The sequence below is a fragment of the Burkholderia sp. APQ4-4ca genome, from assembly GCF_057837105.1.
This window is the reverse complement of record NZ_JBYQCG010000139.1, coordinates 1-54,590: the sequence shown is the minus strand read 5'-3', so window position 1 is coordinate 54,590 and position 54,590 is coordinate 1. Positions and strand designations below refer to the sequence as shown.

54 protein-coding genes (1 of these 54 running past the window's edge) are annotated in these 54,590 nt (G+C 69.0%); 22 read left to right on the top strand and 32 right to left on the bottom strand.

Going from position 1 to position 54,590, the window contains the following annotated elements; translation table 11 throughout:
• The 3 genes in view from AC3IFE_RS17440 to AC3IFE_RS17430 are tightly spaced (at most 5 nt apart) and all read left to right on the top strand, a layout consistent with a single transcriptional unit that may run on beyond the window.
• Positions 1-555, top strand: the 3' portion of a protein-coding gene (locus tag AC3IFE_RS17440; RefSeq protein ID WP_489191325.1) for a DUF2760 domain-containing protein. The gene continues 36 nt to the left of window position 1, outside the view; the window shows 555 of its 591 coding nt (coding positions 37-591); its start codon lies beyond the left edge, outside the window; the stop codon is at positions 553-555.
• Positions 552-2,390, top strand: coding sequence for an Hsp70 family protein (locus tag AC3IFE_RS17435; protein WP_489191324.1), 1,839 nt, complete (start codon positions 552-554; stop codon positions 2,388-2,390). The genes AC3IFE_RS17440 and AC3IFE_RS17435 overlap by 4 nt, the downstream gene beginning before the upstream one ends.
• Before the next feature lie 5 nt (positions 2,391-2,395).
• Positions 2,396-5,182: an Hsp70 family protein gene (locus AC3IFE_RS17430; RefSeq protein ID WP_489191323.1), complete on the top strand. Its 2,787-nt coding sequence runs from the start codon at positions 2,396-2,398 to the stop codon at positions 5,180-5,182.
• A gap of 97 nt (positions 5,183-5,279) precedes the next feature.
• Here AC3IFE_RS17430 and AC3IFE_RS17425 read toward each other — a convergent pair whose 3' ends face one another.
• Positions 5,280-5,510 (bottom strand): hypothetical protein, encoded by a 231-nt coding sequence (locus AC3IFE_RS17425; protein WP_489191321.1) that lies wholly within the window; start codon positions 5,508-5,510, stop codon positions 5,280-5,282.
• Positions 5,511-5,558: 48 nt separating this feature from the next.
• Between AC3IFE_RS17425 and AC3IFE_RS17420 the strand changes: the two genes are divergently transcribed.
• The gene (locus AC3IFE_RS17420) at positions 5,559-6,008 is read left to right on the top strand and encodes a hypothetical protein (RefSeq protein WP_489191320.1); all 450 of its coding nucleotides are present in this window, start codon (positions 5,559-5,561) and stop codon (positions 6,006-6,008) included.
• Between the two features lie 56 nt (positions 6,009-6,064).
• On the opposite strand, the gene AC3IFE_RS17415 is transcribed toward AC3IFE_RS17420, so the two are convergent.
• Together AC3IFE_RS17415 and AC3IFE_RS17410 are read right to left on the bottom strand one after the other, a co-directional pair.
• Complete coding sequence (locus AC3IFE_RS17415; protein ID WP_489191319.1) at positions 6,065-7,489, bottom strand: sensor histidine kinase; 1,425 nt, start codon at positions 7,487-7,489, stop codon at positions 6,065-6,067.
• Positions 7,476-8,141, bottom strand: coding sequence for a response regulator transcription factor (locus AC3IFE_RS17410; RefSeq protein ID WP_489191317.1), 666 nt, complete (start codon positions 8,139-8,141; stop codon positions 7,476-7,478). The genes AC3IFE_RS17415 and AC3IFE_RS17410 overlap by 14 nt, the downstream gene beginning before the upstream one ends.
• Positions 8,142-8,378: 237 nt before the next feature.
• Between AC3IFE_RS17410 and AC3IFE_RS17405 the strand changes: the two genes are divergently transcribed.
• From AC3IFE_RS17405 to AC3IFE_RS17395, 3 genes are all read left to right on the top strand, one after another.
• Positions 8,379-9,404 carry an ABC transporter substrate-binding protein gene (locus AC3IFE_RS17405; RefSeq protein ID WP_489191315.1) on the top strand — a complete coding sequence of 342 codons (1,026 nt, stop codon included), beginning with the start codon at positions 8,379-8,381 and terminating at the stop codon, positions 9,402-9,404.
• A 111-nt stretch (positions 9,405-9,515) separates the two neighbouring features.
• Positions 9,516-10,826 carry an MFS transporter gene (locus AC3IFE_RS17400; RefSeq protein WP_089469431.1) on the top strand — a complete coding sequence of 437 codons (1,311 nt, stop codon included), beginning with the start codon at positions 9,516-9,518 and terminating at the stop codon, positions 10,824-10,826.
• Positions 10,784-11,146 carry a hypothetical protein gene (locus tag AC3IFE_RS17395; RefSeq protein ID WP_489191314.1) on the top strand — a complete coding sequence of 121 codons (363 nt, stop codon included), beginning with the start codon at positions 10,784-10,786 and terminating at the stop codon, positions 11,144-11,146. The genes AC3IFE_RS17400 and AC3IFE_RS17395 overlap by 43 nt, the downstream gene beginning before the upstream one ends.
• Before the next feature lie 35 nt (positions 11,147-11,181).
• Here the strand turns inward: AC3IFE_RS17395 and AC3IFE_RS17390 are convergent, their stop codons facing one another.
• Both AC3IFE_RS17390 and AC3IFE_RS17385 read right to left on the bottom strand, forming a co-directional pair.
• Positions 11,182-12,984, bottom strand: a complete 1,803-nt coding sequence (locus AC3IFE_RS17390; protein ID WP_489191313.1) for a sensor histidine kinase — start codon at positions 12,982-12,984, stop codon at positions 11,182-11,184.
• The gene (locus AC3IFE_RS17385) at positions 12,981-13,628 is read right to left on the bottom strand and encodes a response regulator (RefSeq protein WP_089469095.1); all 648 of its coding nucleotides are present in this window, start codon (positions 13,626-13,628) and stop codon (positions 12,981-12,983) included. Before AC3IFE_RS17385 ends, AC3IFE_RS17390 begins: the two co-directional genes overlap by 4 nt.
• A 315-nt stretch (positions 13,629-13,943) precedes the next feature.
• Between AC3IFE_RS17385 and AC3IFE_RS17380 the strand changes: the two genes are divergently transcribed.
• A complete protein-coding gene (locus AC3IFE_RS17380; RefSeq protein ID WP_489191334.1) occupies positions 13,944-14,069 on the top strand; it encodes a hypothetical protein in 126 nt (41 codons plus the stop codon).
• Between the two features lie 108 nt (positions 14,070-14,177).
• Positions 14,178-16,196: an LssY C-terminal domain-containing protein gene (locus AC3IFE_RS17375; protein WP_489191312.1), complete on the top strand. Its 2,019-nt coding sequence runs from the start codon at positions 14,178-14,180 to the stop codon at positions 16,194-16,196.
• A gap of 8 nt (positions 16,197-16,204) precedes the next feature.
• Here the strand turns inward: AC3IFE_RS17375 and AC3IFE_RS17370 are convergent, their stop codons facing one another.
• The gene (locus AC3IFE_RS17370; RefSeq protein ID WP_489191310.1) at positions 16,205-16,411 is read right to left on the bottom strand and encodes a hypothetical protein; all 207 of its coding nucleotides are present in this window, start codon (positions 16,409-16,411) and stop codon (positions 16,205-16,207) included.
• A 358-nt stretch (positions 16,412-16,769) separates the two neighbouring features.
• Between AC3IFE_RS17370 and AC3IFE_RS17365 the strand changes: the two genes are divergently transcribed.
• Positions 16,770-17,279 (top strand): GNAT family N-acetyltransferase, encoded by a 510-nt coding sequence (locus AC3IFE_RS17365; protein ID WP_275921324.1) that lies wholly within the window; start codon positions 16,770-16,772, stop codon positions 17,277-17,279.
• A gap of 16 nt (positions 17,280-17,295) precedes the next feature.
• Here the strand turns inward: AC3IFE_RS17365 and AC3IFE_RS17360 are convergent, their stop codons facing one another.
• The 3 genes from AC3IFE_RS17360 to AC3IFE_RS17350 form a co-directional block, all read right to left on the bottom strand.
• Positions 17,296-18,249, bottom strand: a complete 954-nt coding sequence (locus AC3IFE_RS17360; protein ID WP_489191308.1) for a CgnE/CgnB domain-containing protein — start codon at positions 18,247-18,249, stop codon at positions 17,296-17,298.
• Positions 18,250-18,307: 58 nt separating this feature from the next.
• Positions 18,308-18,430 (bottom strand): hypothetical protein, encoded by a 123-nt coding sequence (locus AC3IFE_RS17355; protein ID WP_006479692.1) that lies wholly within the window; start codon positions 18,428-18,430, stop codon positions 18,308-18,310.
• Positions 18,431-18,833: 403 nt separating this feature from the next.
• Positions 18,834-19,289: an Lrp/AsnC family transcriptional regulator gene (locus tag AC3IFE_RS17350; RefSeq protein ID WP_301737668.1), complete on the bottom strand. Its 456-nt coding sequence runs from the start codon at positions 19,287-19,289 to the stop codon at positions 18,834-18,836.
• 116 nt (positions 19,290-19,405) lie between these two features.
• Here AC3IFE_RS17350 and AC3IFE_RS17345 point away from each other — a divergent pair, with 116 nt between their 5' ends.
• Together AC3IFE_RS17345 and AC3IFE_RS17340 are read left to right on the top strand one after the other, a co-directional pair.
• Positions 19,406-19,951, top strand: a complete 546-nt coding sequence (locus tag AC3IFE_RS17345; protein WP_489191307.1) for an RBBP9/YdeN family alpha/beta hydrolase — start codon at positions 19,406-19,408, stop codon at positions 19,949-19,951.
• Between the two features lie 178 nt (positions 19,952-20,129).
• Positions 20,130-21,380, top strand: coding sequence for a YbfB/YjiJ family MFS transporter (locus AC3IFE_RS17340; protein ID WP_489191306.1), 1,251 nt, complete (start codon positions 20,130-20,132; stop codon positions 21,378-21,380).
• Positions 21,381-21,391: 11 nt separating this feature from the next.
• On the opposite strand, the gene hpaC is transcribed toward AC3IFE_RS17340, so the two are convergent.
• Positions 21,392-21,937, bottom strand: coding sequence for a 4-hydroxyphenylacetate 3-monooxygenase, reductase component (gene hpaC / locus AC3IFE_RS17335; protein ID WP_089469107.1), 546 nt, complete (start codon positions 21,935-21,937; stop codon positions 21,392-21,394).
• A gap of 356 nt (positions 21,938-22,293) precedes the next feature.
• On the opposite strand from hpaC, the gene AC3IFE_RS17330 reads away from it, so the two are divergent.
• Positions 22,294-22,926: a response regulator transcription factor gene (locus tag AC3IFE_RS17330; RefSeq protein ID WP_089436016.1), complete on the top strand. Its 633-nt coding sequence runs from the start codon at positions 22,294-22,296 to the stop codon at positions 22,924-22,926.
• A 12-nt stretch (positions 22,927-22,938) separates the two neighbouring features.
• On the opposite strand, the gene AC3IFE_RS17325 is transcribed toward AC3IFE_RS17330, so the two are convergent.
• The 5 genes from AC3IFE_RS17325 to AC3IFE_RS17305 all read right to left on the bottom strand — a co-directional run bounded on the left by AC3IFE_RS17325 (position 22,939) and on the right by AC3IFE_RS17305 (position 27,092).
• Positions 22,939-23,682 (bottom strand): SDR family NAD(P)-dependent oxidoreductase, encoded by a 744-nt coding sequence (locus AC3IFE_RS17325; protein ID WP_489191305.1) that lies wholly within the window; start codon positions 23,680-23,682, stop codon positions 22,939-22,941.
• A 56-nt stretch (positions 23,683-23,738) separates the two neighbouring features.
• A complete protein-coding gene (locus tag AC3IFE_RS17320) occupies positions 23,739-24,863 on the bottom strand; it encodes an amidase (RefSeq protein ID WP_489191303.1) in 1,125 nt (374 codons plus the stop codon).
• Positions 24,864-24,894: 31 nt separating this feature from the next.
• The gene (locus AC3IFE_RS17315; protein ID WP_489191301.1) at positions 24,895-25,416 is read right to left on the bottom strand and encodes a nuclear transport factor 2 family protein; all 522 of its coding nucleotides are present in this window, start codon (positions 25,414-25,416) and stop codon (positions 24,895-24,897) included.
• A gap of 8 nt (positions 25,417-25,424) precedes the next feature.
• Positions 25,425-25,802 carry a hypothetical protein gene (locus AC3IFE_RS17310; RefSeq protein WP_011356094.1) on the bottom strand — a complete coding sequence of 126 codons (378 nt, stop codon included), beginning with the start codon at positions 25,800-25,802 and terminating at the stop codon, positions 25,425-25,427.
• A gap of 96 nt (positions 25,803-25,898) precedes the next feature.
• Positions 25,899-27,092, bottom strand: a complete 1,194-nt coding sequence (locus AC3IFE_RS17305; RefSeq protein WP_489191300.1) for an acyl-CoA dehydrogenase family protein — start codon at positions 27,090-27,092, stop codon at positions 25,899-25,901.
• 149 nt (positions 27,093-27,241) lie between these two features.
• Here AC3IFE_RS17305 and AC3IFE_RS17300 point away from each other — a divergent pair, with 149 nt between their 5' ends.
• Positions 27,242-28,789 carry a sensor histidine kinase gene (locus AC3IFE_RS17300; protein WP_489191299.1) on the top strand — a complete coding sequence of 516 codons (1,548 nt, stop codon included), beginning with the start codon at positions 27,242-27,244 and terminating at the stop codon, positions 28,787-28,789.
• Positions 28,790-28,839: 50 nt separating this feature from the next.
• Here AC3IFE_RS17300 and AC3IFE_RS17295 read toward each other — a convergent pair whose 3' ends face one another.
• The 3 genes from AC3IFE_RS17295 to AC3IFE_RS17285 all read right to left on the bottom strand — a co-directional run bounded on the left by AC3IFE_RS17295 (position 28,840) and on the right by AC3IFE_RS17285 (position 31,189).
• Entirely contained in the window at positions 28,840-29,226 is a 387-nt protein-coding gene (locus AC3IFE_RS17295) for a 2-hydroxymuconate tautomerase family protein (RefSeq protein ID WP_301737677.1), read from the bottom strand.
• A gap of 179 nt (positions 29,227-29,405) precedes the next feature.
• Complete coding sequence (locus tag AC3IFE_RS17290) at positions 29,406-29,909, bottom strand: aromatic-ring-hydroxylating dioxygenase subunit beta (protein WP_489191297.1); 504 nt, start codon at positions 29,907-29,909, stop codon at positions 29,406-29,408.
• A complete protein-coding gene (locus AC3IFE_RS17285) occupies positions 29,906-31,189 on the bottom strand; it encodes an aromatic ring-hydroxylating oxygenase subunit alpha (RefSeq protein WP_489191296.1) in 1,284 nt (427 codons plus the stop codon). Before AC3IFE_RS17285 ends, AC3IFE_RS17290 begins: the two co-directional genes overlap by 4 nt.
• A gap of 140 nt (positions 31,190-31,329) precedes the next feature.
• Between AC3IFE_RS17285 and AC3IFE_RS17280 the strand changes: the two genes are divergently transcribed.
• The gene (locus AC3IFE_RS17280) at positions 31,330-32,247 is read left to right on the top strand and encodes a LysR family transcriptional regulator (protein WP_301737680.1); all 918 of its coding nucleotides are present in this window, start codon (positions 31,330-31,332) and stop codon (positions 32,245-32,247) included.
• A 115-nt stretch (positions 32,248-32,362) separates the two neighbouring features.
• Here the strand turns inward: AC3IFE_RS17280 and AC3IFE_RS17275 are convergent, their stop codons facing one another.
• Both AC3IFE_RS17275 and AC3IFE_RS17270 read right to left on the bottom strand, forming a co-directional pair.
• Complete coding sequence (locus tag AC3IFE_RS17275; protein WP_489191295.1) at positions 32,363-33,352, bottom strand: PDR/VanB family oxidoreductase; 990 nt, start codon at positions 33,350-33,352, stop codon at positions 32,363-32,365.
• A 215-nt stretch (positions 33,353-33,567) separates the two neighbouring features.
• Entirely contained in the window at positions 33,568-34,971 is a 1,404-nt protein-coding gene (locus tag AC3IFE_RS17270) for a spinster family MFS transporter (RefSeq protein ID WP_489191293.1), read from the bottom strand.
• 410 nt (positions 34,972-35,381) lie between these two features.
• Between AC3IFE_RS17270 and AC3IFE_RS17265 the strand changes: the two genes are divergently transcribed.
• Positions 35,382-36,500 carry a porin gene (locus tag AC3IFE_RS17265; RefSeq protein WP_489191292.1) on the top strand — a complete coding sequence of 373 codons (1,119 nt, stop codon included), beginning with the start codon at positions 35,382-35,384 and terminating at the stop codon, positions 36,498-36,500.
• A gap of 38 nt (positions 36,501-36,538) precedes the next feature.
• Here AC3IFE_RS17265 and AC3IFE_RS17260 read toward each other — a convergent pair whose 3' ends face one another.
• Together AC3IFE_RS17260 and AC3IFE_RS17255 are read right to left on the bottom strand one after the other, a co-directional pair.
• A complete protein-coding gene (locus AC3IFE_RS17260; protein ID WP_489191291.1) occupies positions 36,539-37,576 on the bottom strand; it encodes a LysR family transcriptional regulator in 1,038 nt (345 codons plus the stop codon).
• The gene (locus AC3IFE_RS17255; protein ID WP_489191290.1) at positions 37,573-38,550 is read right to left on the bottom strand and encodes an AraC family transcriptional regulator; all 978 of its coding nucleotides are present in this window, start codon (positions 38,548-38,550) and stop codon (positions 37,573-37,575) included. Before AC3IFE_RS17255 ends, AC3IFE_RS17260 begins: the two co-directional genes overlap by 4 nt.
• 149 nt (positions 38,551-38,699) lie before the next feature.
• Between AC3IFE_RS17255 and AC3IFE_RS17250 the strand changes: the two genes are divergently transcribed.
• Both AC3IFE_RS17250 and AC3IFE_RS17245 read left to right on the top strand, forming a co-directional pair.
• On the top strand, positions 38,700-39,806 hold the full coding sequence (locus tag AC3IFE_RS17250; protein WP_489191288.1) for an NAD/NADP octopine/nopaline dehydrogenase family protein: 1,107 nt from the start codon (positions 38,700-38,702) through the stop codon (positions 39,804-39,806).
• Positions 39,803-40,813: a 3-hydroxybutyryl-CoA dehydrogenase gene (locus AC3IFE_RS17245; RefSeq protein ID WP_489191287.1), complete on the top strand. Its 1,011-nt coding sequence runs from the start codon at positions 39,803-39,805 to the stop codon at positions 40,811-40,813. The genes AC3IFE_RS17250 and AC3IFE_RS17245 overlap by 4 nt, the downstream gene beginning before the upstream one ends.
• Before the next feature lie 11 nt (positions 40,814-40,824).
• Here the strand turns inward: AC3IFE_RS17245 and AC3IFE_RS17240 are convergent, their stop codons facing one another.
• From AC3IFE_RS17240 to AC3IFE_RS17205, 8 genes are all read right to left on the bottom strand, one after another.
• On the bottom strand, positions 40,825-42,162 hold the full coding sequence (locus tag AC3IFE_RS17240) for an MFS transporter (RefSeq protein WP_489191286.1): 1,338 nt from the start codon (positions 42,160-42,162) through the stop codon (positions 40,825-40,827).
• A gap of 170 nt (positions 42,163-42,332) precedes the next feature.
• A complete protein-coding gene (locus AC3IFE_RS17235; protein ID WP_489191285.1) occupies positions 42,333-43,379 on the bottom strand; it encodes an ABC transporter substrate-binding protein in 1,047 nt (348 codons plus the stop codon).
• Positions 43,376-44,527, bottom strand: coding sequence for an NAD(P)/FAD-dependent oxidoreductase (locus AC3IFE_RS17230; protein ID WP_489191284.1), 1,152 nt, complete (start codon positions 44,525-44,527; stop codon positions 43,376-43,378). The genes AC3IFE_RS17235 and AC3IFE_RS17230 overlap by 4 nt, the downstream gene beginning before the upstream one ends.
• Complete coding sequence (locus AC3IFE_RS17225) at positions 44,520-45,962, bottom strand: FAD/NAD(P)-dependent oxidoreductase (RefSeq protein ID WP_489191283.1); 1,443 nt, start codon at positions 45,960-45,962, stop codon at positions 44,520-44,522. Before AC3IFE_RS17225 ends, AC3IFE_RS17230 begins: the two co-directional genes overlap by 8 nt.
• The gene (locus AC3IFE_RS17220; RefSeq protein ID WP_301737691.1) at positions 45,959-46,306 is read right to left on the bottom strand and encodes a (2Fe-2S)-binding protein; all 348 of its coding nucleotides are present in this window, start codon (positions 46,304-46,306) and stop codon (positions 45,959-45,961) included. Before AC3IFE_RS17220 ends, AC3IFE_RS17225 begins: the two co-directional genes overlap by 4 nt.
• Complete coding sequence (locus tag AC3IFE_RS17215) at positions 46,306-47,100, bottom strand: ABC transporter permease (protein WP_301737692.1); 795 nt, start codon at positions 47,098-47,100, stop codon at positions 46,306-46,308. The genes AC3IFE_RS17220 and AC3IFE_RS17215 overlap by 1 nt, the downstream gene beginning before the upstream one ends.
• Positions 47,097-48,080: an ABC transporter permease gene (locus tag AC3IFE_RS17210; RefSeq protein ID WP_489191282.1), complete on the bottom strand. Its 984-nt coding sequence runs from the start codon at positions 48,078-48,080 to the stop codon at positions 47,097-47,099. The genes AC3IFE_RS17215 and AC3IFE_RS17210 overlap by 4 nt, the downstream gene beginning before the upstream one ends.
• Positions 48,081-49,163, bottom strand: coding sequence for an ABC transporter ATP-binding protein (locus AC3IFE_RS17205; protein WP_489191281.1), 1,083 nt, complete (start codon positions 49,161-49,163; stop codon positions 48,081-48,083). It lies immediately after the preceding gene.
• Between the two features lie 294 nt (positions 49,164-49,457).
• Between AC3IFE_RS17205 and AC3IFE_RS17200 the strand changes: the two genes are divergently transcribed.
• From AC3IFE_RS17200 to AC3IFE_RS17185, 4 genes are all read left to right on the top strand, one after another.
• The gene (locus AC3IFE_RS17200; protein ID WP_489191279.1) at positions 49,458-50,354 is read left to right on the top strand and encodes an IclR family transcriptional regulator; all 897 of its coding nucleotides are present in this window, start codon (positions 49,458-49,460) and stop codon (positions 50,352-50,354) included.
• A 282-nt stretch (positions 50,355-50,636) separates the two neighbouring features.
• Complete coding sequence (locus tag AC3IFE_RS17195; RefSeq protein ID WP_489191278.1) at positions 50,637-51,383, top strand: SDR family oxidoreductase; 747 nt, start codon at positions 50,637-50,639, stop codon at positions 51,381-51,383.
• A gap of 152 nt (positions 51,384-51,535) precedes the next feature.
• Positions 51,536-52,390: a DJ-1/PfpI family protein gene (locus tag AC3IFE_RS17190; protein WP_489191277.1), complete on the top strand. Its 855-nt coding sequence runs from the start codon at positions 51,536-51,538 to the stop codon at positions 52,388-52,390.
• 67 nt (positions 52,391-52,457) lie between these two features.
• The gene (locus AC3IFE_RS17185) at positions 52,458-52,931 is read left to right on the top strand and encodes a YybH family protein (protein WP_301737725.1); all 474 of its coding nucleotides are present in this window, start codon (positions 52,458-52,460) and stop codon (positions 52,929-52,931) included.
• Between the two features lie 110 nt (positions 52,932-53,041).
• On the opposite strand, the gene AC3IFE_RS17180 is transcribed toward AC3IFE_RS17185, so the two are convergent.
• Together AC3IFE_RS17180 and AC3IFE_RS17175 are read right to left on the bottom strand one after the other, a co-directional pair.
• Entirely contained in the window at positions 53,042-53,989 is a 948-nt protein-coding gene (locus AC3IFE_RS17180) for a GlxA family transcriptional regulator (protein ID WP_489191276.1), read from the bottom strand.
• A 160-nt stretch (positions 53,990-54,149) separates the two neighbouring features.
• The coding region (locus AC3IFE_RS17175) for a GNAT family N-acetyltransferase (protein ID WP_489191275.1) at positions 54,150-54,590 on the bottom strand (441 nt) is incomplete at its 5' end.

Sequence of the window (54,590 nt, the reverse complement as noted above, 5' to 3'; positions counted from 1 at the left end):
TCGCTGGCCGTCGGCACGTTCTTCTCCGTGCTCGGCAATCGCGAATTCGCCGCCGAAGTGCTGCGCGTGCGCGATGGCGCCCCGGCCCCGGTCGCGCCGGTCCCGACGCCAGCGCCCGCTGCCGCGCCCGTCGCACCCGCGCCGGTGAAGGCGCCGGCCCCGGAGCTGCGCGAAGCGAACCCGCAGGCCGCCCTGCAACTGCTCGGCCTGCTGCAACGCGATGCGCGTTTCATCGATTTCGTCGAGGAAGACATCGCCGGCTACGCGGACGCCGACATCGGCGCGGCCGCGCGCCTCGTGCACGACGGCTGCCGTGCCGCGCTGCGCGAACACTTCACGATCGTGCCGGTGCGCGACGAAGCCGAAGGCAGCCGCGTGACGCTGCCGGCCGGCTTCGACGCGACGGCCGTGCGCGTGACCGGCAACGTGGTCGGCTCCGCGCCGTTTACCGGCACCGTCAGCCATCGCGGCTGGCGTGTTTCCGACGTGCGCCTGCCGAAGCTGACGGGCAGCCACGACGCATCGGTCGTCGCACCGGCGGAGGTGGAACTGTGAGCGATTCGCGCTATTCGATCGGTATCGACCTCGGGACGACCCATTGCGCGCTGTCGTACGTCGACAGCAGCACGAGCGACGGCGAAAAGATCGTGCAGCAGGTGCTGCCGATCGCGCAGCTCACCGCACCGGGCGCGCTGGAATCGCGTGACCTGCTGCCGTCGTTCCTCTACCTGCCGCATGAAAGCGAGCTGACGCAGGGCGACCTGACGCTGCCGTGGACCGCCTCGCGCGCGTTCGCGGTCGGCGAGATGGCGCGCACGCGCGGCGCCGGCACGCCGATCCGCCTCGTGTCGAGCGCGAAAAGCTGGCTGTGCCATCCGGGCGTCGATCGCCGCGCGGCGATCCTGCCGAGCGATGCGCCGCCGGAAGTGGCGCGCGTGTCGCCGCTGGAAAGCTCGATCCGCTATCTGACGCACCTGCGCGAAGCGTGGGACCACGCGCACCCGGATGCGCCGTTCGCCGACCAGGACGTGACGGTCACGATTCCCGCGTCGTTCGATCCGGCCGCGCGCGAGCTGACGGCCGAGGCCGCACGCGCCGCCGGCTACTCGCGGATGACGCTGCTCGAAGAGCCGCAAGCGGCGCTCTACAGCTGGATCCAGAAGAGCGAGGGCGGCTGGCGCAAGCAGGTGCAGGTCGGCGACCTGATCCTGTGCGTCGACGTCGGCGGCGGCACGACCGACCTGTCGTTGATCGCGGTGGTCGAGCGTGACGGCAATCTCGAACTGCATCGCGTGGCGGTGGGCGAGCACATCCTGCTCGGCGGCGACAACATGGACCTCGCGCTCGCGCACGTGGTCGCACGCAAGCTCGCGCAGCAGGGCATGCAGGCCGATCCGTGGCAACTGCGCGCACTGACCTACGCGTGCCGTTCGGCGAAGGAAACGCTGCTGTCCGACCCGACGACCGACGCGGTGCCGCTCGTCGTGCCGAGCCGCGGCTCGAAGCTGATCGGCGGCTCGATACGCACGGAGCTGACGCGCGCGGAACTGACGCAGACGATCCTCGAAGGCTTCTTCCCGCAGGTCGATGCGGCCGCGCGCCCGGTGAGCCGCGCGCGTGTCGGCCTGACGCAGCTCGGCCTGCCGTATGCGCAGGATGCCGGCATCACGCGCCATCTCGCGGCGTTCCTCGGCCGCCAGGTCGCGGCGCTCGACACGCTCGAAGGCGTGCAGCGCACGCTGCCGCAAGGCGCGACGTTCCTGCATCCGACCGCCGTGCTGTTCAACGGCGGCGTGTTCAAGTCGACGCTGCTCACGCAGCGCGTCCTCGACACGCTCAACGGCTGGCTCGCCGCCGAAGGCGCGCCGCCCGCGCGCCTGCTCGAAGGCGCGGATCTCGATCTCGCGGTCGCGCGCGGCGCGGCGTACTACGGCTACGTGAAGCGCGGCCGCGGCGTGCGCATTCGCGGCGGCACGGCGCGCGCGTACTACGTCGCGATCGAATCGGCGATGCCCGCGGTGCCGGGGCTGGAGCCGCCGGTGCAGGCGCTGTGCGTCGCGCCGTTCGGGATGGAGGAAGGCTCGGACGCTGCGCTGCCGCCGCAGGAGTTCGGCCTCGTCGTCGGCGAACCGGTGCAGTTCCGCTTCTTCGGGTCGTCGGTGCGTCGTCAGGACCAGGTCGGCACGCTGCTCGACTACTGGTCGGCGGAAGAACTGCAGGAGCTCGAGGAAATCCAGGCGACGCTGCCCGCCGAAGGGCGCACCGTCGGCGAAGTCGTGCCGGTGAAGCTGCATGCGCGCGTGACCGAAGCCGGCACGCTCGAACTCGAGGCGATCCCGAGCGGCACGAACGAGCGCTGGAAGGTCGAGTTCGACGTGCGCGGCGCCTGAGCGCGATGAAGCGTTATACGGTCGGCATCGACCTCGGCACGAGCAATACGGTCGTCGCGTACGTCGAAGCCGGTTCCGACGCGATCCGCGTGTTCGACGTCGAGCAACTGGTCGGCCCCGGCGCGGTGGCCGCGCAGCCGCTGCTGCCGTCGGTGCGCTATCACCCGGCGGCGGGGGAACTGCCGCCGGATGCGTTGCGGCTGCCGTGGGCGGCCGATGCGAAGGCCGCTCCGAACGCGGATGCGAAGGCCGATCCGAAGGCCCACGCTAATGCGGCCGGTGCACGGCCCGCCGTGATCGGCCGCTACGCGCGCACGCTCGGCGCGCAGGTGCCGGGCCGGCTCGTGTCGAGCGCGAAGAGCTGGCTGTCGCACGCCGCGGTCGACCGGCTCGCGGCGATCCTGCCGTGGGGCGCGGCCGACGGCGTCGACAAGGTGTCGCCGGTCGATGCGAGCGCGAGCTACCTGGCGCACGTGCGCGACGCGTGGGACGCACGCTTTCCCGATGCGCCGCTCGCGAAGCAGGACGTGATCCTGACGGTGCCCGCGTCGTTCGACGACGGCGCGCGCGCGCTGACGGTCGAAGCCGCCAAACGCGCGAAGCTGCCGGCGCTGCGGCTGCTGGAGGAGCCACAGGCCGCGTTCTACGACTGGCTGTACGGCCAGCGCGCGACGTTGCGCGACACGTTTGCCGCGCCGCGGCGCGTGCTGATCTGCGACGTCGGCGGCGGCACGACCGACCTCACGCTCGTCGACGTCGCGCCGGGCGACGACGGCGAGCCGACCTTTACGCGCGTCGGCGTCGGCAATCACCTGATGCTCGGCGGCGACAACATGGACCTCGCGCTCGCGCGCCTGGTCGAGTCGCGGCTGACCGAGCCCGGTACGCGGCTGTCGGCCGCGAGCCTGTCGCAACTCGTCGAGCGCTGCCGTGCGGCGAAGGAGCGGCTGCTCGGCGACGACGCGCCGGCGTCCGTCACCGTCACGCTGCTCGGCGCGGGCAGCAAGCTCGTCGGCGGCGCGCGCTCGGCCGAGCTGACACGGCAGGAAGTCGAGCAGATCGTCGTCGACGGGTTCTTTCCGCAGGTCGAGGCCGACGAATTGCCGCGCCGCGCGCGCGCGGCGATCGTCGAATTCGGCTTGCCGTATGCGAGCGACGCGGCCGTCACGCGCCACGTCGCCGCGTTCCTGAACCGTCATGCGGAAGGCCCGCTGCCCGACACGCTGCTGCTCAACGGCGGCGTGTTCCGCGCGGGCGCGCTCGCCGGCCGTCTCGCGCAGACGCTCGGTGCGTGGCGCGGCGCACCGCTCGACGTGCTGCACAACGCGCATCCCGATGTGGCCGTCGCGCGCGGCGCGGTGGCCTACGGGCTGGCGCGTGCCGGCCACGCGCCGCGCATCGGCGGCGGCTCCGCGCGCAGCTATTTCCTCGTGCTCGACGATGGCGAAGGCGACGCGGGCGCACGCGGCGTCTGCCTGCTGCCGCGCGGTGCGGAAGAGGGCCGCGAGATCCGGCTCGACGATCGCACGTTCGCGCTGCAGCTCGGGCAGCCGGTGCGCTTCCACCTCGTATCGACGGTGGCAGACACGAAATATCGACCCGGCGATCTCGTCGATCTCGACGGCGGCGATTTCGTGCGGCTGCCGCCGATCGCGACGGTCGTCGACGCGAAGGCGGCCGGCGACGCGCGCGAAACGCCGGTGAAGCTCACCGCGTCGCTGACCGAGGTCGGCACGCTCGAAATGCATTGCATCGCGACCGACGACGCGGCGCGCCGCTGGCGGCTCGAATTCCAGTTGCGCGGCGATGCGCCGGTTCACGGCGACGATGCGGCGTCCGCCCGGCATCCGCGGCTCGACCAGGCGATCGAGCTGATCGAGCGCTCGTTCGGCAGCAAGGTTGCGGGCGTCACGCCGAAGGACACGCGCCGGTTGCGCGCGCAACTGGAACAGGTACTCGGCGCGCGCGAAGACTGGGACGTCGCGCTGGCGCGCGAACTGTTCGACGCATTGCTCGCGCGGGCGCGGCGGCGCCGCCGCTCGGCCGATCACGAGCGCGCATGGCTGAATCTCGCCGGGTATTGCCTGCGTCCGGGCTTCGGCCATCCGCTCGACGCGTGGCGCGTCGAGCAGCTGTGGCCGCTGTTCGACGACGGCATTCAATACGTGACCGACGCGCAGGTGTGGTCCGAGTGGTGGACGCTGTGGCGGCGCGTGGCCGGCGGCCTCGACGACGATGCGCAGACGCAGGTGCGCGACGCAATCGCCTTCCTCGAACCGTCCGACGACAAGCGGCGCAAGCTGCCGTTCGATCCGGCCAAGGTCGGGCCGGCGGACATGACGCGGTTGTCCGCGTCGCTCGAACGGCTGCCTGTCGAACGCAAGGTCGAACTGGCCGAGCGCCTGATCGCGCAATTGCAGAAGCCGGCCGAACGCGCGTTGTGCGCGTGGGCGCTCGGGCGGATCGGAGCAAGGCGGCCGTTCTATGGCAGTGCGCATAGCGTCGTGCCGGCGGAAATCGTCATTGGCTGGCTCGATGCGCTGTTCACGCTCGACTGGAAGCAGGTCGAGCCGGCTGCGTTCGCGGCGGCACAGATTGCGCGGATGACGGGCGATCGTTCGCGCGATCTGCCGGACGATACGCGCGAGGCCGTCATCAAGCGCCTGTCGGCCGCGAATGTATCGGCGGCGTGGATCGACATGGTCCGTGAAGCGATCGCGTTCGACGAAGCCGATACGGTGCGCGTGTTCGGCGAAACGCTGCCGGCCGGGTTGAAGCTGTTGGGCGATTAAGAACAGTACGGGACGCTTCGATCTCGTTTGCGGATCGAAGCGTCCGGTCTCGGTCGCGGTCGTGCCGCCCATGGCACGACGTCGAAGCCGGTTTCATTCAGGCGTGCGGTACCACTTCGCGACGCTTTTCCGCTGATTCGATTTCTGCTCCATCGCACGCGGTTACCGAACGGGTATCGCCAATACCGAAACGGGCATTGTGTTGTCGACGCACAAGGCGTGATGCGGGCACGGCCGCGCCGCGTTCGTGCGTGCGGCCACCGTGCGGCGACGGCGAATGTGCGTTCATGAGCCGCCTGGAAAAATCGTCACCGATACCGAGATTCACGGTAGATTGACGGTCTCCTGATCTCGACCGCCACGGGGTTGCCGCGCCATGTTGACCTATTCCATCCAGAAAGTCGGCTACGATTTCAATCAGCTCGATCAGCAGGGCGCGACCGACTACGCGTCGTTCGTTCATGCGTTCGATGCGTTTCCTTGGGCGGCTCAGCACGTCGAATGGAACGAGACGCAGGACGGCCCGCTACCGGCGCTCGTGCTGCAGCATGCCGACGATCAGCGCGAGCTGTGGGTGACTGCGTTGACGGACGCACACTCGGACGGTTTCCAGATCAATGCGGTGTCCATGCGGATGAAGAAGGGGCTTTTCGGCATCGGCAAGGGCAAGCTGGAGCAGCACGTCGAGACGATCGACGTGAGAAAGCGCGTCGACGTCGACGCGTTGTGCCGGTTGTTCTGCGCGCGCCAGTATGACGAGCTGGACGAACGGGTTGCGCGACATGCGCAGCGCAACGCCGACGACGATCGGGACAGCGACGACTGAACGCGTGTCGTCCGGCGGCGTTCAATCGGGCCTGACTGCGCCGGATCTGCGGTTGCCTAAGCGTCGCTTGCGGCGTGCGTCGCCGCCGCGCGCGGAAACGTCAGCACCACCGCGAACCCGCCTGCTTCGGGAAACGCGAACCCGACGCGCCCGCCGTGCGCCTTCATCACTTCCTGCACGATCGCGAGCCCGAGCCCGGACCCGGTACGCCGCTCGCTGCCGTCCGGCGCGATCCGCACGAACGGCTGCAACGCCGCGCCCCAATGCTCGCGCGGTATCCCGCGCCCGTTGTCGGTGACGGTCAGCGTCACCGCCTGATCCGCGTTCCCCATGGTCGCGACCGACACGACGATGTCGTCCGCATGCCCATGCAGCAGTGCGTTGTGCAGCACGTTCGACAGCGCCTCCTGAAGACTGATCGCATCGCCGTCGATCCATGCATGCGGCGCGTCGCTCGCGAACGCAACGGCCACGTCGCGCTCGCCGGCGAGCGGAATCGTGCGGCCCAGGACCTCTTTCGCGAGCGCGACGAGTTCGACCGGTTGCAGCGGCACGGCCTCGGTGCGGTGAATCACCATCGCATGATTGAGCAACTGGCCGGTGAGCCGGCCGACGTCCGAAGAGGTCGCACGCAACGCATCGAGCCGCGCCGCGTGGCGCGCCGGATCCGATTCGCCGTCGAGGAGCTCGATCTGCGCGTCGAGCCGCGCGAGCGGCGTGCGCATCTGATGCGCGGCGTCGGCGATGAAGCGCTGCATCGCGTTGATCCGCTCGGCGAGGCGATGCATCAGGCCGTTGATCGACCCGATGATCGCGTCGATTTCGCTCGGCGTATCGACGGCCACCGGCCGCAGGTCGGCCGGGTCGCGCGCGGCGATGATCGTGCCGATCTGCGCGAGCGGGCGCAGGCCGCGCCGGATCGCGAGGCCGCTCGCGCCGATCGCGAGCACGCTCATCAGCAGGATCAGCGTCCATACCTTGATGCTCATGTCGTTCGTCAGTTGCTGGCGGGCGTTGGTTGTCTGCGCAACCGTCACGAGCGCCCAGCCCGGCGTGCTTTCCTCGGGCATGTAGCGCGCGATCGTCGCGGTGCGCACCCGGTGCCCCTGGTAGACGGCATTCGCGAACGCGGGGCCCTGCTTCGCGGCGGCGAGCGTCGCGGGGCTCGCGAGATCGTTGTAGCCGGCCACGACCACGCCGCGCGAATCGACCACCTTGTAGTAGACGAGGTCGTAGCGCGACAGCGTCGACAGCGCGGCCACCGGCGGATTCAGCGCGAGCACGCCGCCTTGCACGTAGAGGTTTTCCGCGACCTGGATCGATGCGCCGGCGAGCAACTGGTCGTACGCGCGTTCGGCCGCGACGCCCGCGTAGTAGCGCGCGGTCGCCGCGAGCGCGAGCGCGCCGGTCGCGACGACGAGCGCGATGAACAGCAGCGTGCGCCCGAACAGCGTCTTCGGGAACCAGTCAGTGCGCCGCAATCTGATACCCCATCCCGCGCGCGGTGCGGATTTCGACCGAGCTGCCCTGCAGCTTCCTGCGTACGCGCGTCACGTATTGCTCGACCGCGTTCGCGGTCGGCTCGTTGCCGAAGCTGAACAGCTGGTTCAGCAGTTCTTCCTTCGAGAAGATCCGCTGCGGGCGGCTCGCGAGGATTTCGAGCAGCGCGAATTCCTGGCGCGACAGCGACAGCGGCTGGCCGTCGAGTTCCGCGAGGCGGCTGCTGCGGTCGATCACGAGGCCGGCGAGCGTCAGCACGTCGTTCGCGTGGCCGCTGTTGCGGCGCAGGAGCGCCTGCACGCGTGCGTCGAGTTCGCGGTAGTCGAACGGCTTCACGAGGTAGTCGTCGGCGCCGAGGCCGAGGCCGCTCACACGGTCGTCGATCGCCGAGCGCGCGGTGACGAGCAGCACGGGCGTCGTGCTGCCGGACGCGCGCAGGTGGCGCAACACCGTGAAGCCGTCCATGCCGGGCAGGTTCGCATCGAGCACGACGAGATCGAAGCGCTCGACGCGCAGCAGCCCGTTCGCGGTCGCGCCGTCGGTTTCGAGATCGACGGCGTGGCTGAGCCGCGCCAGCCGGCTGCGGATCGCCGCGCCGATTTCGGCATCGTCCTCCACGACGAGAATGCGCATGGTGCCGTTCGCAGGTAGATGGATTAGGGGTTTTCCCGGGGCCGGGATGTCAGCATTTTCTCAGACTCGGCCGATAACCTGTGTCGAGCCGGAAGCAGGATGCAAGGACGGCATTAATACCAGAAATATTCAAGGAGACGGCAACATGCAGCATGTCACGGGCACGACGAACGCGCGCCGCGGCGCCACGCCGGCTTGCGCGCGGCCGCTGGCCGTCCGCCGCACGGCGGTGCGTGCATGATCACGTCGCCGCGCCGCCGCGCGTTGATCGCAGCCGGCCTCGGCGTGCTGGGCGTGCTCGGAGCGCCGGCGCTCGTGCGCGCGAAGCCGCGCACGGTGCGGATCTCGAAAGGCTATGGCGTGCTGTACCTGCCGCTGCTCGTGATGGAGAAGCAGCGGCTGTTCGAGCAGCATGCGGCGCGCCACGGCGTGCGCGACGTCGCGGTCGACTGGGTGCTGCTCGACGGTGGCAATTCCGTCAACGACGCGATGATGGCCGGCACGCTCGATTTCGCCGGCGCCGGCGCGCCGGGTTTCATCGAGCTGTGGGCGCGGGCGCGCGGCATTCCGAACGTCGAGGTAATAGGCATCAGCGGGCTGTCGACCACGTCGCTGTCGCTGAACGCGAATCGCGCGGGCCTCGTGTCGCTGCGCGACTTCACGCCGTCCGACCGGATCGCGGTGCCGGGCATCCGCACGTCGCTGTCGGCGGTCGTGCTGCAGATGGTCGCGAGCCGGCAGCTCGGCCCGACGCATTTCGCGCAGCTCGATTCGATCACCGTGAACCTGCCGCATCCGCAGGCGATGCAGGCGCTGATCCGCCGCGAGAACGGCGTGACCGCGCACTTCACGTCGCCGCCGTTCTCGACGCTGGAACTGCGGCAGCCGGGTATTCACCGTGTCGTGAGTTCGGTCGACGTGCTTGGCCCGATGACGCTCGACGTCGTGTTCGCGCCGAAGCGGCTCGTCGATACGGAGCCGGCGCTCGCCGCCGCGTTTCTCGGCGCGCTCGACGAAGCGAACCGCCTGATCGCGCAGGACCCGCGCGCGGCGGCCGCGCTCTATGCGGCGTCGTCCGGCGTCGGCGTGTCGCACGACGACGTGATGCGGATGCTCGCCGCGCCGGACACGCGCTTCTCGGTGCGGCCGAACCAGCTGATGGACTACGTCGACTTCCTGTACCTGGCCGGCACGATCAAGGCGAAGCCGCGCGCGTGGCACGAGATGTTCGCGCCGATGCTCGACGACTACCGGTCGGGTTGAGCCACGCGGGCCGCGATCCGAGTCCTTCATCGAACCACGTGACGCCCGCGCGTTCATCAAGCGCGGCGCCGATTCAACCGATATGCAACCGATTCACCCAAGGAGCCTGAAGTGAACGCTACCGACACCCTGGACCCCGCGTCCGCCGAAGAACAGCGCATCATGTCGAAGATGGCGCGGCGCCTGCTGCCCATCCTCGTCGTGATGTTCCTGATCGCGTTCATCGACCGGCAGAACGTCGGTTTCGCGAAACTGCAGATGGTGCACAGCCTCGGGATGACGGAAGCCGCGTTCGGGCTCGCGTCGTCGCTGTTCTTCATCGGCTACCTGCTGTTCGAGGTGCCGAGCACGCTCGCGCTGCATCGTTACGGCGCGCGCGTGTGGCTCGCGCGCATCATGCTGACGTGGGGGCTCATCACGGTGCTGATGGGCTTCACGACGTCGATGCCCGCGTTCTGCTCGCTGCGCTTCGTGCTCGGCATCGCCGAGGCCGGCTTCTATCCGGGCGTGATCTATTACCTGACGCTGTGGTTTCCGCAGAGCTACCGCGCGAAGGTGCTCGGCATCTTCACGCTCGGCAGCGCGCTCGCGAACATGCTCGGCTCGCTGGTCGGCGGCCTGCTGCTGAGCCTGAACGGCGTGTGGGGGCTGGCGGGCTGGCAGTGGGTGTTCGTCGCGACGGGCATTCCGGCCGTGATCGTCGCGATCGTCGTGTTCCGCGTGCTGCCCGCATCGTTCCGCGAAGCGCCGTTCCTCGACGAACGCGAGAAGCAGATCGTCGCGGCCGCGCTGGAGCGCGAGAAGCCGGCGCAGGCCGAGCACGGCCAGCCGTGGAAGGCGCTGCTCGATCCGCGCGTGATGCTGTTCGCGGCGACCTACATGCTGATGTCGACGTCGCTGTACGGCGTCACGTACTGGCTGCCGACGCTCGTGAAATCGTTCGGCGTGTCGAGCACCACGAACGGGTTCCTGAGCATGCTGCCGTGGGCGCTCGCGGTGGTGCTGCTGGTGTGGCTGCCGGCGAAACTGCGCCGCGCGAAGAGCATCCTGCGCACGATCGCGATCGTCGCGGCGCTCGGCGCGCTCGGCTTCCTGTTGAGTCTCGTGCTGCCGTCGACGCCGCTGCGCTTCATCGCGCTCGTGCTGGGCGGCGCGTGCATCCCGCTGCTGTATCCGTGCTTCTGGTCGATGCCGCCGCGCTACTTCACCGGCGCACGGGCGGCCGCGAGCGTCGCGGCGATCAACTCGATCGGCAACCTCGGCGGCTTCTTCAGCCAGAACCTGATGCCGTTCGCGGGCAAGGTGACGGGCACCGCGTTCGGGCCGATGATCGTGCCGATCGTGTGCCTCGCGTTGCTCGGCTTCGGTGCGCTGGTCGCGTGGACGCGCTCGGAGCGGGGGATGGTCGCGGCGCGGGCGTGATGGCGTGCGGCGTTGCCGCGGCGTCGGCCGGTTTCCGATGCTCCGGAAACAGGACGACGCATGCCGGTTCGGCGGCAAGTACTCGAGCGCGCTACCGTGCCGGGCACATGCGACGAATGGAGCGGGAAATGACGAAAGGGGCGACGATGAACATGTCTTGCGACGGCGTTGCGCATCGCGCGCGGCGCGCGTTTTTCGCACGTCGGCGGGCATCGCGTGACGAGGCGCGGCGGACCGGCGAATACATCGATGCGGCAAACGTGCGCGCGGAACTCGAGCGCCTGCCGAAAGCGGCGCGCTCGACGAAGGCAGTCGACTAAACCGTCGTTGTCCGGCGCCTCCCGCCGCCCCCTGTCTACCCCCGCGAACCTCCGTGCTCGCCGTGCGCGAGCGCCGCAGGCGACGGCACCCGCGGAATCTCGACCTCGACCGTCGTGCCTTCGCCGAGCGTCGTCGCGATCCGCAGCGTGCCGCCGACCAGATACGCACGCTCGCGCAACCCCACCAGCCCGAACGACGCCGACTTGCGCGGCACGGCGGGATCGAAGCCCGCGCCGTCGTCGCGTATCGTCAGCGCGATCGCTTCGCTGCCGCACACGAGGTCGACGTCCGCGTGCGATGCGGCCGCGTGCCGGGCGACGTTCGCGAGCGCTTCCTGCGCGATGCGGAACACGGCCGTCGCATACGGCTCGTCGAGTTGCAGCTCGGGCGGCTCGACGTGCAGCGAACAGGTAATCCCGTGACGATGCCGGAAATCTTCCACGAGCCATTGCATCGCCGCCGCGAAGCCGAGATCGTCGAGCATCAGCGGGCGCAGGTCCGACGCGATGCGGCGCGTCGCGGCCACCGCGCCGCGCGCGAGCGCATGCATCGCCGCGATCTTGCGTGCGAGCGATGCGTCGTCCTGCGGCACGCGGTCGATCAGCCATTCGAGATCGTTCTTCAGCGCCGCGAGCGACTGCGCCAGTTCGTCGTGCAGTTCGCGCGCGATGCGGCGCTGCTCGGCTTCGCGCGCGCTGGCGCTGATCGCGGCGATCTCGCGCAGCTCCTCGCGCGACGCCTGAAGCGCCCGTTCCGCGCGCACGCGCTCCTCGACTTCGCGCCGCAAGTCGCGGTTCGACGCGCTCAGCTGCGCGGTGCGTGCGGCGACGCGCTGTTCGAGCCGTTCGTTCGCATCGTTCAACTGCGCGCTTTTCTGCACGACGAGCAGATGCTGGTAGCGTGCGCCGGCCAGCGCCCGCACCGTCTGCGCGTGCAGCCGGCCGTTCTCGAACAGCATCGCGAACAGCACGACGCCCGATGCGACGAGACCATACGCGCGCCCCGCATAGAAACCGAGATCGAAGCGCCCATGATTCAGCATCGACGACAGCGCGATGTCGAACAGCCACGCGACGAGCACCGTCATCACCCACAGGTCGAGCACGGAATGGCGGCGCCGCTGCCGCCACATCAGCATCAGCGCGACCAGGTTCAAGCCCCAGACGACGGTGATCGCTTTCGTCATCGTCGCGGTCATCCGGTTGCCGCTCATGATGTGCGGCAGCAGGTCGTGGCCGGCCGTCGCGAACAGCGCGAGCGCGACCGTCGCGCCGATCGCGGCGGCGATGCAGAGGCCGACCGGAATCGCCGCGCGGCGCTGCGGTGCCGGAGCCGGGGCCGGACGCCCGCGCGACGTCGCGCGCAGCAGCGCGTACGCGGCGACCGACAGCGGAAAGCCGCCATGCCAGAACAGGTACAGCCATGCGGTGGTCTGCTCCCCGGCGCCGAGCAGGCCGGTCGGCGCGAACAACCCGGGGAAGGTCAGCATGTGCGTGCCGGCCATGAACGCCGTGAACAGGTAGCCGCCCGCCAGCACGAGCAGCGGCTTTTCGCGCAGGATCGCGTACTGGCCGAGCAGCAGGCCGGCCGTCACCATGTCGTCGACGACGATCGCCGACTGATACACGGGAATGAACGCCCAGCCCGGCGCGAGCGGCTTGGCCGCGAACGGCGCGAGCGCGGCGAAGATCACGGCCGATACGAGCACCGTCGCGAGCGCGAGCCGCCGTTCGCGCCGGCCCGGCGGCAGCGACGACATGAACAGGCGCGACGTGTCCCGGTCATCGTCGTTCGGCGGCGGCGGCGGAGCGGGCGGGAAGCGGAAGGCGGCCATCATGCGTCGTCGGCCCCGAGATCGAGATCGTGGCGCACTGTGTAGCGGACCAGCGCGGCTTCGTGCGGCAGCCCCATCTTCTCGAGGATCCGCGTCTTGTACGTGCTGACCGTCTTCGCGCTCAGAGCGAGTTCGGACGCGATTCGCGTGACGGTCTGACCGGCGACGATGCGGCGCATCACGTCGAACTCGCGCGCGGACAGTCGCTCGTGCGGCAGGGCCTGAGCCGGCGCGCGCAGCGTGTGGGCGAGGCTTTCCGCCGCGGACGGGCTCACGTAGACGCCGCCCGCCGCGACCTTGCCGACGGCCTCGACGAGCTCGGCGGTCGCACTGTCCTTCGTCAGGTAGCCGGTGGCGCCGGCCTTGAACGCGCGCGCCGCGTACTGCGCTTCGGTGTGCATCGTCAACACCAGCGTGCGCAGCGACGGCGCCTGGCGCTTGACCAGCCGGATCAGCTCGATGCCGGTCGGCGCGGGCATCGACAGGTCGAGCAGCAGCACGTCGGCGGCCATGCGCTCGGCCAGCGCGAGCGTGCCCGAGCCGTCGCTCGCCTCGCCGACGATCTCGAAACCGCCGGCCATCTCCAGAATGTGACGCAGTCCGTCCCGCATGACTGCGTGATCGTCAGCCAGAATTACCCTGATCATCTTCCAGCATTCCTCTTCGGGATGACGCCGCGCGTTGCTGTCGTTGCTGTCCGGTTGTCGCCGCGGCCGTTCTTCTGACCAATATATTCCCCCGGACCCGAAAACGGTACTCGTTCGCGAAATTTTCAAGACGGTTGATCGAGGAATCCGCACTGCGACGAAATAATTCACGGGACAGCACCCCGTGCGCCGCCCATGCGAATCAGGGTATTCCCGGATGATCGTTGCACCCGATGCGGGCCGGCGCGGCCTCGACGGGCCGGCCCCGCGAATCGTTCCGATTCGGGCCGGCTGCTGACCCACGAGTTCCGTCACGTGCATCAATACGAGGCCGCCGGCTCGATCGGCGCGTTTCTTGCTCGCTATCTGCGCGAGATCGCGACGGTCGGCTACCGCGATGCGCCGCTCGAGGTCGACGCGCGGCAACACGAGTTCGATTGACGCTGGCCTCCGACGCCGGCGCGAGCACGCGCATGTCGCGATGAACGTATTCGATGCCTCTGCCGGCCCGCTGTTCGCGCATCGGGCCGCACCGTTCGGGAGTGTGCGATGAGCGACACGATCCATGCGTGGATCGGCGCGATCGGCGCGCATCCGCTGCTCGTACTGGCGATCGTGTTCGTGGCCGCGTGTGCCGAAGCGATCGCGCTGATCGGCACGGTCGTGCCGGCCGGCGCCGTGATGTTCGCGGCCGGGGCACTGATCGGCGCCGGTGCGCTCGACGCATGGGCGACGATCGGCGTCGCGGCCGTCGGCGCGGTGATCGGCGACGGGATCAGCTACGAACTCGGGCGACGTTACCGCGGGATGATCCGCGATACGTGGGCGCGCTTCGGCTCCGTGGGCGTCTACGCACGCGGCGAGGAGTTCGTGCTGCGTCATGGCATGAAGAGCATCGTGCTCGCGCGCTTTCTCGCGCCGGTGCGGGCGGTCGTGCCGGTCGTCGTGGGCTGCGCGACGCTGCCGCGCCGGTCGTTCTATCCGGTCAACGCGATCTCGGCGCTCGTGTGGGCGCCCGTGCACGTCGCGCCCGGCATCCTGTTCGGCGCGTCGGCCGCGCTGGCCGTGGCGATCAGCGTGCGGGTCGCCGCGATCCTGCTGGTCGTGGCCGCGCTGGTCGCGCTCGTGTGGATCGGCGTGCGCGTCGCGCTGAGACGCGGCTGGCCGTTGTTGTGTCGTGCGCTCGCCGAAGCGGTGCACGCGTGCGTGCGTCGCTGGCCGCGGTTCGGCGCGCGGCTGCACGACGGGATCGCATACCTGCGCGGGTTGCCGGGCGCGGTGCCCGCGCTCGCGCTGTTGTTCATCGGCTGCGCGTGGCTGTTCGCGGGGATCGTGCAGGACGTCGTCGCGAACGATCCGCTGATGCATGCGGACATCGCGCTGTACGCGTTCCTGCAGCGCCTGCGCACGCCGCCGGTCGACGCCGCGATGAGCGCGCTCGCCGTGCTGCATGGGCACGACACGGGGCTGATCGTCGCGGCCGCGTTTCTCGTCTGGCTGATGATTCATCGCTGCTGGCTGACGGCCGGGTGGTGGCTCGCGACGGTCGGTGTCGCCGTCGTGCTCGTGCCGGTGTTCGGCGCGGGCGCGCCCGGCGCGACGCCCATGAGCCTGCCGCCCGGCGCGCTGCACGTGCCGCTGCCGGACGGCGACGCCGCCTTCGCGATCCTCGCGAGCAGCGGCCTTGGCTGGGTGCTCGCGCGCGATCGGCCCGCGCCGTGGCGCATTCCGGTGGTGACGGCGGTCGTGCTGTGGATCGTGCTTGGCGGCTTCGCGCGGCTGTACGTCGGCGATACCTGGTTGTCGGGCCTGCTGGGCGGGTGGAGCCTCGGGCTCGCATGGTTCGCGTTGCTCGCCGGCGCCTATGCGTACTGGCGCGTACGCGAGCACGTGCAGCCGCGCGGCGCGCTCGTCGCGGTCGTCGTCGTGCTCGCGACGGCCGGCGTATGGACGGTGCCCGCGCAATGGCAGCGCGATCGCGCGGCGCGTCCGCATGTCGGCGACGTGGTCGCGATGACCGTCGACCAGTGGTTGCGTGGCGGGTGGCAGCGCGTGCCGACGCGGCGCACCGAGATCGGCGGCGACCGCGAGGAATATCTGCCGCTGCAATGGAGCGCGACGTCGGACACGCTCGACCGCCATCTCGCGCAGGCCGGCTGGCAGCGCGCGACGCCGTGGTCGCCGGCCACCGCGCTGCGCTGGCTAGTGCCGCAGGCGCCCCCCGATACGCTGCCTGTGCTGCCGCGCTATACGCATGGCGAGAGCACGCGGCGCGTATTCGTTCGCGTCGATCCGGCCCACCCGGAAAGCCGCTTGGTGCTGCGGTTGTGGCGCTATCCGTACGTGTTGCAGGATGCGCTCGGCATGCGGCCGCTGTGGTACGGCGCGCTGTATCGCGAAACGCTGCGCCGGCCGGCGCGGCTGATGACGATCGTGCACACGACGACGATCGACGATGCGGCGGCGATCGCGCACGCGTTGGCGGTGGAGCCGACGATCGCGCATCCGCCGGCGGGGATGAAGGCCGCGCCGGATGAGATGCTGCTGGTGTGGATGGTTCAGCCGTGAGGGGGCATTCAGGTTTGCGGGCCGGTAGACGGAAGACCGGAAAGGTTGCCGGCTTCGATGACCGCTTGCAGTGCGACGACGGCCGCGGCGTGATTGTCGGGACCGCCGAGCGATTCAGCCGCGACCTTCAAATAGGCGGCTGCAAGCCCGGTGGCGGTGCGTAGTTCGACGATTTCCGCGTCGTGATGCGATACAGCGCCGTGGGATGGGTTCATGGTCGCTTCGTTGATATGGGTTGGGACGGGCTAGCGAATGGCTTTGGATGTCGGCGTCACGCGGGGATCGCCGCACAAGCGCTCCCACCCTTCGTCGCATATCGGGACCAGCGTCACGGCAATCTGATTGAGCGAAAGGCGTCCGTCGTTGTCGACGTCCGGGTGTTTGATGGTCCTTGTATCTACCCAGATGTTCTGTTCACCGATGCCTAACCGGATAAGGTAGGTTTTCAGGGCAACGGCGCGCCGATGAGCGAGGGCGGCCGGATCGCTCGATTCCGCGAATCGTCGATGAATCGCGGTACGATCGCTCGTTTGCCCGTCTGGCTTGCCGACATCACCTCACGAGAGCCCCCGCATGATCACGATTCGCCCGATGACCGACGACGATTTCGCCCGCTTCTGGCCCACCTACCGCGCCATCGTCGCTGCTCAGGAAACCTATGCATTCGATCCCGAGCCGACCCAGGAAGCGGCACGCGCACAGTGGCTCGACGCGCCGCTCTGCACGTGGATCGCCGAAGAGGACGGCGTGGTGCTCGGCTCGTATTTCCTGAAGGCGAACGCGGCCGGCCCCGGCAAGCACGTGAGCAACTGCGGCTACATGGTGAGCGAGGCCGCGCGCGGCCGCGGCGTCGCGCGCCTGATGTGCGAGCACTCGCAACAGGTGGCGCGCGAGCGCGGTTTCCTCGCGATGCAGTTCAATTCGGTGGTCGCGACGAACGAGGTCGCGGTCGCGCTGTGGCAGAAGCTGGGATTCGAGATCGTCGGCCGGGTGCCGCGCGCATACCGTCACGCGCGGCTCGGCTTCGTCGACTGCTTCGTGATGTTCAAGTGGCTCGGCGACGCGGCGGCCGCCGAAGCCTGAGCAACCCGCCGCCGCGTCAGACGGCGAACGCGCCGTCGAACACGATCCGTTCGTCGAGCGCGAGCGTGCCGCGCGCGAAGATCAGGTCGAGATGGTGGCTGCCGTTTTCGCCGCCGCCGAGGCCGAGATGCAGGCCCGGATGGCGTTCCTCGAACCCCGCGTTGCGGCCGTACAGGCCGCGAATGCCGAGGTTCGTGCCGATGCCGAATTCCTCGATCCGCCGGTGATTCGCGTGCCGGTCGAGATAGGTCGTGAAATCGCGCCGGAAGCCCGCATCGTCGGTGTCGAAGTCGACGATCGTGCTGTGTTCGACATGCAGCGTCGCGAGCCGCTCGGCCACCTTGTACTTGATCGCGAACGGCACGGTGCCGAGAAACGTGCCGCTGAACACGACGGTGCCGTTCAGGTCCGTCACGTGCGTCGCGATCTCGCCGGGCACGACGTCGAGGTTGCCCATGCCGTCCACGCTCGTCCATTTCTGGTCCGGCGCGAGCGAGCCCGTCAGCGTGTTGCCGGCTTCGTCGATGAAGCGGATCCGCGACGCGCGTGCGGCGGCGTCGATCAGCCGGCCGTTGCGCGCGGCGATGTCGTCGAGCGATTCGGCGAACGCCTCGTCGAGGTGCGGGCCGTAATCCTTGAATAAAACCGATTTGCTCCAGTGTTCGACGATCGCGGGGCGGATCGCGGCGAGAAAGGGCGGCCCGCTCGGCGACGGCGTCGGCAGGCACGACGAGTCGTACAGCAGCACGAACAGGTCGGCGTCGTCGAGCGCGGCGGCGATGTCGGCGGGCGCGGTGCTTTCGAGGCAGAGGGTGGTCGCGTCGAGCGAATCGGGCAGGGCGGAAAAGGCGCGCAACGCGGTGTCGCGGTTGCGGGTGTCATAGCCGACCAGCAGTTTTCCCGATTCGCCGCGTGCCAGCTTGTCGCGCAGCGCCGGGTGAAAACCGAGCGCGCGGTGCAGGTTCAGCATGCGTATCTCCGGAAGCGGCGGAAGGGCCGAGGCCCTTCCGCGAGAACGGGTGGCCCGCTCAGACCGGCCAGAGCGCGGTGCCGAACGGCACCACGGCGTCCTCGACCATCATGTCGACGGCCTCGGGGTGCGTGTCTTCCTGCATCCAGTCAAGCAATTCGATTTGCTGGGTTTCCTGCATGTCAATTCTCCTGTGGTGAACATGAGTGATTCAACATGAAAGCGCGGCAAAAATATTGCCGCTCCTCGTTCGGAATTTTGTGAATGCCGGGCGAGTGGCGTCGATATTAGTCTGACGAATTTGCGAATGCAATGCGTTGTATTGTTTTTAGCCGAAGCGTGCTAAACACGAGGATTTTCGATCCACATATTGGAAAACATGAATAAAACGAGCGACAGATCACGCATCTTTTTTTAAGAAATCGAACCGTGCGCGACGAAATGAATTCGGTTATTTTTAATTTGAATTCAATTGACCGGATTGATGCGATTCATGTCGCTCACGAAAACCGTGTGCGCGATCGCCCGGTGCTCGAACCGGTCTGCCGATTCCATGCGTCACGCAGCCGGTCCGCCGGCGAGCGTCATCCGAGCAGCGCCTTTCCGATCGCCTTCGTCGGTTCCGAGCGCAGCACCAGCGAAGTCGTGACCGCGCCGAAGCGCGCAATCGCGTCGATGAGGGTTTCGAGCTGGCCCGGCGTCGGCACCAGCACCTTCAGCAGAAAGCAGTCCTCGCCGGTCATGCGGTGGACTTCGATGACGTGCGGCATCTCGGCGAACGCGCGCAGCGCCGGCTGGATGTGCTCGTGCGTTGTCTTGAGCCGGATGATGGCCATCATGCCCAACCCCAGCGCCGCCGGATCGATCCGCGCGCCGTAGCCGGCGATGATCCCGCGTTCTTCCAGCCGCTTGACGCGCTCCGACGTGGCGGGCTGCGACAGCCCGATGCGCCTGCCGATTTCCGACAGCGGCGTCCGCGCGTTGTCCTGTAGCGCTTCGAGGATCGCAAGATCCAGGCGATCCAGTGCTTCGTCCGGCATGACGGGCCTCCGATACCGTTGATTCATCGGCATTTTGTCTCAATAACCGATGACTTGCCATTCCATGCGGACTCACGCGTGGTCACACTCTGGGCTTCAAGTTGACGGAGGGCGTAATGGATCGAGCGATCGTGATCGTGCCGGGTATCGGCAATTCGGGACCGGATCATTGGCAGAGCCACTGGGAGGCGGCGTTTCCCGGCGCCGCGCGCATCGCGCCGGCTTCATGGGAGGAGCCCGATCTGGCCGACTGGATGGCGGCGCTGGACGAGGCCGTCGCGAACGCCGGGGCGGCCCCGCTAGTCGTTTGTCATTCACTCGGGTGTCTGTTGTTCGCGCATTGGCATGCGGTGTCGTCGCGCGCGGTGCGCGGCGCGTTTCTCGTGGCCATGCCCGACCCGGCGGGGCCGCGCTTTCCGGTTGCCGCCGCCGCGTTCGCGAACCTGCCGAACGGCGGGTTGGGGCGCGTGCCGGTGCTGGCGATCGCGAGTGCGGACGATCCGTACGATCCGTCGGGGCGCGCGCTCGAATGGGCAACGGAACACGGCGCGGCGCCGCTTCTGCTCGGCGCGCGCGGCCACCTGAACGCGGCGTCCGGGCTGGCCGGATGGGCCGAAGGGCGTGCGCTGCTGACGGCGTTTGCGGCCGGACTCGGGCGGTAGCGCGTGCCGGCGCCGGCTGGTCTCCCGCGTTTTCCGGCCGTCGTGTCGGGGAGCGGGAACCGGGCGCGGCGCCCGTCGCGGGTATGCCGCTGCCGCGTGTGCCGATTTCGTGGCTGCTCCAGTATGATCGACCGACGGCGGCGTGAGCCCCGGAACCGAACAACGAAGGAGACATCCGATGCGCGTAGTGCCGCAACCGGAGCGTGCCGGCCGCTCGCGGCCGGACGCCAGCGCAACCGATCCCGGCCGCATGGCCGCCTGGCGGCTCGCGATGTGCCTGTCGCTCGGTAGCGCGATCGCGCTCGGCCTCGCACGCTTTTCCTATGCGCTGCTGCTGCCGCCGATGAAGGCCGATCTCGGCTGGACGTTCGCGCAGGCCGGCGCGCTGAACACGGCGAACGCGGCCGGCTACCTGATCGGCGCGCTCGCGTTCCCGCTGCTGTCGCGGCGCTGGCGCGCGGGGACGCTGCTTGCCGCCGGTTGCGCGCTGACCGCCGTGCTGATGGCCGCCTGCGGGCTCGCGTCGGACATGCATGTGCTGCTCGCACAGCGACTGGCGACGGGTGTCGGCAGCGCGTTGATCTTCATCAGCGGCGGCGTGCTGGCCGCGCGGCTCGCATCCGCGTCGCCGCGCGATGCGGGGCTGCTGCTCGGCCTGTACTACGGCGGCACCGGATGGGGCATCGTCGCGTCGTCGCTGCTCGTGCCGGCCACGCTCGTGCCACGCGTGCACGGCTGGCAGCCCGCGTGGTTCGCACTCGCGACGGCGTGCGTGCTGTTCTCGGCGGTGGCCGTGCTGGCCGCGCGCCGCATCGAGCATGCGCATGCGGCACCGGCCACGCGCGCCGACGGTGCGAAACCGGCGGCGACCGCGAGCCCGGCCCGCTTCGCGCTCGCGCTGGCCGGCTACGGCCTGTTCGGCGTCGGCTATATCGGCTACATGACGTTCATCGTCGCGCTGCTGCGCGGCGCGGGGATGAGTGGCACGGTCGTCGCCGCGTTCTACGTGATGCTCGGCGTCGCGACCGTCGTGTCGGCGCGGCTGTGGTCGGGGCTGCTCGACCGGATGCGCGGCGGCCAGGCGCTCGCCGTGCTCAACGCGCTGCTCGGCGTCGCGACGCTGATGCCCGCGCTGTTCGTGCACCCGGCCGCCGCATTCGCATCGGGCTTGCTGTTCGGCGCGACGTTCCTGTCGGCGGTCGCGTCGACGACGGCCTTCGTGCGGCACAACCTGCCGCCCGACGGCTGGGCGAAGGGGATCAGCGCATTCACGACGGTCTTCGCATTCGGGCAGATCGCGGGGCCGGTCGCGATCGGCTGGGTGTCGGACAGTGCGGGGCTCGCGCGCGGGCTCGTGTACTCGGCATTGACGCTGTTCGTGGGCGCGGCATTCGCGGCCGGGCAGCGCGCGTTGCGCACGTCCGCGTAGTCATGTGCCGGTCACCGCACGCACGCGGTGCGCGACACGCGATGAAACGCGCGGCTGAAGTAGATCAGGCTGTCGCCGTCGTCGCGCACGCGAATCGACGTCGCCTCGATGAACATCACCGAATGCGAGCCGACTTCCTTCATCTCGGCGATCGTGCCCTGCAGGCTCGCGAGCGCATCGCGCAGCACCGGCACGTCCCGTTCGCCGCGATCCCACACGGGCAATGCGAAGCGCTGCTCCATCGGCAGGTCGGTGAGCCCCGCGAAGTGTCGCGCGAGCAACTCGTGCTCGGCCGGCAGCACGTTGATGCAGACCTGACGGTTGCGCTCGAAGGTCGCATGCATCGCGCTCGACCGGTTCAGGCACACGAGCAGCGTCGGCGGCGCGTCGGTGACGGAACACACGGCGCTCGCGGTAATCCCGCAGCGGCCGTGCGGGCCCGCGGTGGTGATCACGTTGACGGCCGCGCCGAGATGGGCCATCGCCTGGCGGAAGGCCTTCTGCGCGTCGGTCGGTTCGGCGCGCGCCGGTTGCGGGGTATCGGTCGTTGCGGACATGGGCGCTCCAGGTTGGATGAAGGCGGCGATCGCGGGCGCTGTCGATGCAGCCTCGCGTGGCCGACGATGACCCAAGCGTACGCCGCGAAAAGGCGGCCGACCATTCGCACGATTGGCGATCGGGATGGCGTTCCTGCCGACGCGTCTAAAGGTTCTACCTAGATGCACGCCATCGCGCGCGAAAAAAACCGCGATTGCGCGTTCGCGCGGCACGTGAAGGGGTTTGCAGCGGGTTTTCGGCTCGTTATGATGTGCCGCACCCCCAGCGAACGACGCTCGCGACACGCCGGCCACCGGCGTTGCGCGCGGCGCGTGCGATACCGATACCGATACCGACATTCAGCGAGACACCCGCGATGACGTCACCCGCACCGATCGTATATATCGTCGACGACGACGGCGGCATGCGGACGTCGCTCGCGTGGTTGCTCGAATCGGTGGGCATCGCGTCCGAAGGATTCGCGAACGCGGCCGACTTTCTCGCGCGCTTCGACGTGAACCTGCCCGCGTGCCTCGTGCTCGACGTGCGGATGCCGGAGAAAAGCGGCTTCGACGTGCAGGCCGAACTGAATGCGCGCGGTGCGACGCTGCCGGTGATCTTCGTCAGCGGACACGGCGACATTCCGATGTCGGTACGCGCGCTGCAGAACGGCGCAATCGATTTCGTCGAGAAGCCGTACAACTCGCAGCAGATGCTCGAGCGCGTGCAGCGCGCGCTGCGGCTCGCGCAGCAGCGGCACGCGGTGAGCCAGCGTCACCGCGAACTGCGCCAGCGGCTCGATGCGCTGACCGCGCGCGAGAAGGAGGTGCTGCGCGGCGTCGTGGACGGCAAGGGCAGCAAGCAGATCGCGTCGGATCTGTCGATCAGCGTGAAGACCGTCGACGTGCATCGCGCGAGCATCAAGGAGAAGCTCGGCGCGACGTCGATCGCCGCGCTCGTGCGCGACGTGATGGTCGTGTGGGGCGACGACGGCGCGTCGTCGCGATGAGGCTCGGCGCGTTCAGCGCATGTACAACCCGCCGTTGATGTCCCAGCACGCACCGTTCGCGAAATGCGCGTCGCCCGACGCGAGCAGCACGGCCGCATCCGCGACGAAACCGGCCGATCCGAGCTTGCCGCCCGGCAGGCTCGCGAGCACCTGACGCAGTTTTTCGGGCGCGACGCTTTCGTACACGATCGGCAGATCGAGCGGCCCCGGTGAGATCGCGTTGACGGTCACGCCCTGCGCGGCGAGATCGCGTGCGAACACCTTGGTCAGCGTCAGCGTGCCGCCTTTCGCGGCCGCGTAGTGCGCGCCCGTCGCGGAGCCGCCGTTCTGCCCGGCGAGCGACGCGATGTTGACGATGCGGCCCGCGCCGCGCTGCGCGAAGTACTGGCCGAACACCTGGCAGCCGAACAGCACGCTGCGCAGGTTCACGTCGATCACGTGGTCGAACTGCTCGGCCGTGATCTCCATCGCCGGCACGACCTTCGATGCGCCCGCGTTGTTGACGAGCACGTCGATCGTGCCCCAGCGCGCGACGAGCGCATCGCGCGCCGCTTCGAAATCGCGTTTCGACGTGACGTCGAGCGGCAGCGCGATCGCGCGTTCGCCGCTCGGGTCGAGTTCGCGTGCATGCGCTTGAACGGCGTCGGCGGCGATGTCGGCCAGTGCGACGCGATAGCCGGCCGCATGGAAGCGTTCGGCGAGGACGGCGCCGAGCCCGCGCGCGGCGCCGGTGACGAGGACGACTCGATCTGACATGGTGTGGCGTTCCGTGGTTCGCGGGCGCACGCCTGTGGCGGCGCTCGCATCGTGGTTCATGCGGCCAATGCCGCTTCGAAGTGTGCCGCGATCGCGCAGACCCGTTCGTCCGCGCCCTTGCGTCCGACGATCTGCAAGCCGGCCTTCAACGGCGAACCGGCGAGCGGCAGCGGCAGGCTGAGCGCCGGATGGCCACTCAGGTTGAACGGCCGGATCAGCGACGACATCGCGATCACCGAGACGCCGTCGCGGGCCTGTTGCAGCGTGATCGGCAGTGCGGGCAGCGTCGGCAGCACCAGCACGTCCGCGTGTTCGAGCGCGGCATCGACCTGCGCGGTGAAGCGTGCGCGCACGGCTTCGGCTTGCGCGAGCGCGGCCGGTGTCGTCGTCGCGGCCGTGCGCAGTCGTGCGTCGAGATCGGCGCCGAGCTTGCCTGTTTCGACCAGATGACCGAACGCGCGCGACGTTTCCGCATTGATCACGGCCAGCCCTGCCGCGAACGCGGCCGGCATTTCATCGAGCACGACCGTATGCGAACGCAGACCCGACGCGCGAACGGCCGCATCGAGCGCGGCCGCGATCGCCGGATCGGCTTCGACGGCGAGTTGCGCGACCGTGCAGCCTTCGACGGAGGCGCTCGCCTGCGCGCGTTCGAAACCTGGCGCGATCGCGGCCATCACCGCGACGAGCGTGCGGATTTCGCGCGCGAACGGCCCGACGCAATCGAGCGTGGTGTCCGCGGGCGCGACGCCGCGCCGTGACACGCGGCCGAACGTCGGTTTCAGTCCGGCCACGCCGCAGCACGCGGCCGGCCCGCGAATCGAGCCGCCGGTATCGGTGCCGAGCGCCGCGTCGACGGCGCCGAGCCCGACGAGCGACGCGGACCCGCTCGACGAGCCGCCCGGAATGCGCGTGGCGTCCTGCGGATTGACGGGCGTGCCCGTGTAGTCGTTGATGCCGGTCATGCCGAACGCGAGCTCGTGCATGTTCGCCTTGCCGGCGATCTGCCAGCCGGCGTCCAGCAGCAGGCGGACCACGTCCGCATGCCGCGTGGCGGGCGGCGCATCGGCGAGCGCGCGGCTCGCCGCGCGGGTCGGATGGCCGGCGATGTCGATCGTGTCCTTGATCGCGATCGTCGGGCCCGGGCCGCCGAGCGTGAAGGTGTCGATGAATCCTGTCATGGTCGGTATCGTGCGAAAGCAGCGGGAAACATCAGGCCCGTGGCGCGGCGGCGAGCGGCCACGGGCCGTCGAGCACGCGTTCGGTGCGGAAATGGCGAATCAGCCAGGCGGAGCCGTCGGCGGCCGGCGCGAAATCGATCGTCAGCCGCGCGGCGATCAGCTCGGCCGAGCCGTTTGCGTAGCGCGACGCTTGCAGCATGATCCAGCGGCCGCGCGCGCTGGCATGGCCGGCGCCGATCTCGATCGACTCCGACGTCAGAAAGTGCAGGTTCGCCGAGAAATGCGGATCGGGCGGCAGATAGCGGCCGAGCATCGCGACGATCGCCGCCGTGCCTTCGAGGCGGCCGAACTTCTTCGTGTACTGCGGGCCGATGCCTTCCCACACGGCGTCCGCCGTGAACAGTTCGGCCAGCGACGGGCCCTCGCCAGCCGCTTCGGGCACGTCGCACAGCGCCATGTAGCGCGTGATCGTCGCGCGCACCGCGCGCTCGGCGTCGAGCGCCGCGACGCGCTGCGCGAGCGCGTCGATCGCAGCGGGAGACAAGTCGATCATCGCGCGTCTCACGCCGCGGGCTTCGCGGCCGGCGGCACGGTCAGCGCGCGGCCGACGCGTGCCTCGATCTTGCCGTAGCGCCACAGGTTGTATTCGCCGACGGGCGTCGTGCGGTACAGGTTGCACACGGCGACCGTCGTGTCGAAATCGGCGACGTCGGCCATGATGTAGAAGGTCCACGGCGCGCCGTCGGCCTGGCCGACCACGAGGCGGTCGTCGTCCATCACGCCGAGCACGCGCACGCCGGGCATCGCTTCGACGGCCGCGAGCATTGCACCATACGCCTGCCACACTTCGCCGATCTTCTCGCGCGGCAGGTCGAAGAAATTCTGCGACACGCCGCAGCAGAACAGCACGCGCAGCGGCAGCGGATTCGAATCGGACATATCGGGTTCTCCAGAGGGATCGGTGGGGTGCGCGAGGCGGCCGGCGACGGCGCGGCGGCTTTATGCGCGTTCATCAAAAGTGTCGGTCGATGCCGGTTACAGATAGCCGGGAAACGGCGTGACGCCGGTGAACACCGCGCCCGCGCCGTCGAAGTTGCCTTCGGCGAGGAACGCGTGCTGCGTGACGACCATCGCATCGCGCAGCAACCGCTGCAGCGGATGCGACCGATAGATCGCCGCCGTGCCGCCGAGGCGGTATGCGCGCTCGACGACGCTCGCGCCTTCGCGGGCGATCTGCGTGGCCGCGAGCCGCAGCAGGCTGACCTGATCGGGCGTCACCGCGTTGCCGGCGAGGATCGATTGCCACACGGTATCGGTCGCATCGTAGAAGAACGCGCGCGCCGAGCGCAGTTGCGCTTCCGCCTTTGCGAGCTCGATGCGGAAATACGCGCGATCGGCGAGACGCGGGGCGCCGGTCGTCGTCTGGCGGCCGCCCGACATCCGGTTCACGACGTCGAGCGCCGCGCGCGCGAGGCCGAGGTTGACGACGGCCAGCACCTGCGCCGCATACGCGACGGTCGGGTAGCGGTACAGCGGCTCGTCGACGGTCGCCTCGCCGCCGCGCACGAAGGTCCACGCCTCGGGCACGAAGCGGTCGTTCACGCGCAGGTCATGGCTGCCGGTGCCCTGCATGCCGACCACGCTCCAGTTCTCGACGATCTCGACGTCGGCGGCGCGGAACACGGCCGTGCGCGGCTTGTTCGGCGCGGCGTGCTGCGCGCCGGGCACCGCGATGCCGACGCCGAGCCAGTCGGCGCCCTTGCAGCCGCTCGCGAATTTCCACGTGCCGTTCACGCGCCAGCCGCCCGGCGCGTCCTGCGCGGGCTGCACCGGGAACAGGCCGCCCGCGAACACCTGGTCGGGGCCGCTCGCGTACAGCTCGGCCTGCGTGTCGAGCGGCAGCGCGGCGAGATAGACGTTCGCGGAGCCGAAGCTCGCGACCCACGCGGCCGAGCCGTCGGCGGTCGCGATTCGTTCGATCATGTCGAGGAACGCGGTCGGCGCGAGCGCATCGCCGCCGAAGCGGCGCGGCGTGCCCGCGCGATAGATGCCGGCCTGCTTGAACAGCGCGATCACGTCGCGCGGCACGTGCGACAGCCGGTCGAATTCGTCGCGGCGCGCGGCGACGGTTTCGATCACCGCGTCGAGCGGCGACAACGGCGTGGCCGCGGGGCGTGCCGCGGCCGGCGAGGTCGGCGCGGATTCGATGGCGAGGGCGGCTTGCGGCATGAAAGTCTCCTGGGGATGGGGGCGATGTCGATGTCGGTTGTCGGGGGCAAGACGATGCAGCCAGTCTAGAAACGCCGAAAACACGCAGCAATTGGTGCGTTGGGCCGCGCGACTGGTGACGCTCCGTGCCGGCCTAAAGAAATCTTCAGATGCGATCGGCGCGCGCCGGTGCTATGTTGGGTTTCCGGCCGCGCGATGCCGCGCGCCTTCCTCCGAATCCGATCATGAGTTTTCCCGACGAAGACGATTTCCACCGGCTGCTCGACGCGCTGACCACATGCGTGCTGCTGCACGACGCGCGCACCCGGGCGATCGTGTGGGCGAATCGCGCCGCGTGCATCGCGCTCGGCTTTTCCGTCGAGGAATTGCTGCCGCTGAAGGCGCCGGACATGACGCGCCCCGAGCCGAAGTACCGGCGCGAGATCGCGGTGAGCGCGTGGGATCGTGCGCTCGTCGATGGCCCGCAGGTGTACGAATGGTGCTATCGCTCGCGTACGGGCGTCGACATGCTGTCCGAGGCCACCGCGACCTACGTGCCGCTGCGCGGGCGCGACGTCGTGATGGTGCAGTTTCGCGACATCAGCGCGGAAGAGGCGGTGCGCCAGCAGTTGCGCCGCTACGAGGCGCGGCTGCGCGAGTTCATGCAGGATCTCGACGAAGGGATCGCGGTCGTGACGCCGCACGGCGGCGTGCAGTTCATCAGCGAGTCGGGCCGCCGCGTGCTCGGGCTCGCGCCCGACGAGCCGCTCGGCGAGGTGCTCGACTACTGCTCGGCGGCCGACCGCGACCGGCTCGTCGCGCAGTTGCGCGACGCGCCGTCCGCGTGCCCGTCCGCGCCGCAGCGCTACCGGATCGTGCGGCGCGACGGCTCGGCATGCTGGCTGCGCATCCTGTGCCGGCAGGTCGAGATCGAAGGCGATCTCGACGGGCTGCTCGTGCAGTTTCGCGACGTGAGCGACGAAGTCGCGATCGAGGACGCGCGGCGCGCCGAGGCGCGGATGCTCGAATACGCGGGCCGCTACAACGCGATGGGCGAGATGGCGACCGTGATCGCGCACGAACTGAGCCAGCCGCTCGCGGCCGTGCGCAATTTCATCGAAGGCGCGGTGCGGCGGCTGAACGGCAACGGCGCCGTCGACGACGCGATCTGGGGGCTGCGCAGTGCGGACCGGCAGGCCGAGCATGCGGCGCTGATCATCAAGAGCGTGCGCGAATTCATCGTGAAGCGCGAGCCGGTCGTCGCACGGGCCGACCTGCGCGACATCCTCGCGGACGTCGCGTACTTCATCGAGCTGCGCGCGAAGGAGGCCGGCGTGACGGTCGCGATCGTGCAGGCCGACGCGCCGCTGCCGATCCGCTGCGAGCGCGTGCTGATCGGGCAGGTGATCCTGAATCTCGCGTTCAATGCGATCGAGGCATTCGCCAGTTGCGAGCGCGTGCCGCGCACGCTGACGCTCGGCACCGCGAACGTGGCCGGCCAGGCGGAGTTGCGGGCGATCGACAACGGGCCCGGCATCGAGGCCGGCGCGCACGACCGGCTGTTCGACGGCTTCTCGTCGTCGAAGGCAGGCGGCAACGGGATCGGGTTGTCGCTGTGCAAGAGCATCGTCACGCGCCACGGCGGGCGAATCGCCGCGAACCCGGCCGCGGGCGGCGGGCTCGACTGCCGCGTGACGCTGCCGCTCGCCGACGGTTGAGCGCAACCGCACGGACGCGTGGCGGCGAGGCAGCGACGCGCGACGCATGGTCAGCGTCCCAGCGCTCGCGCGGTCTGGCCGCCGATGCCGAAGTCGGTGTTCGGAATGTCCTTGATGATCACGCGCGTCGCCTGCAGCGGCGCATCGAGCACGTTCGCGCCCGCGTCGGACAGCGCGGCGATCAGCGCGCGCTTCTGTTCGTCGGTGCGCCCGGCGATCAGGATCGCGACGATCACCGGCAGCGACGGCGGCGCGCCGTCCGCGGCGCTGCGGCCGGCGAGGCCGATATGCGTCGCGGGCAATTCGGTGAGCAGCACGCGCACCGATTCGATCGGTGCGCCGATCGCGTCGACGGTCGCGTGGCTGAGTCGTGCGATCAGTTCGGCCTTGCGCGCGTCGTCGTGGCCGGCCGGCAGGAAAACTTCGAGTGTGGGCATGAGGGGCCGGAAAGGTGAAGGTGACGGGCTCACCGTTGCGTGAGCGATGGCGAAGCGCCCGCCGCTGAAAGGTGAAGGTGACCGGTTCACCTTTGCGCGGGCGACGGCGAACCGGCAGTCGCTCACAGGTGAAGGTGCCCACCTCACCATTGCGTTGGCGACGGTGAGCCGGCCACGGCTTACAGCAGGAAGCCGATCGCGCTGAGCGCTTCGGTCGAGTCGATCAGGCGCACGACTTTCTCGGCGATCCGCATCTCGCCTTCGGCATCCACGTGCAGCTTGTGCGTGACGTCGGCCGCGAACAGCGTCGCGACGCCGCGCTTGTACGCGACCACGACCTGCGCCGATTTCAGCTCGACGGTATCGGCGCTGCCGCTTTCCAGCGTGAAGCGCGACACGGTGCGCACCGTGCGCGCCGCGTCGGCGGCCGACGCCGAATAGCCGGACACCATCCGCTGCACGCGCTTCTCGCGCATGTCCTGGTCGTCGAACACGTAGTTCAGCGTCGCCGCGAAATCGGTCGCGTCGGGATCGATCGGCACCACGTAGTGGCCGGCCGGCTCCCACAGGTCGAGCCACGCGCGGTAGTCGCGGCGGTCGAGCATCTCGGCTTCGCGCCACACGAATTCGACCGCGCGGGCGAAGGTCTGCTCGGAAAAGAGGGCGTTGCGGTCGTCCATCATTGCTGCTCCATCATGTTGCGCCATTGCCGGTAGGCCTCGCGCATGCCGGTTTCGTCGGTCGCGTGCGCGGTCTTTTCGCCGTTCGCGGCGGTCGTCTCGCGGTTCAGCCCGCGATTCACGAGGATCGGTACGTCGGGCCCCGCATGCGCGCCGCGCTGCACGCGCTCCCACGCTTCCGCATCGTCGGGGCTGCCGAAGCCGAACGGGCCCTGGAAATGCTCGTGGATGCGCAGCCGCTCGCGGTTCGCTTCGTCGGGGCCGCCGTCCATCGCGAGCGCGACGTGGCGGATCTCGGTTTCGTTCGCGGAGATCGGCCGCAGCACGCGGAAGAACGCCATCGACAGCGCGAGGTTCGGGAACAGGTTCAGGTTGAAGCCGACGCCCATCAGCGAGCGCACGATGCGGCGCACCGCTTCGGGCGGGTGACGCTCGGCGAGTTTCGCCGCGAGCGGCGCGAAGCGTTCGGGCAGCGGTGCGCCGTCGTCTTCGTCGAGGTCGATCAGCTCCGGCATCAGCACCGCGAGGCTGTGGCCGTTGCCGAGCGCGCGGCAGAACGCGTGCTCGCTCGTCATGAAGCTCGTGATCGCGGCGGCCGTCTCGTCGTCGATCGACTTCATCCACGACTTGTGCACGACCGGGAAGTGATAGAGATCGGTGGTGTTCTCGAGCTGGATCTTCCAGTTGCCCTTGAACTTGAACTTGTGCTCGCCGTTCGCCTTGATCGGGTAGCCGGCGCCCTGTTTCATGAACAGGTCGATCCACGGCTTCGCGCCGCCGAGGAAATCCTCGAGCGGCTCGATCGCGTCGTTGAAGCTCGCGAACACGAGCCCCCGGTACACGCCGACGCGCAGCTTCACGAGCGGCAGGTCGCCTTTCTCGCACACGCCTTCGTAGCCGTCGCCGTAGGGCAGCGCGCGCAGCGCGCCGTCGAGTGCGTACGACCAGCTGTGATACGGGCACGTGAAGCCCTTCGCGTTGCCCTTGTGCGCTTCGCACACGGTCGCGCCGCGATGGCGGCAGCGGTTCTGCAGCACGTTGATCTCGCCGGTCTTGTCGCGCACGACGATCACCGGCTGCCGGCCGATCGTCGTCGTGACGAAGTCGCCCGGGTTCGGCAGTTCGCTCTCGTGCGCGACCCAGATCCAGGTGCGGTAGAAGATGCGGTCGAGCTCGGCTTCGAACAGCGCGGGATCGTGATACATCGCGGGCGCGATGCGGTCGGGCTGCGCGAGGCCGTGCAACGCGCGGGTGTCGATCGTCTGGTAGGGAATGTCGCTCATCGTCGTCGTGGGGAAAGAGTCGCGAAAATCGGGCCGGGCTGTGCGCGGCGTCCGAAGACGAGTCTCGTCTTCTGCCGCATATCGGTCAAATTGATCTAAAATCGATAATCAAATAAATGCGGCAAATGATGGAGGTCACGATGACATCGGTCGATCATCTCGATCTGAACCTGTTGCGCGTATTCCAGGCGATCGTCGAGGAACGCAGCCTGACGAAGGCCGGCGAGCGGCTTGCGTTGTCGCAGCCGGCCGTCAGCTATTCGCTCGGCCGGCTGCGCACGCTATTCGACGATCCGCTGTTCGTGCGCACGCGTTCGGGGATGCAGCCGACGCCGGTCGCGCTCGAACTCGCGGGCATCGTCGGCAAGGCGCTCGACATGGTGCGCGTCGCGCTGCGCTACGCGGAGCGCTTCGATCCGGCCACCAGCACGCGCACGTTCCGGCTGTCGCTGTCGGATGCCGGCGAGATGGCGTACCTGCCGGCGATCTGCCAGGCGTTGCGCGAGCGCGCGCCGCGCGTGACGCTCAGCGTGCAGCCGCTGCCGGTGGAGGAGATCGAGGAAGCGCTACGCGCGAGCCGGCTCGATTTCGCGATCGGCAACCTGCCGGAATTGATGCCGCGCACGCGCCACCAGGTGCTGTTCGAGGAAACCTACGTGTGCATGACGGGGCGCCGGCGCGGGCTGCCGACGGCGGCCGCGCTGAGCCTCGAGCAGTTCGTGCGCGCCGCGCACGTCAACGTGAAATCGGTCGAGCACAGCCACCACGCGCTCGACGACGCGTTGCGCGTGCAGGGCGTGGGCCGCAACATCGCGCTCGAGGTGCCGCACTTCGTCGCGCTGCCGAGCGTGCTGTCGGTCACCGATCTGTATGCGACGCTGCCGAAGCGGCTCGCGCAGATTCTCAATCGCGACAATGCATTCCGCCTGTACGACCTGCCGGTCACGCTGCCGCCCGCGCCGGTGACGATGCACTGGCACGAGCACTTCCACGAGGACGAGGGCAACGCGTGGATGCGCGCGCTGCTCGCCGAGATCGTCGAGCGTTTCGACGAGTGATGGTCGGGCGGCTCCCGCACGACGCCACCGCCGTGGCGGAGTGTCCGTCGCCCGCGCGCCTTTACATCAGTCAATCAGTAGATCGGCGCGGCAACATGGCGGCGCGCTCGGCGCATCAGAGATCGAGCACGAGCACCGCCGAGCGCGCGCGCGACACGCAGCAGCAGATCACCGTGTTGCTCGCGCGCTCGGCCTTGCTCAGGCAGTGGTCGCGATGATCGGGTTCGCCGTCGAGCACCGGCACCATGCAGGTGCCGCATACGCCTTCGCCGCATGACGTGTCGACCTCGATGCCGATCGCCGCGAGTGCGTCGACGATCGACGTATCGGGCGCGACGCGCACCGATTGACCGCTGCGTTTCAGGCGTACTTCGAAGCCATCGGCCGGGCTCGCGCCGGCTTCGGCATTGCCTGCATCCGCGGCGACGGGATCCGCCGCGAAGCGTTCGAGATGAATCGCATCTTCCGGGATTCGCTCGGCCGCGGCCGCGACAACGGCATCCATGAACGGCCCCGGCCCGCACGTATAGACATGCGCTTTCAGATCGATCGACTCGACGCAGCGGCCGAGTTCGGCCGCGAGCGCATCGGGCTCGACGCCGTAATGAAACGTCACGTGCGATGCGTACGGTTCGGCGGACAGTTCGTCGACGAAGGCGGCATGCTCGCGGCTGCGCGCGAAATAGTGCAGCCGATAACGCGCGCCGCGCTTGTGCAGCGCATACGCCATCGACAGCAGCGGCGTGATGCCGATACCGGCCGCGACCAGCACGTGCTCGCTCGCGTCATCGGTCAGACGAAACAGGTTGCGCGGCGTGCCGATCGACAATTCCGCGCCGACGCGCACGTCGTCGTGCAATGAACGCGAGCCGCCGCGCGACTGCGCTTCCTTCTTCACCGCGAACAGATAGCTGCCGCGCTCGTCCGGGTTGCCGCACAGCGAGTATTGCCGCGTGATGCCGGACGGCGCGGTGACGTCGATATGGGCGCCCGGCTCGTACGCGTCGAACGGCTGGCCGTCGACGCGCGAGACCCGGAAACAGCGGATGTCCTGCGCCGCGTCAATCAGCGCGTCGATCCGGACCTGGTGGCGGTTCGCTTGCATGGGAAATTCCGTGGGGGAGAGGAACGCGGCGCGGCAGAGCCCCGCGCCGTCATGCGATCGAGAATAGGGATGGGCATTGCATAAATCAAATCGATTAAAAAGCGATACCGGAATAAGCGGGATGGATGATGGTGGGCGTGCCGATTGTCGCCGGTCAGCGTTGCGGCGATCGCGCGGCCGGTGCGCCGACCACGCGATCGGTGAACCGAGCGACTTCAGCGAGCGGCGATGGCGTTGCCGCCGTCGACGGCCGCGTCAGCCGGCACCGCGGCCGCTGCATGACCGCGTTCGCGCTCGAGGCTGCGGCGGTAGTGGCGGCAGCCGGCGGCGAGCAGCAGCGCGGCGAGCGTGGCTGCCGCGACGTTGACGATCGACATCGAATGACCGACCGCGGCCGGCGCGCCGAACACGCGGTCGGTAAACAGCGCGACGACGGTCGTGCCGATGCCGAGTGCGATCAGGTTCGACACGAGCAGGAACAGCGCGGAGATCTGCGCACGCATCTGGTTCGGCGCGAGCGTCTGCATCGCGGCGGTCGACGTCGGCATCGGGAACGACGCGAAGAACATCGCGATCACCAGCATCGCGAGCGACGCCGGCAGGCTGTCGAGCTGCGTGAACAGCGTCGCGGGAATCACCATGCATGCGGCGCCGATTGCGCCGGCACGCATCGGCGCATCGCCGCGGCCGCGCCGCAGGAGCCAGTCGTTGAGCCAGCCGCCGCAGAACACGCCGGCCGTGTTCGCGACCAGCAGCACGATGCCGAGCGTGTAGCCGGCTTCGACGGCCGTCATCCCGAAGCGGCGGATATAGAACGCGGGCGTCCAGCTCAGCAGGCAGTACAGCGTCATCGCGTAGAACGAGAAGCCGAGGTAGTGGCACGCGAAGGTCGCGCGATGCGTGCCGACGAAGCGCAGCGAATCGCGCATCGACACGCGCCGCACGGCGCCCGAGCGATCCTGCGCGAGCCCCTTGCGCTGCGGGTCGCGCACCGTCGCGGCGAACAGCAGCGCGACGAGGATGCCCTGCAGCCCGACGATCAGGAACGTGACCTGCCACGCATGCACCTGCCCGACGACAGGCAGCGTGAATGCGCTCGCATGCTTGAGCAGCGCGATCACGTAGCCGCCGATCAGGAACGCGATGCCGCCGCCGATGAACGAGCCGAGCGAATACACGGCGATCGCGCGGCCGAGCTTCTCCTTCGGGAAGTAGTCGGCGAGCATCGAATACGCGCCGGGCGACAGCGCGGCCTCGCCGACGCCCACGCCCATCCGCGCGACGAACATCTGCACGAAGTGCTGGCTCATCCCGCACGCGGCGGTCGCGACGCTCCACAGCGCGATGCCGAGCGAGATGATGCGCGGGCGCGCATAGCGGTCGGCGAGATACGCGACCGGCAGCCCCATCACCGCGTAGAACAGCGAAAAGGCGAAGCCGTTGAGCAGGCTGAACTGCGTATCGGACAGGTGCAGGTCGCGCTTGATCGGTTCGATCATCAGCACGAGGACCTGGCGATCGACGAACGAAAAGACGTACGCGAGCATGCAGATGACGACGACATACCATTCGTACGTATAGCGCTTGCCGTCGGCAGCGCGGGCCGTGGATGCGGACATGCGGGGTCTCCAGGAGCGGGCGGTGGAAAAGCGCGGCATCGGCCTCGCGGGCCGGGCGCCGTCGCGGCACGAAAGCGTGCGGATGACACGATCGGAGACGCAGCGTAGTCGGCCAATTTCGGCCGCCATAGCCGGAGTGACAGCCGCGCCACACGGACATTTACCGACCCGGATAAAGAAAACACCGAGGCCGTGCGCGCGGGCCGCCGCGCAGCGCGCGTGCGGCGGGGCCCGTGCGCGTCATGCGGCCCGTCTATAAGCGTTATAGAGCGCATTGCGTCGACGTCCGAAATTGTCGTTCCTAGACTCGGCCCGGTTTTGATCGGCAGCGTTCGCATCCGAAAGCGAACGCGCTTCACATCGAGCGGCGCGAGGCCGACAGGCGCCGCAACTTCTACGGGACGACGCAGATGAACCAACCGAACGGGCGGGCCGACCGGCTTGCCGTACCGCTTGCCGCGCTGCTCGCGAGCATGACGCTGCCTGCCGTCGCGCAATCGAGCGTGACGCTCTACGGCCGCATCGACACCGCGATCGAATACGCGAACGCCGGGCCGAACCACGTGACGCGCATGGGCAGCGGCAACCTGTGGGCGTCGCAGTGGGGGCTGAAGGGCGTCGAGGATCTCGGCGGCGGCTATGCGACGATCTTCAAGCTCGAGGACGGCTTCAACGCGGCGAGCGGCGCGTTGTCGAACAGCAGCGCGCTGTTCGGCCGCGAGGCGTGGGTCGGCATCACGGGGCCGTTCGGCGGCGTGCAGTTCGGCGAGCTCTATACGATCCTGCATACGACGCTCGTCACGTACAGCCTGCCGGGGCTCGGCGCGGGGCTCGCATGGGGCAACGCGACCAACAACTTCGTCGGGCCCGCGTTCCTGCGCGTGCGCAACGCGATGCGCTACACGTCGCCGCGCTACGCGGGCTTCATGCTGCGCGCGATGGCCGCGCGGGGCGCCAACGGTGCAGCCGGCCAGCCGGCGACGCTCGGCGATACGTACGGCGCCGGCATCAACTACGTGCGCGGCGGATTGTCGATCGACGTCGATACCATGCAGCAGAAGTTCAGCCCGGTCGCCGCATCGACGCTCGGCGCGACGAGCACGGCCGCGAACGGCAACTACACGCTCGGTGCAATCTCGTACGACTTCAACGTCGTGAAGATTGCCGCGCTGTACCTGCGCCATCGCGGCGGCCCCGACGTCGCGACCGCGATCGACAGCCAGAGCGCGTATCCGCACAGCGACATCATGGAACTGAGCGCGACGGTGCCGATCGGTCGCGCGTCGCTGTTGCTGAGCGTCGGCCATTACCGGAAGGTGGCCGACAGCGACGGCAACGCCGATTCGTACGGCATCCGCTTCGACTATCCGCTGTCGAAGCGCACGGTCCTGTATACGGGCGCCGCGATGGTGCGCAACGGCGCGCATGCGCGCTTCGTCGTCAACGGGGCGGCCGGCGGCGGCGTCGCCGTCGCGAAGCCGGGCGCGACCGCGAGCTCGCTCGTCGCGGGCATCCTCACGTCGTTCTGAGCGTGTCGGCGCGCCCGTGCCCTTGCTCGCTTGCGCCGCTACGCGCAGGTGGGCGGCTGGGGCGCGAGCCATGCGTCGAACGGCGCCTGCTCGCCGATGTTGAACAGTTCGAGCAACAGCGCACGCAGCCAGCGGTGGCCGGGGTCCGCATCGAAGCGGCGATGCCAGTACGCGTTGACGGTCCATTCGCCGGCGCCGGCAATCTCGTACAGCACGCACGGCTGGCGCGCCGCGAACGTGATCGCGATCGTCTCCGGCAGGATCAGCGCGTAATCGCCGTCCTGCAGCAACGCCGGCACCACCATGAAATCGGGCAGCGCGGCGCGCACGCGCGGCATCAGTTCGTGCCGTTCGAGCAGTTGCATCGACTGCGGATGCGACGTGATCGCGGCGAAGCGCAGCGCGTCGGGCGCCGTGCCGTCGAGCACGAAATCGGCGGCCAGCCCGATGCGTTGCGCGGTGCGGCGCGGCATCAGCAGCACGCAGCGTTCGTGCAGCAGCGCGGTGCGCTGGAAATGGCTCGACGCATCGGCGAAATGCCCGAGCGCGAAGTCGATGCGCCCCGATTCGAGCGCGACGTTGAGCTGGCATTCGTCGACGTGCAGCGTCTCGATCACGGCGCCCGGCGCGCGCCGGGCGAACGCGGCGAGCAGCGTCGGCAGGAACGCGCTCGCCGCGAAATCGCTCATGTGCAGGCGGAACACGCGCTGCGTGCTGTCGGGCGTGAAGCGCGAGCCTTCGTCGAGCACGTCCTGCAGGATCGCGAGCGCCTTGTCGACCGAGATCGCGAGCCGTTGCGCGCGCGGGGTCGGTTCGACGCCGGTGCCGGTGCGCACGAACAGCGCGTCGCGGAACATCAGCCGCAGCCGGCCGAGCGCGTAGCTCACCGACGGCTGCGTGACGCCGAGCCGCAGCGCCGCGCGGCCGACGTGCCGCTCCTCATAGACCGCGCGAAACGTCTTCAACAGGTTGAGATCGAGATCCTGCACGCGCAGGCCGTCGGCGGAGTCGTTGTCGTGCGGCGCGGAGTCGGGGCGGGCCAAGGCGGCCGGGCGGCCGGGAGCGGAGAGCGTCATCGTGTTTGCCTCCTCGCGGTGACGGAAGGCGCGTGGCCGTAACGCCGCGCATACGCCTTCGCGAAATGGCCGAAGCCAAGGATGCCGTGCGCGATCAGCACGTCGGTCACGCTGCGCGCGTCGCCGCGTTGCAGCGCCGCGTGCACGGCGGCGAGCCGGCGCTCGCGCACGTACGCGGCCGGCGTGGTGTGCAGAAATGCGCGAAACGCATGCTGCAGCGTGCGCGGCGCGACCCCCGCGACGGCCGCCAGCGTGGCGAGCGCGAGCGGCTCGCCGAGGTGCGCGTCGACGTGCGCGCACGCGCGCCGCACGTGCGCGGGCAGCGGTGGCGTGCCGCGCAGCAGCGCGTCGCTGTAGGCGTGCGGCAGGTGCGTGAGCAGCAGCGACGTCAGCCACGCGGTAAGGTCGGCGCCGAACACCGGCGACGCGGTGCCGATGCCCGGCTGCGCGCCGAGCCGGCACAGGTACTCGAAGGTCGGCAGCATGAGCGCGGCGCCTGCGCCGGCGCCGCCGGCTGCCACGTCGAATTGCAACGGCCGCGTGAGCGGCGCGTGCAGCATGTCCTGCAACTTGCGTTCGAGCGCGCCGCGTTCGAGCCGCAGCACGAGGTTGCGGCAATCGGGGCTCGTGCGCAGGCGGCTCGCGAGCGCGGGCGACGACACGGTCAGCTCGCCGGGGCCGGCGCGCGCGACGACGTTGCCGGCTTGCAGCTCGCACGCACCGGCGAGCGTCAGCCGGAACAGGAAGTGATCGGCGTCGTCGCCGAACTCGATGCGCGTTTCGCGGCCGTAGCAGAGTTCGAGCAGCGCGCCGTGATGCAGCGGCACCTCATATAGCTCCGCGCGAAACGGATCGCGGCCGGACGCGGCCATCCGGTGCGGCCCGAGCCGATGCGCGACCGCGCGTTCGACTTCGTCGGGCGCATGCAGCGTGCCGAGCCGGTTCGGCGCATGGCGGGAAAGGGCGATGTCCATTCGTAGACCTCGTAGCGGATGCGGGGGCGATGCGGCATGCGCCGCGCCGCGATTGCGTTGCGCGAACCGGCGCGTCGTTGCGCGTTTTGAAGCGACGCGGTGCAGGCAACCGCGTAGTCTCGGACGTACTCGATCACCAGGAGAAGACGATGAAGGTATGTGTTCTGGGCGGCGGCCATGGCTGCCATGCGGCGGCCATCGACCTGCTCGAAAAAGGCCACGACGTGACGTGGTGGCGGCGCGATCGCGAGCCGCATGCGCGGCTGCGCGCGCTTGGCGTGCTGAACGTGACCGACTATCGCGGCAAGCGGGCGGTGCCGCTCGGCGATGCGCCGGACGCGATCCGCCTGACCGACGACCTGGCCGCGGCGCTGCACGGCGCGCGGCTCGTCGTGGTGCCGCTGCCGGCCACGTCGCACGACGCACTCGCCGCGCAGGTCGCGCCGCTGCTGGAGGACGGCCAGGTCGTGTTCCTGCCGCCCGGCACGTTCGGCAGCGCCGTGTTCGCCCGCGCGGCGGCCGACGCCGGCAACCGCTCGCGCGTCGCGTTCGCCGAAACGGGCACGCTGCCGTACCTGGTGCGCAAGCATCGCGACAACGACGTCGTGATCAGCGCATACGCGACACGCCTGCCGACCGGCGTGTGGCCGGCGAACGCGGCCGGCTGGGCGTTCGACGTACTGCGCGCGGGCTATCCGTCGGTCGAGCCGGTCGAGGATGCGTTGTCCGGCGCGCTGATGAACGCGGGCCCGGTGATCCATCCGCCACTGATCCTGATGAACGCCGGGCCGCTCGAACATTTCGATGCGTGGGACATCCACAACGAAGGCACGCAGCCGTCGATTCGCCGCGTGACGAACGCGCTCGACGCAGAACGGATCGCGGTGCGCGAAGCGCTCGGCTATCGCGCGCCGCATTTTCCGCTGGCCGATCACTATGCGGCCGACGGCGACGAATGGATGTACGGCCGCGGCGCGCACGGCAAGCTGACCGATAGCGGCGACTGGCGCGAGAAGATCGATTTGCGCACGCATCGCTACATGCTCGAGGACACCCGGCTCGGGCTGTCGTTCGTCGTGTCGTGCGGGCGCTGGGCCGGCGTGCCCACGCCCGTCGCGCAGGGGCTGCTGAGCGTCGCGAGCGCGGTCGCGGTGCGCGACCTGTATGCGGAAGGCCGCACGCTGGAGCGGCTCGGGCTCGCGGCGTTGTCGAAAGACGCGCTGCGCGCGCTGCTCGATACGGGGTATGCGGCATGAAGGCGGCCTACGATGTGACGCGCATCCACGTGCTCGGCGCGGGACGCATGGGGCAGGGCATCGCGCTCGTGTTCGCGTTCGCGGGCCTCGACGTGACGCTGATCGACTTCAAGCCGCGCGATGCGGCCGGCAGGTGCGCATTCGATGAACGCACGCGCGACGAGATCGCCCGGCCGCTGCATGCGCAGGTCACGCTCGGCCGCATCGATGCCGCGCAGGCGGATGCCGTCGTCGCGCGCATCGCCCTCGTGGCACGGGACGGCGCGGCCGACGCGGTGCGCGATGCCGATATCGTGTTCGAAGCGCTGCCCGAGGTGCTCGATGCGAAGGCCGACGCGCTGCGCTGGCTCGGCGAGCATGTCGATGCGCACGCAACGATCGCGTCGACCACGTCGACGTTCGTTGTCACCGAATTGCAGCGCCACGTTGCGCACCCGGCACGGATGCTGAACGCGCATTGGCTGAACCCCGCGCTGCTGATGCCGCTCGTCGAGGTTAGCCGCAGCGATGCGACCGATCAGGCCGTCGTCGACGCGCTCGCGGCGCTGCTCGAACGCGTTGGCAAGAAGCCGGTGATCTGCGGGCCCGCGCCCGGCTACATCGTGCCGCGCATCCAGGCGCTCGCGATGAACGAGGCCGCGCGGATGGTCGAGGAAGGCGTGGCCAGCGCGGAGGACATCGACACCGCGATCCGCACCGGTTTCGGCCCGCGCTTCGCGGTGCTCGGGCTGCTCGAATTCATCGACTGGGGTGGATGCGACATCCTGTACTACGCGTCGCAATACCTGGCCGGAGAGATCGGCCCGCGCTTCGCACCGGCCGCGAGCGTCGTGCGCAACATGGAAGCCGGGCGCGACGGTGTGCGCACGGGCGCCGGCTTCCACGACTATGCGACGGTCGACGTGCCCGCGTACATGCGCCAGCGGCTCGGCGAATTCGCGCGGCTGCTCGACCATCTCGGGCTCGCGCCGGCGTTCGACAGCGCGCGGCGCGACGCCGGGCGCTGAGCGTCGCGCGGTCATGCCGGGTCGCGGCGCGAATCGTCGGCGGGCGTGATGCGCGTCTCGCGCATCACGCACAGCGTCGCGACCGTGACGAGGCCGAGCGCAATGAGGAACAGCGACACCGGCCACGACGCGTGATAGCGCGCGAGCAGCGCGGTCGCGATCAACGGCGACATCCCGCCCGCGAAGATCGACGCGACTTCGTGGCCCAGCGCGACGCCCGAATAACGCACCTCGGTGCTGAACAGCTCGCCGACGAGCGCGGGCAGCGTACCGATCATCGCACCGTGGCTCACCGCCGTGCCGACCGTCAGCGCGAGCCACACGAGCGGCGTCACGCGCGTGTCGAGCATCCAGAAGAACGGAAACGCGCATGCGACGAGGCTCAGCGCGCCGATCAGGTACACGGGCTTGCGGCCGATCCGGTCGGACAGACGGCCCCAGGCGAGCATCGCGCCCATCTCGACGATCATCGCGATCATCACGCCGGTCAGCATCGTGCCGTTCGGAATCCCGACGTATTTGCCGTAGACGAGCGAGAACGCGAGGAAGATATACGCGCCGCCGTTCTCGGCCACGCGCAGCCCCATCGCGAGCAGGATTTCCTTCGGATGGCGGCGGATGCACTCGACGATCGGCAAGTGCGTGTGTGTGCCGCGCTTGCCGGCCTGCTCGAAGTCGCGGCTTTCCGGCAGATGGCGGCGGATATAGATGCCGATCGCGAAAATGACGATACTCGCGAGGAAAGGCAGCCGCCAGCCCCACGTGCGGAACATATCGTCCGGCAGCGCCTGCGCGGCGAGAAACGCGGCCGACGACAGCACGAAGCCGCCGCCCACGCCGAGCTGGCTCCACGCCGCGTAGTAGCCTCGCTGCTCGGGCGGCGCGTTCTCGCTGATCATCAGCACGCCGCCGCCCCATTCGCCGCCGGACGCGATGCCCTGCAGCAGGCGCAGCACGACGAGCGCGGCCGGCGCCCACAGGCCGACCTGCGCATAGGTCGGCAGCAGGCCGATCGCGAAGGTCGATGCGCCCATGATCAGCAGCGTCCATACGAGCGACGCCTTGCGCCCGTAGCGATCGCCGACGTGGCCGAACACGATCCCGCCGAGCGGCCGCGCGACGAAACCGAGCGCGAAGGCCGCGAACGCGGCGAGGCTGCCGGCGAGCGGCGAGGCGCCGGGCGGGAAGAACACGTGGCCGAACACCAGCGCGGCGGCCGTGCCGTACACGAAGAAGTCGTACCACTCCATCGCGTTGCCGGCGACGGAGGCGATGACGATCCGGCGTAGCTGCCGGTCGGCGAGCGGCCGGACGGCGCTCGGGGATTGCACGGTGTCGGTCGGGTACATGGCGGACTCTGAAGGGGGAGGCGGGCGCGTGCCGTCTGTTGCAGCACTGCGGGCTAGTGTTGTCGGCCCGCGGCTCCCCGGTCAAATCCGCAGAAAAAGGGGAGTGTCATCACTCCCGCAAATGATGGTCAGCCTTCTCGGGGCGCCGTGGCAGCGCGCGCCAGTGCCCCTTACCGCTCGATCTGCCGGTTCCAGCGCGTATCCCACTGTGCACGGCGCGCGTTGATCGCGGTCCAGTCGACCACCGTCACCTTGCGCACCAGATCATCGATGTTGCCGAGGCTTTGCTGCATCGCGGCCGGCATCTTCGCGAGGCGGTTGGTCGGAATCTGCTTGCCGGCCTCGGCCGCCTTCGTCTGCGCGGGCGCGGACAGCAGGAACTGCGCGAGCTTCTGCGCGAGTTGCGGATCGGGATTGTTCGCGACCACGCACAGGTCGACGAGCAGCAGCACCGGGCCTTCCTTCGGGTTCGCATATGCGACGGGGATGCCCTTGTCCTGCAGGTCGCCGACGCCGGTCGGCGTCAGCGGGAACAGGCCGGCCTCGCCGGTCTGCACCATCTCGGAGATCTTCGCCGAGTTCGGGATGTACTCGACGACGTTCGGCCCGACCGTGCTCGCCCACTTGCTGAAGCCGGGCTCGACGTTCTGTTCGTTGCCGCCGAGCAGCCGGTTGATCGCGAGGAAGCCGTGCAGCCCGAACGTGCTGCTCGACGCCGACTGGAATACGACCTTGCCCTTGTATTTCGGATCGGCGAAATCCATCCACGACGTCGGCGGCGCCCAGCCCTTCTCGGCGAACAGCTTCTTGTTGTACGCGATGCCGGTCATCCCGAGCTGCACGCCCGCGCCGACGTCGTCCTTCATCCGCGCGAACGGGTACAGCTCCTTGAGCACCGGCGAATCGTCGAGCTTCTGGCACACGCCGAGGCTCACCGCGCGCGCCATCACGCCGTCGTCGAGGAACGCGACGTGGATCTGCGGCTTGTTGCGGTTCGCAAGCAGCTTCGCGAGCACGTCCGACGACGTGCCGGGCACGATCACCACCTTCACGTTGTTCGCCTTCTCGAAGTCGGGCAGCACCTGGCTCGTATAGGCCTTTTCCATCGGCCCGCCGTTCATGCCGACGTAGATCGTCTTCGTTTGCGCGAACGCGGGCGTGTTGGCGCCTGCGACGCAGAGGGCGGCGGCCGCCGCGATCGTTCCGAGCAGTTTCATCTTTGGATTTCCTCTTGACGGAAAGGGGCGGTCGGCGCGGCTTCGCGGAAGAAGCGGCCGATCGAGAATGCATCGAGTGGGGTGGCGGTTTCACCGGTGGTGACGAGATCGGCGAGCACGTCGCCGACGCCCGGTGCGAGCAGGAAGCCGCCGCCGGAAAAACCGAACGCGTGCAGCAGGTTCGGCGTGGTGCGGCTCGCGCCGATGATCGGGTTGTGGTCGGGCGTGCAGCCTTCGACGCCGCTCCACGTGCGGATCAGCAGTGCGTCGCGCAGCGCGGGCAACAGCGCGCACGCATCGCGCATCACCGCGCGCGTCGTGTCGACCGACGGCTGGCCGAATTCGCCGTCGCCGCGGCCCCGCCCGCCGCCGATCACGCAGTTGCCGCGCGCGACCTGGCGCGCGTACACGCCGCCGCCGTACACGCCGAGGTTGTGCGCGATGAATGGCGGCAGCGGTTCGGTCACCCACATGTTCGGGTAGATCGGCTCCATCGGTACGGCTTCGCCGAAGCGTTCGGCGATCGTGTTCGCCCATGCGCCGGCCGAATTGATCAGCCACGTCGCGGTGTGCGCGCGGCCGCCCGCCTGCAAGTGAAAACGCGTGCCGTCGTGATGAACCTCATCGACGGCGGTGTGCTCGAACACGTCCGCGCCCGCCGCGCGGGCCGCGCGCGCGAACGCGGGCGACACGAGGCGCGGGTTCGCATGGCCGTCGGTCTCGCACAGCGAGCCGCCGAGCGCCGCGCGGCCCAGCCACGGGTAGCGGCGACGGAACGCGTCGCCGCGCATCACCCGCAGCGACAAGCCGTGTTCGCCGGCGAGTGCGGCATATGCGTCGAGCGCGTCGAGATCGGCGTCGCTGCGTGCGAGCCGCAAGTGGCCGGACACGACGAATTCGCCGTCGATGCCGATCAGCTCGGGCAGGCGATCCCAGATACGCCGTGCACGCAGCGCGAGCGGCAATTGCTCGGCCGGGCGGCCCTGACAGCGCACGCCGCCGTAGTTCACGCCGCTCGCCTGCGCGCCGCAGTCGCGCCGCTCGAACAGCCCGATGCGCAGCCCGCGGTGCGCGAGCGCGAGCGCGGCCGACGCGCCGACGAGGCCGCCGCCGACGATCGCGACGTCGTAATGCCGGATGTCACTCATCGCGCGCCTCGTCGGGAATCGCCGCGACGTCGTCGCCCGCGAGTGCGGCCGAGATCGGGAACGGCTTCACGGGCGGTTGCGCACGCAACCGGCCGACGTCGGCGAGCGGCCGGCCGGTTGCGGCGGCCAGCACGAGCGCGGCCGCGTCGCCGCACATGCGGCCTTGGCAGCGGCCCATGCCGACGCGCGTCAGCGCTTTCAGCCGGTTCAATTCGGTCGCCGCGCCGTCGCGCACGCAGCGGCGCAGCGTGCCCGCGTCGATTTCCTCGCAGCGGCACACGATCGTGTCGTCGGGGCAGCGGGCAGCCTGTTCGGCCGGCGGCGCGAACGCCGCCTCGAGGCCCGCGCGGAATGCGCCGATGCGCGCGAGCGTGTGGTCGAGCACCGTCGCGTCGGGTTTGTCGGACGGCGCGAGCGACGCGATGTCGGCATCGTCTAGCAGCGCGAGCGCCGCGCGTCGGCCCGATGCCTCGGCCGCATCGGCGCCCGCGATGCCCGCGCCGTCGCCGGCGACGTAGAAGCCGCGTACCGACGTGCGTCCGGCCGCGTCGCGTTCGGGCAGCCACGCGCGATTGAGCGGGTCGAATTGGAACCGGCAGCCGGCGAGATCGGCGAGTTGCGTTTCGGCGCGCAGGCCGAAGCCGAGACCGAGCGCATCGCAATCGAGCATGCGCGGCGGCGCGGACTGCGCGTCGTCGCCGGCGGCGCGCCATGCGAGCCCTGTCACGTGCTGATCGCCGAGCACGCGCTCGAGCGTGACGCCCGTTTCGATCGCGACACCATGCGCGCGCAGCCAGCCGTTGTAGTAGAGCCCTTTCGCGAAGATCGACGGCATGCGCAGCAGCGCGGGCGCGGCGGCGGCCTGGCGGCGCAGCGGGCTCGTGTCGAGCACGGCCGCGACGTGCGCGCCGGCCTTCGCATACTGATAAGCGACGAGGTAAAGCAGCGGCCCCGTGCCCGCGAACACGATGCGCCGGCCGATCGCGCAGCCCTGCGCCTTCAGCGCGACCTGCGCGCCGCCGAGCGTATAGACGCCCGCGAGCGTCCAGCCCGGCACGGGCAGCATGCGGTCGGTCGCGCCGCTCGCGACGATCAGGTGCGAGTACGGCACCGTCACCTCGCGGCCATCCTGCAACGTGTCGACGCGGCCCGCGCCGCACGACCACGCGAGCGTGTTCGCCCGATAGTCGACGTGCGACAGCAGCGCGGCCATCGTCCGGTGCACGGCGTCGGCCTTCGCGGCCTCGAAGCCGTACAGCATGCGCTTGCCGCGCACGAACGCGGCGTCGGCCGGCGGTTGACGATAGATCTGTCCGCCCCAGCGCGCGTTCTCGTCGATCACGACCGGGCGCAGACCGGCGTCGACCAGCGCCTCGGCCGCGCGCACGCCGGCCGGCCCCGCGCCGATGATCACCGGTTGCAGTGCGGCGCTCACGCTGCGTCTCCGGGCGTGATCGGCCGCGCGGACGTGAGAATCCGCATGCCTTCGGCGATCGGCGTCGAGCATGCGCGCAGCCGTGCGCCGGCTTCGGTGCGCACCCAGCAGTCCTGGCATGCGCCGATCAGGCAGAACCCCGCGCGCGGCTGACCGCTGAATTCGCTGACGCGCACGCGACGCTGCGCGACGAGGATGGCGGTGAGCACGGTGTCGCCGGCCAGCGCGTGCGCGGGGCGGCCGTCGAGCGTGAACGCGACGGCGGCGCGTTCGCGTTCGGCGACGCGCACGAACTGCGCGCCGTCGTCCGCGATGCCGGTGGAACGGGAAACGGGAGTCGTCATCAATGTTGGCCGATCAGGATGCGGTTCAGGCCGTACACGCGATCGAGCAGCAGCATCGCGCCGGCGGTGATGAAGATGACGAGCGCCGATACCGACGCCATCATCGGGTCGATCGATTCGGTCGCGTACATGTACATGCGCACGGGCAGCGTGACCGTCTGCGGCGACGTGACGAAGATCGACATCGTCAGCTCGTCGAAACTGTTGATGAACGCGAGCAGCCAGCCTCCGGTGATGCCGGGCACGATCATCGGCAGCGTGATACGGCGGAAGGTTGTCCACGGGTCCGCGCCGAGCGAGCACGCGGCCTGCTCGATGCTGCGGTCGAGGCCAGCGACGGACGCGAGCACCAGCCGCATCACGAACGGCGTGATGACGATCATGTGCGCGAGCACCAGCCACGCGAATGAGCCGGTCGCGCCGATCAGCGCGAAAAAGCGCAGCAACGCGATGCCGAGCACGAGGCCGGGAATCACGAGCGGCGACAGCAGCAACCCGTTCAGGAACGCGCGGCCGGGAAACGTCGCGCGGCCGATCGCGAGGCCGGCCGGCAACGCGATCGCGAGCGACAGCGTGGCCGATGCGAACGCGAGCTTCACGCTGTTGAAAAACGCGGTAACGAAGTCGGGATAGTCGAGGATCGCGCGGAACCAGCGCAGCGACACGCCGTGGGTCGGCAGCGTCAGCGTTTCGTCGGGCGTGAACGCGACGAGCACGACGATCACGAGCGGCGCGAGCACGAACAGGATCACGAGCGTGTGGAACGCAAGGGCGAAGGGGCCGTTCTTTCTCATCGCGTTGCGCCTCCCAGGCTGCGCGCGTAGCGGCGTTCGAGCACGCGGTAGTAGGTGAGCATCACGACGAGGTTGGCGGCGAGCAGCAGCACCGCGATCGTCGCGCCGAGCGGCCAGTTCAGCGAGCCGAGGAATTCGTCGTAGACGGCCGTGGCCGCGACCTTCAGCCGGCGTCCGCCGAGCAGGCCCGGAATCGCGAACGCGCTTGCCGACAGCCCGAACACCATCAGGCTGCCCGACAGCACGCCCGGCATCAGTTGCGGCACGACGATGCGGCGCAGCGTCGTGAACGGCGACGCGCCGAGCGACAGCGCCGCGTGTTCCGTCTGCGGATCGAGCCGCTGCAGCGCGGTCCACACCGGAATCACCATGAACGGCAGCATCACGTGCACCAGCGCGATCACGATCGCGAACGTCGTGTATTCGAGCTTGTACGGCCCGAGGCCGACGAGCCCGAGCGCCTGGTTCACGAGCCCGCTCGTGTTCAGCAGCATGCTCCAGCCGAACGCGCGCACGACGACCGAGACGAGCAAAGGCGCGAGGATCGCGAGCAGGAACAGCGAACGCCACGGGTCGCGCATCTTCGACAGCACGTACGCTTCCGGCGTGCCGATCGCGACGCAGATCGCGGTCGTCAGGGCGGCGATTCCGAACGTGCGCGCGAAGATCGTGTGGAAGTACGACGAGCCGAGCACGTCCGCGTAGTTGCCGAACTGGAACGCGGCGATCGGGCCGGTGGCCGGGTCGAAGCGGTAGAACGTCAGCACGAAGGTCATCGCGAGCGGCACGAGCACGAGTGCGGCGAACAGCGCGAAGGCGGGCGCGCACATCAGCCACAGCGGCGCGTGGGCGCGCCACGTCGCGCGCATCGGGTGCGCGGCGGTGGCGCGTGCCGGCACGGCATCGTTTGACACCGCGGCCGACTGCGCGAGTCCGGCCGGTGCGCGGTCGGTCGAGAGCGGGCGGGAAGGCTGTCCCATTCACGCCTCCCGACGCATCACGCGCACGGCGTCGCTGTGCCAGTCGATGCCGACCGGCGCGCCTTCCGCGAGCGGCTCCGCGCCTTCGTTCTGGCAGCACACGAGCACTTCGCCGAGCGCGCTGTCGACGCGGTAAAGCCACTGGCTGCCGAGGAAGAAGCGGCTCGTGACGGTCGCGGCGAAGCGGCCGGCGTCGGGCGCGCACAGCCGCAGCTTCTCGGGACGGATGCAAACCGACACTGCATCGCCGACGCGGATGTCGCGCTCGCGCGGCGGCAGGTGCGCGGTGCGGCCGGTCTCGGCGAGATCGTGCCCGAGGTCGATGCGGATCGCGTCGCCGTCGTGCGCGACGATCGTGCCGGGCAGCAGGTTCGCCTTGCCGATGAACTGCGACACGAAATGATTCTCCGGGCGTTCGTACGCGCGGTACGGCGTATCGGTCTGCGTGATGCGGCCGGCTTCCATCACGACCACGCGGTCGCTGATCGACAGCGCTTCCGACTGATCGTGCGTGACCATGATCGTCGTCGTGCCGATCTTGCGCTGGATCGCGCGCAGCTCGAACTGCATCTCCTCGCGCAGCTTCGCGTCGAGATTCGACATCGGTTCGTCGAGCAGCAGCACCGGCGGCTCGATCACGACCGCGCGCGCGATCGCCACGCGCTGCCGCTGGCCGCCCGACAGTTCGCGCGGAAAACGGTGCGCGAGCGCGTCGAGGCGCACCAGCGCCAGCGCCGCGCGGACGCGTTCGGCGCGCTCGGCCTTGTCGACGCCGCGCATGTCGAGGCCGAAGCCGACGTTCTCCGCGACGCTCATGTGCGGAAACAGCGCATAGCTCTGGAACACGATGCCGAGCCCGCGGCGGTTCGGCTTCAGGTGCGTGATGTCCTGCCCGTCGAGCGCGATGCGGCCGCGCGTGACGTCGACGAAGCCGGCGATCATCTGCAGCGTGGTGGTCTTGCCGCAGCCGGACGGCCCGAGCAGCGACACGAATTCGCCTTGCTCGACCGACAGGTTGACGTCCGCGACGGCGGTGAGTTCGCCGAACGATTTCGTCAGATCCGTAAGCGTGAGAAACGACATGGGGAGCTCCGGGTTCGCACACCGCATGGCCGGTGCGCCGATGACGCGGACTCTAGCCAGCCATATTTCGGAGCGTCAATTTGGAATTCTGCTGAACGGGAGGAATTTCCGAAAAATTCCATTCAATGGAACGAACGGGAAAGCCGCCTGCGAATCGTTCCGTTGGATGAAGGGCGGCCGACCCGCGAAACGCACGCGTCAATCCCGTGCACACCCGGATGCCCGCGGATTTTCGGCCGGACGACAATGGCGGCTATCGTATTCCGTTCAATGAAATCGTCGAGGAGAGCCGGCATGCAGGAACCCCATTCGACCGGAACGTCGCCGGCGGCACGTACGCCGTGCCCGGACGAGGACGCCATCGACCCGGCCGATACGGCCGGCGCGCCGGGCACCGGCATGCTGCAGCGCGCGTTCGCGATCCTGCGCGCGCTGGCCGGCATGCAGCAGGACGGCGTGCGCGTCACGCATCTCGCGAAGGCCGTCGGCCTCACGCAGGGCACCGCGCACCGGATCCTGCAATCGCTGATCGCCGAAGGGATGGTCGAACAGGACGAGCAGTCGAAGCTGTACCGGCTGAGCGTCGACTTCTTCGCGCTCGCCGCGCTGGCCGGCAACCCGAGCAGCATGCGCACGCTGTGCCGGCCCGCGCTGCTGCGCCTGTGCGCGAGCCTCGGCGAAACCATCTTCCTGCTCGTGAAGAGCGGCTTCGACGCCGTGTGCCTCGACCTGTGCGAAGGGCCGTTTCCGATCCGCTCGTTTACCGGCGACATCGGCGGGCGCATCGCGCTCGGCGTCGGGCAGGGCAGCCTCGCGATCCTCGCGTTCCTGCCGGAGGCCGAGCGCGAGGAAGTGATCCGCTTCAACGTACCGCGCATCCGCGGCTACGGCGTACTCGACGAGGTGTACCTGCGCACCGAGATCGAACGCGTGCGGCAACTCGGCTACGCGGGCCGCAACAGCGGCGTGCTCGACGGGATGGCCGGCGTCGCGGTGCCGATCCTCGATCGCACCGGTTATCCGGTCGGCGCGCTGAGCGTCGGCACGCTCGCGTCGCGGCTCGGCGACGACCGCATGCCGATGGTCGTCGAACTGCTGCGGCGGCAGGCCGACGCGATCGGCCCGCGCACGAATCCGTTCGACGCCGCGTTGCGGCGGCCGATGCACGGGCTAGCGGGGAAAACCGCATAGCGGCGTTACGCGTTGCCGTTTCGTCGGCTTGCTTGCGCAAGCCATTCACGTTCGATCGAGGCGCGCAGGGTCCAGTGGACCTGCGCGCTTTTGTTTTTTACGGCGTCGCTTGCCGGCTCGGACTGAATGAAGCGAATGGCGCTTTTCGAGGGTTATACGACCTTTGCGACATTTGCCTCCCGCTCCATACTTGACGTGAACGATCAAGCCGGAACACGCACGCACACGCCATCGCGTGTCGCGTATCCGGCCTGGTACTCACGACATGAAAAGGAACGGAAGATGAGACTCGGCAACAAATCGGCGTTGATCACGGGCGGTACCAGCGGCATCGGCTTGGCCACCGCGAAGCGGTTCATTGCGGAAGGCGCGCGCGTCGCGGTGACGGGGCGCGACGAGGCCGTATTCGAGCGCGTGAAGGCGGAGCTCGGCGAGCACGCGCTCGTGCTGAAGGGCGACGTGCGTTCGCTCGACGACATGCGCGCGATTGCCGCCGAGGTCGACGAGACGTTCGGCGGCTTGGACATCGTGTTCGCCAACGCGGGCTGGGCTTTCCCGTCCGCCGTCGACGACATTGACGACACGCTCTATAACGACATCATGGACGTCAACGTCAAGGGCGTGGTATTCACGCTTCAAGCGGCGCTGCCGTACTTGCGCGAGGGTTCGTCGGTGATCCTCAATACCTCGTTCGTCGATCAGACCGGCAAGCATGGCATCTCGTTGACCGCGGCGGCGAAGGCGGCCGTGCGATCGCTGGCCCGCAGCTGGTCGTACGAATTTCTCGACCGGAAAATCCGTTTCAACGCAATCGCGCCCGGCCCGATCGATACGCCGCTGCTCGCCAAGTGGGGCAAGCCCGACGACTGGGTGCGCGAGCGCAAGGCCGAATTCGCGCACGCGATTCCGGCGGGCCGCATGGGCACGGCCGACGATATCGCGTACGCGGCGCTTTATCTCGCCAGCGACGAATCGTCGTACGTCGTCGGCACCGAGCTGGTCGTCGATGGCGGTGCGTCGCAGCTTTGAGCCGGCGCTTCGCGCTGCCCGCGCCCGGCACGTCACCCCGGTTCATCCCCATCCCCGATTTTACGTCCGCCACGCGATTCGCCGTGGCGATTATTCGACCTGGCCCGGCGTGGTGCGCTTACCCATGGGCCGAAGTGCAAGGAGCAATCATCTTGACCGACAGTAGCGATAACCATGCCTCTGCCAGGCAACTCACGCGGGCAGGCCGTTCGCGCCGCGATGCCCTGAAGTTCGGCGGCGCCGCCACGCTCGGCGCCGTGCTGGGCGGCGGCGCGTTGCTCGGGCACGCCACGCCTGCGCCTGCACCGATGGGCAACGTCGGGCTGCTTGCGCCGAACGAGCCGCTCAACATCCTGATCGTCAACTACGACGGTGGCACACTGCTCGACTTCGCGGGCCCCAGCGAGATTTTCCACCGGCTGCCGAATACGAACGTTCGCTACGCGAGCCTCGATGGCGGCAACGTGACGCTCGAATTCGGCGTCGTGTACGGCAAGACCGAACGGCTGGCCGATATCGACAAGACCGACGTGATCCTCGTGCCCGGCGGTTCCGATTTGTCGGCGCCGATGCGTCCGGCGTATCAGGCGCAGATCCGGCGTCTCGCGGAAAGCGCCAAGCACGTGACGTCGGTGTGCAACGGCTCGCTCGTGCTCGCCGCGACGGGCGTGCTCAACGGCAAGCGCAGCGCGTGCCATTGGGCGTTCGTCAACAAGCTGGCCGAATACGGCGCGATTCCCGTTCCCGATCGCTTCGTCGAAGACGACGACGGCCGCTTCATGAGCGGCGGCGGCGTGACGGCGGGCATCGACTTCGCGCTGCGCGTGGCGGAGAAGCTGCGCGGCCGGCAGGCGGCCGAATACACGCAGCTCGTCGTCGAATACGATCCCGATCCGCCGTTCCATTCGGGTCATCCGAGAGATGCACGGCCCGAACTCGTCGCGATGGTCGACAAGAAGCTGCCCGGCGCATCAAAGGGACTTGCACGCGTTCCCGGCGTTCGCTGACACGCTTGCCGGCGACGCGTGCAGGGTCGCCGCCTCTTCAATTCACACCCGATCCGGAAATCACTCGATGCGACAGATTCATCTTTGTACGGCTGCGCTTGCAGCGTGCGTGTCCTTTTTTGCGTTCACGGCGCCGGCTGTCGCCGGTGGTGCGCAACGTCTGCCCGAAGCGGCCATCAAGGCCGAAAACGCGCGCTGGGCAGATGCGTTCTCGCGAGGCGACTACGACGCGATCGGCCGCCTCTATACCGACGACGGCGCGCTCTTGCCGCCGGGCGGCGACAAAGTCATCGGACGCCGCGCGATCGCCGACTACTTCACGAGCGGATATGCGGGATCGAAGCCCGGCACCGTCTCGTTCAGCAACTATGAGTTCTACGGTAATGAACGGGTCGTGACGGAGGTATCGGATGCGGAGGTTCGCGACGGTGACGGCAAGCTCAAGGTCCGCGCGAAGCAGACGCTTGTTTTCATGAAGCAGCACGGCACGTGGAAGCTGCATCGCGACATGTGGAACGCTTACCCGCCCGTCAAGGATTGACGGACATCGACGTCCGGCGAAATGGCGCGCCGCGTAGTCACGCTACGCGCGCGCCAATCATCCGTTAGCGAGACGTCGACCCCGCAGCGTGCCGATCGGCGCGCGGTCGATCAGCGCGCTGCGTTCGACCGGCTCTCGCGTCGAACCGCTTGCGGCGGGTGTCCGAGCAGCTTGATGAAGGCTCGGCGCATCCGCTCCGGATCGGTGAAGCCGACCGCCAGCGCAATCTGCTCGATCGGTTCGCTGCCGCCCTGCAGGCGCAGCCTCGCGGCTTCGACGCGCAAGCGCTCGACGGCCCTCGCGGGCGTTTCACCGGTTTCCCGGCGAAAGGCGCGCCCGAACTGCCGCACACTCAGGCTGGCCGCATCGGCGAGCCGCTCGACCGGCAACGCCTCCGCCAGATGTTCCCGGGCGAAATTCAGCGCGATGCGGATGCGATCCGATTCCGGCTCCATCTGCGACATCGCGGAGAACTGCGACTGCCCGCCGGGCCGCCGATACGGCACGACCAGCAGCCGCGAGACCTCGCGCGCAATCTCCGCGCTCATGTCTCGTTCGATCATGCCGAGCGCGAGGTCGATGCCGGACGCGATGCCCGCCGACGTCCAGACGCGGCCGTCGACGACATAGATACTGTCGCCGTCGACCCGCGTGCGAGGAAAGCGCGATTGCAATTGCGCGGCGTAGCGCCAGTGCGTCGCCGCTCTCAAACCGTCCAGCGAACCGGTTTCCGCCAGCAGAAATGCGCCCGTACACACGCTTGCCACGCGCGACGCCTTGGCGGCGAGTTTGCTGGCGGCGGCGATATTGTTCGGTGTCTGCATCGGCGCGATATTGCCGCCGACGAACACGACGGTGTCGAAGGCGCGTCGCCCGATCGGCTTCGTGTCGATCGACAGGCCGGTATTGCCGGGAATCGGGCCGCCGGACGGCGAGATGACGTGAAGATCGTAGGGCGTGTGGCCGGCGGCCGTGGCGACCTGATTGAAGGCCGACAACGGGCCGCCCAGATCGAGCGCGTCGTAGCCGCTGCAAACGAAGAATCCAATGCGATGCATGCCGAACCAATTGATCGAGAGACCCGGAATGGCGGATTTTACCGGGAACCCTCGCTTTGTGCCGTTTGACTGGAAACGACGGAAAAACGACGTTTACACCGTCATCGATCCACGATATTCGTTTGCGCCGCGCCGAGGCGATGCCGACAGGAAGCGACGATCAGCGGCGGTAGATGAACTCCAGGTCGGTCGATTCGCCGACCTTGAAATCGTACGTACCGACACGCTTGAAGCCTGCCTTCTCGTAGAACGCGATGGCCTTCGCGTTGCCCGACCACACGCCCAGCCATACCGGACCAGGGCGCGTTTCGGCGAGATACGCGAGCGCGGCGTCGAACAAGGCCCGCCCGGCGCCGGTTCCCTGGGTGCCGCGTCGAAGATAGATTTGATGGACCTCTCCCGACCCGTCCGCCACTTCCGGGTGCGGCAGCTTGCACGGCCCCGCGTGCGCATACCCGACCAGCGTGCCGTCGTCGCCTTGCGCGACCCACGTGCGGCACTGCGGGTCGCCGAGCTGCCCGGTGATCGCTGCCACCGAATAGGCACGGGCTTCGTATTCGGCCAGATCGTCCGGCGGGTAGTCGATGCCGAATCCGTCCTG

What these genes read in the sequence shown, in the direction of transcription:
- AC3IFE_RS17375 (WP_489191312.1), top strand. Translation starts at nt 14,178, where the DNA reads ATGAGCGACACGATCCATGCGTGGATCGGCGCGATCGGCGCGCATCCG.
- AC3IFE_RS17365 (WP_275921324.1), top strand. Translation starts at nt 16,770, where the DNA reads ATGATCACGATTCGCCCGATGACCGACGACGATTTCGCCCGCTTCTGG.
- AC3IFE_RS17385 (WP_089469095.1), bottom strand. Translation starts at nt 13,628, where the DNA reads ATGATCAGGGTAATTCTGGCTGACGATCACGCAGTCATGCGGGACGGA.
- AC3IFE_RS17180 (WP_489191276.1), bottom strand. Translation starts at nt 53,989, where the DNA reads ATGCATCGCATTGGATTCTTCGTTTGCAGCGGCTACGACGCGCTCGAT.
- AC3IFE_RS17290 (WP_489191297.1), bottom strand. Translation starts at nt 29,909, where the DNA reads ATGATGGACGACCGCAACGCCCTCTTTTCCGAGCAGACCTTCGCCCGC.
- AC3IFE_RS17325 (WP_489191305.1), bottom strand. Translation starts at nt 23,682, where the DNA reads ATGTCAGATCGAGTCGTCCTCGTCACCGGCGCCGCGCGCGGGCTCGGC.
- AC3IFE_RS17295 (WP_301737677.1), bottom strand. Translation starts at nt 29,226, where the DNA reads ATGCCCACACTCGAAGTTTTCCTGCCGGCCGGCCACGACGACGCGCGC.
- AC3IFE_RS17330 (WP_089436016.1), top strand. Translation starts at nt 22,294, where the DNA reads ATGACGTCACCCGCACCGATCGTATATATCGTCGACGACGACGGCGGC.
- AC3IFE_RS17260 (WP_489191291.1), bottom strand. Translation starts at nt 37,576, where the DNA reads ATGACGCTCTCCGCTCCCGGCCGCCCGGCCGCCTTGGCCCGCCCCGAC.
- AC3IFE_RS17240 (WP_489191286.1), bottom strand. Translation starts at nt 42,162, where the DNA reads ATGTACCCGACCGACACCGTGCAATCCCCGAGCGCCGTCCGGCCGCTC.
- AC3IFE_RS17405 (WP_489191315.1), top strand. Translation starts at nt 8,379, where the DNA reads ATGATCACGTCGCCGCGCCGCCGCGCGTTGATCGCAGCCGGCCTCGGC.
- AC3IFE_RS17205 (WP_489191281.1), bottom strand. Translation starts at nt 49,163, where the DNA reads ATGTCGTTTCTCACGCTTACGGATCTGACGAAATCGTTCGGCGAACTC.
- AC3IFE_RS17195 (WP_489191278.1), top strand. Translation starts at nt 50,637, where the DNA reads ATGAGACTCGGCAACAAATCGGCGTTGATCACGGGCGGTACCAGCGGC.
- AC3IFE_RS17245 (WP_489191287.1), top strand. Translation starts at nt 39,803, where the DNA reads ATGAAGGCGGCCTACGATGTGACGCGCATCCACGTGCTCGGCGCGGGA.
- AC3IFE_RS17370 (WP_489191310.1), bottom strand. Translation starts at nt 16,411, where the DNA reads ATGAACCCATCCCACGGCGCTGTATCGCATCACGACGCGGAAATCGTC.
- AC3IFE_RS17360 (WP_489191308.1), bottom strand. Translation starts at nt 18,249, where the DNA reads ATGCTGAACCTGCACCGCGCGCTCGGTTTTCACCCGGCGCTGCGCGAC.
- AC3IFE_RS17410 (WP_489191317.1), bottom strand. Translation starts at nt 8,141, where the DNA reads ATGCGCATTCTCGTCGTGGAGGACGATGCCGAAATCGGCGCGGCGATC.
- AC3IFE_RS17185 (WP_301737725.1), top strand. Translation starts at nt 52,458, where the DNA reads ATGCGACAGATTCATCTTTGTACGGCTGCGCTTGCAGCGTGCGTGTCC.
- AC3IFE_RS17340 (WP_489191306.1), top strand. Translation starts at nt 20,130, where the DNA reads ATGCGCGTAGTGCCGCAACCGGAGCGTGCCGGCCGCTCGCGGCCGGAC.
- AC3IFE_RS17390 (WP_489191313.1), bottom strand. Translation starts at nt 12,984, where the DNA reads ATGATGGCCGCCTTCCGCTTCCCGCCCGCTCCGCCGCCGCCGCCGAAC.
- AC3IFE_RS17265 (WP_489191292.1), top strand. Translation starts at nt 35,382, where the DNA reads ATGAACCAACCGAACGGGCGGGCCGACCGGCTTGCCGTACCGCTTGCC.
- AC3IFE_RS17275 (WP_489191295.1), bottom strand. Translation starts at nt 33,352, where the DNA reads ATGCAAGCGAACCGCCACCAGGTCCGGATCGACGCGCTGATTGACGCG.
- AC3IFE_RS17355 (WP_006479692.1), bottom strand. Translation starts at nt 18,430, where the DNA reads ATGCAGGAAACCCAGCAAATCGAATTGCTTGACTGGATGCAGGAAGAC.
- AC3IFE_RS17345 (WP_489191307.1), top strand. Translation starts at nt 19,406, where the DNA reads ATGGATCGAGCGATCGTGATCGTGCCGGGTATCGGCAATTCGGGACCG.
- AC3IFE_RS17285 (WP_489191296.1), bottom strand. Translation starts at nt 31,189, where the DNA reads ATGAGCGACATTCCCTACCAGACGATCGACACCCGCGCGTTGCACGGC.
- AC3IFE_RS17430 (WP_489191323.1), top strand. Translation starts at nt 2,396, where the DNA reads ATGAAGCGTTATACGGTCGGCATCGACCTCGGCACGAGCAATACGGTC.
- AC3IFE_RS17235 (WP_489191285.1), bottom strand. Translation starts at nt 43,379, where the DNA reads ATGAAACTGCTCGGAACGATCGCGGCGGCCGCCGCCCTCTGCGTCGCA.
- AC3IFE_RS17250 (WP_489191288.1), top strand. Translation starts at nt 38,700, where the DNA reads ATGAAGGTATGTGTTCTGGGCGGCGGCCATGGCTGCCATGCGGCGGCC.
- AC3IFE_RS17320 (WP_489191303.1), bottom strand. Translation starts at nt 24,863, where the DNA reads ATGACAGGATTCATCGACACCTTCACGCTCGGCGGCCCGGGCCCGACG.
- AC3IFE_RS17300 (WP_489191299.1), top strand. Translation starts at nt 27,242, where the DNA reads ATGCGATCGGCGCGCGCCGGTGCTATGTTGGGTTTCCGGCCGCGCGAT.
- AC3IFE_RS17255 (WP_489191290.1), bottom strand. Translation starts at nt 38,550, where the DNA reads ATGGACATCGCCCTTTCCCGCCATGCGCCGAACCGGCTCGGCACGCTG.
- AC3IFE_RS17310 (WP_011356094.1), bottom strand. Translation starts at nt 25,802, where the DNA reads ATGTCCGATTCGAATCCGCTGCCGCTGCGCGTGCTGTTCTGCTGCGGC.
- AC3IFE_RS17210 (WP_489191282.1), bottom strand. Translation starts at nt 48,080, where the DNA reads ATGGGACAGCCTTCCCGCCCGCTCTCGACCGACCGCGCACCGGCCGGA.
- AC3IFE_RS17280 (WP_301737680.1), top strand. Translation starts at nt 31,330, where the DNA reads ATGACATCGGTCGATCATCTCGATCTGAACCTGTTGCGCGTATTCCAG.
- AC3IFE_RS17270 (WP_489191293.1), bottom strand. Translation starts at nt 34,971, where the DNA reads ATGTCCGCATCCACGGCCCGCGCTGCCGACGGCAAGCGCTATACGTAC.
- AC3IFE_RS17305 (WP_489191300.1), bottom strand. Translation starts at nt 27,092, where the DNA reads ATGCCGCAAGCCGCCCTCGCCATCGAATCCGCGCCGACCTCGCCGGCC.
- AC3IFE_RS17230 (WP_489191284.1), bottom strand. Translation starts at nt 44,527, where the DNA reads ATGAGTGACATCCGGCATTACGACGTCGCGATCGTCGGCGGCGGCCTC.
- AC3IFE_RS17315 (WP_489191301.1), bottom strand. Translation starts at nt 25,416, where the DNA reads ATGATCGACTTGTCTCCCGCTGCGATCGACGCGCTCGCGCAGCGCGTC.
- AC3IFE_RS17420 (WP_489191320.1), top strand. Translation starts at nt 5,559, where the DNA reads ATGTTGACCTATTCCATCCAGAAAGTCGGCTACGATTTCAATCAGCTC.
- hpaC (WP_089469107.1), bottom strand. Translation starts at nt 21,937, where the DNA reads ATGTCCGCAACGACCGATACCCCGCAACCGGCGCGCGCCGAACCGACC.
- AC3IFE_RS17350 (WP_301737668.1), bottom strand. Translation starts at nt 19,289, where the DNA reads ATGCCGGACGAAGCACTGGATCGCCTGGATCTTGCGATCCTCGAAGCG.
- AC3IFE_RS17215 (WP_301737692.1), bottom strand. Translation starts at nt 47,100, where the DNA reads ATGAGAAAGAACGGCCCCTTCGCCCTTGCGTTCCACACGCTCGTGATC.
- AC3IFE_RS17220 (WP_301737691.1), bottom strand. Translation starts at nt 46,306, where the DNA reads ATGACGACTCCCGTTTCCCGTTCCACCGGCATCGCGGACGACGGCGCG.
- AC3IFE_RS17200 (WP_489191279.1), top strand. Translation starts at nt 49,458, where the DNA reads ATGCAGGAACCCCATTCGACCGGAACGTCGCCGGCGGCACGTACGCCG.